General features: G+C 71.7%; 55 protein-coding genes (1 of these 55 cut by a window edge). 27 read left to right on the top strand and 28 right to left on the bottom strand.

The genetic code is table 11. The features are described from left to right. The 4 genes from ACFRU2_RS04605 to ACFRU2_RS04590 all read right to left on the bottom strand — a co-directional run. On the bottom strand, window positions 1-112 hold the 5' end (the start) of the coding sequence (locus tag ACFRU2_RS04605) for a hypothetical protein (protein WP_382967501.1). It extends 581 nt beyond the left edge of the window; the window shows 112 of its 693 coding nt (coding positions 1-112); the start codon lies at window positions 110-112; its stop codon lies beyond the left edge, outside the window. A gap of 33 nt (window positions 113-145) precedes the next feature. Continuing rightward, window positions 146-697, bottom strand: a complete 552-nt coding sequence (locus ACFRU2_RS04600) for a hypothetical protein (RefSeq protein WP_382967499.1) — start codon at window positions 695-697, stop codon at window positions 146-148. A 66-nt stretch (window positions 698-763) separates the two neighbouring features. Further along, window positions 764-1384 carry a transposase family protein gene (locus ACFRU2_RS04595; RefSeq protein ID WP_382967497.1) on the bottom strand — a complete coding sequence of 207 codons (621 nt, stop codon included), beginning with the start codon at window positions 1382-1384 and terminating at the stop codon, window positions 764-766. Between the two features lie 509 nt (window positions 1385-1893). Further along, window positions 1894-2049 carry a hypothetical protein gene (locus ACFRU2_RS04590; protein WP_382967495.1) on the bottom strand — a complete coding sequence of 52 codons (156 nt, stop codon included), beginning with the start codon at window positions 2047-2049 and terminating at the stop codon, window positions 1894-1896. Window positions 2050-2289: 240 nt separating this feature from the next. Between ACFRU2_RS04590 and ACFRU2_RS04585 the strand changes: the two genes are divergently transcribed. Then, a complete protein-coding gene (locus ACFRU2_RS04585) occupies window positions 2290-2943 on the top strand; it encodes a hypothetical protein (protein WP_382967491.1) in 654 nt (217 codons plus the stop codon). A gap of 380 nt (window positions 2944-3323) precedes the next feature. Here ACFRU2_RS04585 and ACFRU2_RS04580 read toward each other — a convergent pair whose 3' ends face one another. The 3 genes from ACFRU2_RS04580 to ACFRU2_RS04570 all read right to left on the bottom strand — a co-directional run bounded on the left by ACFRU2_RS04580 (window position 3324) and on the right by ACFRU2_RS04570 (window position 4982). Beyond that, entirely contained in the window at window positions 3324-4022 is a 699-nt protein-coding gene (locus tag ACFRU2_RS04580; protein ID WP_382967489.1) for a collagen binding domain-containing protein, read from the bottom strand. A 214-nt stretch (window positions 4023-4236) separates the two neighbouring features. Further along, window positions 4237-4797 carry a dihydrofolate reductase family protein gene (locus ACFRU2_RS04575; protein WP_382967487.1) on the bottom strand — a complete coding sequence of 187 codons (561 nt, stop codon included), beginning with the start codon at window positions 4795-4797 and terminating at the stop codon, window positions 4237-4239. Beyond that, window positions 4794-4982 (bottom strand): hypothetical protein, encoded by a 189-nt coding sequence (locus ACFRU2_RS04570; RefSeq protein WP_382967485.1) that lies wholly within the window; start codon window positions 4980-4982, stop codon window positions 4794-4796. The genes ACFRU2_RS04575 and ACFRU2_RS04570 overlap by 4 nt, the downstream gene beginning before the upstream one ends. A 206-nt stretch (window positions 4983-5188) precedes the next feature. Between ACFRU2_RS04570 and ACFRU2_RS04565 the strand changes: the two genes are divergently transcribed. Continuing rightward, the gene (locus ACFRU2_RS04565) at window positions 5189-6511 is read left to right on the top strand and encodes a hypothetical protein (protein WP_382967483.1); all 1323 of its coding nucleotides are present in this window, start codon (window positions 5189-5191) and stop codon (window positions 6509-6511) included. Window positions 6512-6955: 444 nt separating this feature from the next. Here the strand turns inward: ACFRU2_RS04565 and ACFRU2_RS04560 are convergent, their stop codons facing one another. Next, a complete protein-coding gene (locus ACFRU2_RS04560; protein ID WP_382967481.1) occupies window positions 6956-8182 on the bottom strand; it encodes a hypothetical protein in 1227 nt (408 codons plus the stop codon). A 376-nt stretch (window positions 8183-8558) separates the two neighbouring features. On the opposite strand from ACFRU2_RS04560, the gene ACFRU2_RS04555 reads away from it, so the two are divergent. After that, window positions 8559-9164, top strand: coding sequence for a transposase family protein (locus ACFRU2_RS04555; RefSeq protein ID WP_382967480.1), 606 nt, complete (start codon window positions 8559-8561; stop codon window positions 9162-9164). A gap of 190 nt (window positions 9165-9354) precedes the next feature. Here ACFRU2_RS04555 and ACFRU2_RS04550 read toward each other — a convergent pair whose 3' ends face one another. Continuing rightward, window positions 9355-9789, bottom strand: coding sequence for an HNH endonuclease family protein (locus tag ACFRU2_RS04550; protein ID WP_382967478.1), 435 nt, complete (start codon window positions 9787-9789; stop codon window positions 9355-9357). A gap of 291 nt (window positions 9790-10080) precedes the next feature. Here ACFRU2_RS04550 and ACFRU2_RS04545 point away from each other — a divergent pair, with 291 nt between their 5' ends. From ACFRU2_RS04545 to ACFRU2_RS04525, 5 genes are all read left to right on the top strand, one after another. After that, window positions 10081-10647, top strand: coding sequence for a hypothetical protein (locus tag ACFRU2_RS04545; protein WP_382967476.1), 567 nt, complete (start codon window positions 10081-10083; stop codon window positions 10645-10647). Between the two features lie 312 nt (window positions 10648-10959). Then, window positions 10960-11559, top strand: coding sequence for an isochorismatase family protein (locus ACFRU2_RS04540; RefSeq protein WP_382967474.1), 600 nt, complete (start codon window positions 10960-10962; stop codon window positions 11557-11559). Window positions 11560-11566: 7 nt separating this feature from the next. Continuing rightward, window positions 11567-12487 carry a GlxA family transcriptional regulator gene (locus ACFRU2_RS04535; protein ID WP_382967472.1) on the top strand — a complete coding sequence of 307 codons (921 nt, stop codon included), beginning with the start codon at window positions 11567-11569 and terminating at the stop codon, window positions 12485-12487. 315 nt (window positions 12488-12802) lie between these two features. Continuing rightward, a complete protein-coding gene (locus tag ACFRU2_RS04530; RefSeq protein ID WP_382967470.1) occupies window positions 12803-13312 on the top strand; it encodes a septum formation family protein in 510 nt (169 codons plus the stop codon). Between the two features lie 270 nt (window positions 13313-13582). Then, the gene (locus tag ACFRU2_RS04525) at window positions 13583-13780 is read left to right on the top strand and encodes a hypothetical protein (protein ID WP_382967468.1); all 198 of its coding nucleotides are present in this window, start codon (window positions 13583-13585) and stop codon (window positions 13778-13780) included. A gap of 337 nt (window positions 13781-14117) precedes the next feature. Here ACFRU2_RS04525 and ACFRU2_RS04520 read toward each other — a convergent pair whose 3' ends face one another. From ACFRU2_RS04520 to ACFRU2_RS04505, 4 genes are all read right to left on the bottom strand, one after another. After that, complete coding sequence (locus ACFRU2_RS04520) at window positions 14118-15464, bottom strand: alpha/beta hydrolase domain-containing protein (protein WP_382967466.1); 1347 nt, start codon at window positions 15462-15464, stop codon at window positions 14118-14120. A 584-nt stretch (window positions 15465-16048) separates the two neighbouring features. Next, window positions 16049-16420 (bottom strand): hypothetical protein, encoded by a 372-nt coding sequence (locus tag ACFRU2_RS04515; protein WP_382967464.1) that lies wholly within the window; start codon window positions 16418-16420, stop codon window positions 16049-16051. 81 nt (window positions 16421-16501) lie between these two features. Beyond that, window positions 16502-17041, bottom strand: a complete 540-nt coding sequence (locus ACFRU2_RS04510) for a hypothetical protein (protein WP_382967462.1) — start codon at window positions 17039-17041, stop codon at window positions 16502-16504. A gap of 235 nt (window positions 17042-17276) precedes the next feature. Further along, window positions 17277-17927, bottom strand: a complete 651-nt coding sequence (locus tag ACFRU2_RS04505) for a winged helix-turn-helix transcriptional regulator (RefSeq protein WP_382967460.1) — start codon at window positions 17925-17927, stop codon at window positions 17277-17279. A 104-nt stretch (window positions 17928-18031) separates the two neighbouring features. On the opposite strand from ACFRU2_RS04505, the gene ACFRU2_RS04500 reads away from it, so the two are divergent. Beyond that, complete coding sequence (locus tag ACFRU2_RS04500) at window positions 18032-19243, top strand: pyridoxal phosphate-dependent aminotransferase (protein ID WP_382967458.1); 1212 nt, start codon at window positions 18032-18034, stop codon at window positions 19241-19243. A 167-nt stretch (window positions 19244-19410) separates the two neighbouring features. Here the strand turns inward: ACFRU2_RS04500 and ACFRU2_RS04495 are convergent, their stop codons facing one another. Further along, window positions 19411-20067, bottom strand: a complete 657-nt coding sequence (locus tag ACFRU2_RS04495) for a hypothetical protein (RefSeq protein ID WP_382967456.1) — start codon at window positions 20065-20067, stop codon at window positions 19411-19413. A gap of 311 nt (window positions 20068-20378) precedes the next feature. Here ACFRU2_RS04495 and ACFRU2_RS04490 point away from each other — a divergent pair, with 311 nt between their 5' ends. Together ACFRU2_RS04490 and ACFRU2_RS04485 are read left to right on the top strand one after the other, a co-directional pair. Next, on the top strand, window positions 20379-21392 hold the full coding sequence (locus ACFRU2_RS04490; protein ID WP_382967454.1) for an SPFH domain-containing protein: 1014 nt from the start codon (window positions 20379-20381) through the stop codon (window positions 21390-21392). Continuing rightward, entirely contained in the window at window positions 21389-22288 is a 900-nt protein-coding gene (locus tag ACFRU2_RS04485) for a hypothetical protein (protein WP_382967452.1), read from the top strand. Before ACFRU2_RS04490 ends, ACFRU2_RS04485 begins: the two co-directional genes overlap by 4 nt. 276 nt (window positions 22289-22564) lie before the next feature. On the opposite strand, the gene ACFRU2_RS04480 is transcribed toward ACFRU2_RS04485, so the two are convergent. Beyond that, window positions 22565-23146 carry a YdeI family protein gene (locus ACFRU2_RS04480; protein WP_382967450.1) on the bottom strand — a complete coding sequence of 194 codons (582 nt, stop codon included), beginning with the start codon at window positions 23144-23146 and terminating at the stop codon, window positions 22565-22567. Window positions 23147-23323: 177 nt separating this feature from the next. Further along, window positions 23324-23989 carry a pyridoxamine 5'-phosphate oxidase family protein gene (locus ACFRU2_RS04475; protein WP_382967448.1) on the bottom strand — a complete coding sequence of 222 codons (666 nt, stop codon included), beginning with the start codon at window positions 23987-23989 and terminating at the stop codon, window positions 23324-23326. Between the two features lie 624 nt (window positions 23990-24613). Between ACFRU2_RS04475 and ACFRU2_RS04470 the strand changes: the two genes are divergently transcribed. Then, window positions 24614-25933 (top strand): amidohydrolase family protein, encoded by a 1320-nt coding sequence (locus tag ACFRU2_RS04470; RefSeq protein WP_382967446.1) that lies wholly within the window; start codon window positions 24614-24616, stop codon window positions 25931-25933. 239 nt (window positions 25934-26172) lie between these two features. Here ACFRU2_RS04470 and ACFRU2_RS04465 read toward each other — a convergent pair whose 3' ends face one another. Next, entirely contained in the window at window positions 26173-26379 is a 207-nt protein-coding gene (locus ACFRU2_RS04465) for a hypothetical protein (RefSeq protein ID WP_382967444.1), read from the bottom strand. A 465-nt stretch (window positions 26380-26844) separates the two neighbouring features. Here ACFRU2_RS04465 and ACFRU2_RS04460 point away from each other — a divergent pair, with 465 nt between their 5' ends. Beyond that, on the top strand, window positions 26845-27039 hold the full coding sequence (locus ACFRU2_RS04460) for a hypothetical protein (protein ID WP_382967442.1): 195 nt from the start codon (window positions 26845-26847) through the stop codon (window positions 27037-27039). A gap of 278 nt (window positions 27040-27317) precedes the next feature. Here ACFRU2_RS04460 and ACFRU2_RS04455 read toward each other — a convergent pair whose 3' ends face one another. Continuing rightward, the gene (locus tag ACFRU2_RS04455; RefSeq protein ID WP_382967440.1) at window positions 27318-27515 is read right to left on the bottom strand and encodes a hypothetical protein; all 198 of its coding nucleotides are present in this window, start codon (window positions 27513-27515) and stop codon (window positions 27318-27320) included. Window positions 27516-27782: 267 nt separating this feature from the next. Here ACFRU2_RS04455 and ACFRU2_RS04450 point away from each other — a divergent pair, with 267 nt between their 5' ends. Both ACFRU2_RS04450 and ACFRU2_RS04445 read left to right on the top strand, forming a co-directional pair. Then, on the top strand, window positions 27783-28598 hold the full coding sequence (locus ACFRU2_RS04450; RefSeq protein ID WP_382967438.1) for a class I SAM-dependent methyltransferase: 816 nt from the start codon (window positions 27783-27785) through the stop codon (window positions 28596-28598). A gap of 183 nt (window positions 28599-28781) precedes the next feature. Next, entirely contained in the window at window positions 28782-29405 is a 624-nt protein-coding gene (locus ACFRU2_RS04445; protein WP_382967436.1) for a GAP family protein, read from the top strand. Between the two features lie 26 nt (window positions 29406-29431). On the opposite strand, the gene ACFRU2_RS04440 is transcribed toward ACFRU2_RS04445, so the two are convergent. The 3 genes from ACFRU2_RS04440 to ACFRU2_RS04430 form a co-directional block, all read right to left on the bottom strand. Next, on the bottom strand, window positions 29432-30349 hold the full coding sequence (locus ACFRU2_RS04440; RefSeq protein WP_382967434.1) for an oxidoreductase: 918 nt from the start codon (window positions 30347-30349) through the stop codon (window positions 29432-29434). A gap of 301 nt (window positions 30350-30650) precedes the next feature. Then, window positions 30651-31970, bottom strand: coding sequence for an MFS transporter (locus tag ACFRU2_RS04435; RefSeq protein ID WP_382967432.1), 1320 nt, complete (start codon window positions 31968-31970; stop codon window positions 30651-30653). Beyond that, window positions 31967-33388 carry an alkyl sulfatase dimerization domain-containing protein gene (locus ACFRU2_RS04430; protein WP_382967430.1) on the bottom strand — a complete coding sequence of 474 codons (1422 nt, stop codon included), beginning with the start codon at window positions 33386-33388 and terminating at the stop codon, window positions 31967-31969. Before ACFRU2_RS04430 ends, ACFRU2_RS04435 begins: the two co-directional genes overlap by 4 nt. Window positions 33389-33548: 160 nt before the next feature. On the opposite strand from ACFRU2_RS04430, the gene ACFRU2_RS04425 reads away from it, so the two are divergent. Continuing rightward, window positions 33549-34778 (top strand): PucR family transcriptional regulator, encoded by a 1230-nt coding sequence (locus ACFRU2_RS04425; protein ID WP_382967428.1) that lies wholly within the window; start codon window positions 33549-33551, stop codon window positions 34776-34778. Between the two features lie 35 nt (window positions 34779-34813). Here ACFRU2_RS04425 and ACFRU2_RS04420 read toward each other — a convergent pair whose 3' ends face one another. Further along, a complete protein-coding gene (locus tag ACFRU2_RS04420) occupies window positions 34814-36235 on the bottom strand; it encodes an MFS transporter (protein WP_382967426.1) in 1422 nt (473 codons plus the stop codon). 387 nt (window positions 36236-36622) lie between these two features. Here ACFRU2_RS04420 and ACFRU2_RS04415 point away from each other — a divergent pair, with 387 nt between their 5' ends. The 3 genes from ACFRU2_RS04415 (at window position 36623) to ACFRU2_RS04405 (ending at window position 39754) form a co-directional block, all read left to right on the top strand. After that, window positions 36623-37801 carry a YcaO-like family protein gene (locus ACFRU2_RS04415; RefSeq protein ID WP_382967424.1) on the top strand — a complete coding sequence of 393 codons (1179 nt, stop codon included), beginning with the start codon at window positions 36623-36625 and terminating at the stop codon, window positions 37799-37801. Between the two features lies 1 nt (window position 37802). Further along, the gene (locus ACFRU2_RS04410) at window positions 37803-39272 is read left to right on the top strand and encodes a TfuA-like protein (protein WP_382967422.1); all 1470 of its coding nucleotides are present in this window, start codon (window positions 37803-37805) and stop codon (window positions 39270-39272) included. Window positions 39273-39589: 317 nt separating this feature from the next. Continuing rightward, the gene (locus ACFRU2_RS04405; RefSeq protein WP_382967856.1) at window positions 39590-39754 is read left to right on the top strand and encodes a hypothetical protein; all 165 of its coding nucleotides are present in this window, start codon (window positions 39590-39592) and stop codon (window positions 39752-39754) included. 282 nt (window positions 39755-40036) lie between these two features. Here the strand turns inward: ACFRU2_RS04405 and ACFRU2_RS04400 are convergent, their stop codons facing one another. Continuing rightward, entirely contained in the window at window positions 40037-41080 is a 1044-nt protein-coding gene (locus ACFRU2_RS04400) for an FUSC family protein (RefSeq protein ID WP_382967420.1), read from the bottom strand. Window positions 41081-41288: 208 nt separating this feature from the next. Beyond that, window positions 41289-42764, bottom strand: coding sequence for a multicopper oxidase family protein (locus ACFRU2_RS04395; RefSeq protein ID WP_382967418.1), 1476 nt, complete (start codon window positions 42762-42764; stop codon window positions 41289-41291). A 327-nt stretch (window positions 42765-43091) separates the two neighbouring features. On the opposite strand from ACFRU2_RS04395, the gene ACFRU2_RS04390 reads away from it, so the two are divergent. Next, entirely contained in the window at window positions 43092-44390 is a 1299-nt protein-coding gene (locus ACFRU2_RS04390) for a bifunctional 3,4-dihydroxy-2-butanone-4-phosphate synthase/GTP cyclohydrolase II (protein WP_382967416.1), read from the top strand. 18 nt (window positions 44391-44408) lie between these two features. On the opposite strand, the gene ACFRU2_RS04385 is transcribed toward ACFRU2_RS04390, so the two are convergent. The 4 genes from ACFRU2_RS04385 to ACFRU2_RS04370 all read right to left on the bottom strand — a co-directional run bounded on the left by ACFRU2_RS04385 (window position 44409) and on the right by ACFRU2_RS04370 (window position 49033). Then, window positions 44409-44672, bottom strand: coding sequence for a hypothetical protein (locus ACFRU2_RS04385; protein ID WP_382967414.1), 264 nt, complete (start codon window positions 44670-44672; stop codon window positions 44409-44411). Continuing rightward, entirely contained in the window at window positions 44669-46906 is a 2238-nt protein-coding gene (locus ACFRU2_RS04380) for an FUSC family protein (protein WP_382967412.1), read from the bottom strand. Before ACFRU2_RS04380 ends, ACFRU2_RS04385 begins: the two co-directional genes overlap by 4 nt. A 454-nt stretch (window positions 46907-47360) precedes the next feature. After that, window positions 47361-48152 (bottom strand): hypothetical protein, encoded by a 792-nt coding sequence (locus ACFRU2_RS04375; RefSeq protein ID WP_382967410.1) that lies wholly within the window; start codon window positions 48150-48152, stop codon window positions 47361-47363. Beyond that, window positions 48149-49033: a DUF692 family multinuclear iron-containing protein gene (locus ACFRU2_RS04370; RefSeq protein ID WP_382967408.1), complete on the bottom strand. Its 885-nt coding sequence runs from the start codon at window positions 49031-49033 to the stop codon at window positions 48149-48151. Before ACFRU2_RS04370 ends, ACFRU2_RS04375 begins: the two co-directional genes overlap by 4 nt. A 392-nt stretch (window positions 49034-49425) precedes the next feature. On the opposite strand from ACFRU2_RS04370, the gene ACFRU2_RS04365 reads away from it, so the two are divergent. The 7 genes from ACFRU2_RS04365 to ACFRU2_RS04335 all read left to right on the top strand — a co-directional run bounded on the left by ACFRU2_RS04365 (window position 49426) and on the right by ACFRU2_RS04335 (window position 54888). After that, window positions 49426-49608, top strand: a complete 183-nt coding sequence (locus ACFRU2_RS04365; protein WP_382967406.1) for a hypothetical protein — start codon at window positions 49426-49428, stop codon at window positions 49606-49608. Window positions 49609-49654: 46 nt separating this feature from the next. Further along, window positions 49655-49831, top strand: a complete 177-nt coding sequence (locus ACFRU2_RS04360; protein WP_382967404.1) for a hypothetical protein — start codon at window positions 49655-49657, stop codon at window positions 49829-49831. Window positions 49832-49935: 104 nt separating this feature from the next. Continuing rightward, window positions 49936-51012 carry an ATP-binding cassette domain-containing protein gene (locus tag ACFRU2_RS04355; RefSeq protein WP_382967402.1) on the top strand — a complete coding sequence of 359 codons (1077 nt, stop codon included), beginning with the start codon at window positions 49936-49938 and terminating at the stop codon, window positions 51010-51012. Continuing rightward, window positions 51009-51875 (top strand): ABC transporter permease, encoded by an 867-nt coding sequence (locus ACFRU2_RS04350; protein WP_382967400.1) that lies wholly within the window; start codon window positions 51009-51011, stop codon window positions 51873-51875. Before ACFRU2_RS04355 ends, ACFRU2_RS04350 begins: the two co-directional genes overlap by 4 nt. A 262-nt stretch (window positions 51876-52137) precedes the next feature. Next, entirely contained in the window at window positions 52138-53112 is a 975-nt protein-coding gene (locus ACFRU2_RS04345) for a hypothetical protein (RefSeq protein ID WP_382967398.1), read from the top strand. A gap of 76 nt (window positions 53113-53188) precedes the next feature. Beyond that, window positions 53189-54700, top strand: coding sequence for an aKG-HExxH-type peptide beta-hydroxylase (locus tag ACFRU2_RS04340; protein ID WP_382967396.1), 1512 nt, complete (start codon window positions 53189-53191; stop codon window positions 54698-54700). Beyond that, the gene (locus tag ACFRU2_RS04335; RefSeq protein ID WP_382967394.1) at window positions 54697-54888 is read left to right on the top strand and encodes a hypothetical protein; all 192 of its coding nucleotides are present in this window, start codon (window positions 54697-54699) and stop codon (window positions 54886-54888) included. The genes ACFRU2_RS04340 and ACFRU2_RS04335 overlap by 4 nt, the downstream gene beginning before the upstream one ends. The last annotated feature ends 99 nt before the right edge of the window (window positions 54889-54987 follow it).

The following is a 54987-nucleotide window of genomic DNA, read 5'->3' as shown; positions in this document are numbered from 1 at the left end:
GCCCGTACACGCCGTGGGAGCGGTGCAGCACGCCGGACTCGGTGACCAGGACGGTCACCTGCCGACCGGTTGCTGCCTTGCCCAGTCGGAACCCCACCACCGTCGTCGGCATCCCACCCCTCCCCATCCACTGCTCGGATCGGCGCTACGACGCTATCGGCGACGCCCACACCGGCGCGGGCGATCGCGGAACACCGCGGAGGGTGGCGATGTGGGAGCGGACCATCTGGTAGGTGACGGGCGCGTTGTCGGCAACCAGGTCACTGTGGAGGTGGGTGACGCTGGTGCATCCCTCGGCGAAGCGTCGATCCAGGTAGGGCTTGTAGGGCTCCAGTCTGCTGGGCCGGGGGCGGTTCTCGCGGAAGGTGTCCTGCCAACCTGCGGCGTTCGTGCACCGGGGGACGGTGTTGAGGCCCCAGCCCAGGTGTCGGGCGATCGCCCGGCGTGAGTGGCCTTGGGCCAGGGGCTCGTGGACCAGGGCGTGTGCCGCCTTCTTTCGCTCGGCGCGCCGGCCGACAGGCTCCGAGTCGTTCTGCGGTCGACCTGAGACAAGTCCGGTGGCCTCCGGCAGTGTGCCGCTGGGCGATGGGTCTCGCAGGCAGTCGCGATGGGCGGCGACGCAGGTCTCCACGGCTCGGCCGAGGCCCTGCCACAGGATGGAACCGGTCAGCGACCGACAGAGCGTCAGGGGCACCACGCCGGGCGCCTTCGGCGTAGGCGCCCGCCCGGTCCCGGCAGATGATCTCCACGCCGGGGTGGCGGGTCAGCCAGGCAGCCAGGCAGCCAGGCAGCCAGCGGCCCGGCCTTGCAGGTCGGGAGCACGCCGACCACGCGATGGTCTTCGACGCTGGTCAAGACGGTGGAGTAGGTGGCCACGGCGGATCGCGAAGTCGTCCACGCCCAGCACCCGCGGAGTACTGAACTGCGGATCGGGCAATGCCATGACCCTGCATAACAAGGTCATCCGGCCGGCTCCGAAGCCCAGCTGGGCGGCCAGCCGGGCGCCGGCCCGCCCGGCCAGCGCGAGACCCACTCGCTCCAGGGCGTGGTTGAGCCGCATGGTGAACCGTGCGTGCGGGGCGGCCAGCTGGGAGAACGGCTCGGCAAACGTCCGGCGAGGGCAGTCCGCCGACCCGCAGATGAAGCGCCGGACCATCAGCCGGATCACAAAGCCCTGCTCAGCCAGCGGAAGGTCTTTCAGCCTGCGCTGGTATCGGTCGTGGACTCGGTCCGAAAAGCGGCTGCAATCCGGACAGGCAGAACCGGCAGCTCGGCCTCTCGCCACCACCTCGACCGTGCCGAACGCAGTCGTAACCGCCTCGACATCCACATCGTCGATCCCCTCGAAGACCAACGAGTCCCAAAACGGTGCTTCGGTCTGCATGACCAGCACCATCACCGGCCACAATCGACCGCAGCAGTGGGCGACAGTGACCTGATGGAGCGTCAATTCAGATCGCTGGACGACAAGGCGTACGCGGTCTCACGCGAACCCGTCTCCTCGCAATCGAACGGCTGGGTAACGCTCCACCACGACTCCCCAAGATCTGTGCCAGAACCCCGAAAAGGAGGACATAGCCAGCAGGGTGGCGGGGTGGGGTTGTCTTCCGGCGGGCCCGCCGGAAGAGTGTTCCAGGCATGATCACCCGCCCGTTTGGAGAGATTCCGGCTGATCGTTGCTGGTCAGACGGAGGTGTCGGTGCTCGTTGTCGACTCGGACGGGCTGTTGGTGGAGCGTCAGCTTCGGCAGGGCCCGACTGACTTGTCCGAAGCGTGAGGCAGTACGGGCGCCGTGGGGACATGGCCGATCGCGGTCGATCCGGGGACCAGTACCCCCGAGGCCCACAACCCCCGGCGCCGCCGAAATCACGGCGCCGGGAAGGGCCTAGTCAGTCAGCCGGCCCAGTCGAAGGCCAGCACCGCGTTCGGACAGCCGGCCGCGTACCGCAGCAACGCCTCACGCTCGGCCGGGTCCACCGACAGCGCCCACCGGTGCTTGGTCGCCACCCACTCCCCGACGTACCGGCAGTGCACCTGCGGGGCCGGCACCGGCGGCGGCCGCCTCCTGTTCAGGGACGTTGAAGGTGCGGATGAGGGCGACGTGCTGGTTACCGATGTGGAGACGTGAAAAAGGGGACCCGGTGCCGTCACCACCAGGCTCTTACGTCACCACCATGTCCCGGTGCTGTAAGGGAACTGGGCTCAGGGCACCCGCCCGCCCAGTCGGCCACTAGCCTGCGGCATTGGGCCCAGCAGCCCAGCCGGCCACCACACCCGGGAGACCCCGCCATGCCCATCCTTGGTCCCCGCCCCCTCCTCGCCACGATCGCCCTTGCAACCACGCTGACGCTGACCGCCTGCAACCCTGCAGCCGAAGCCGAAAGCCCTCCCGCCGCTCCCGCCGCTCCCGCCTCCGTCTCCGCGCCCGTCTCCGCGCCCGCAAGGCCCGCTTCCACCCCGCCCGCCGGTTCGGGCAAGCGCACGCTGACCGAGGCCGCCACCGCCGGCGGGCTCACCAAGGCCATCGGCGCCAACGCGGTCTCCGACGTCCCCATAGACCCGGGCGAGATGCGTGACGGCATGCACCTGGTGGTCGCCGACTACAACCGTGCCGGCCAGACCTCCGGCCGCCGCATCCTTTTCGTAGGCGTCGACAGCGTTCCCGAGGACCCGAACAAGCGTCGCGAGCACCTTTGGCGCGGCCTGATCGACTACGCGCTGCAGAACGGCTCCACCGGCACCCCCACCACCGCCAAGCCGTACGAGCCCGGCCCGTTCGGCGGATCCCTCGAATGCCTCAGCCTGCCCGAGTCCGCCAACGCCACCGACGTCATCTGCGGCTGGTCCGACACCACCACCGCCGCCGTCGCACTCTTCCCCCGCACCACCCCAGCCGACGCCGCCCGCCTCTTCGCCTCCATGCGCGCCGACCTCGAACACTGACCGCCCCATCTACCGCACCCCCACGGCCGGGACCGGGCCGCCGCTGGCCGACCGGATGCAGCAACTGGGCGAGAACGAGGGCCTGGCTGCCGTCAGCGCGCACCTGGGCCGCCTGAACGGAGACGAGTCCTGCCGCTTGGGCGCTGATGCGTCGGCACCGGGGCAATGGCGGCACCGTCATCGACGGGCACGCGGCGGACGTGGCGCTGCTGAAGGAGCTGCGCGAGCTCGGAGGGCCTCGGTCACCGACAGGTGGCCGAGGCCCTCCCTGCATTCGGTCCCGGCCCCTCCTCCGTCCTGCTCCCGCGAGCAGGACGTGGCCGGCATGGGGTCAACTGCTGGGGAGCCGGTGTGGTCGTGACACCGGTAGCCGTGGCCGGCTATGCCGCCGCGGTGCGCTTCTCGTCCGGCGAGGCACCGAGGGTCGGTGGGCCGGTCCGGACGACGTGACGGCCTTTGAGCGCATCGGATTCCGGCGTGTTCTCGGCAATGACCGTCACGCCCTCCTCGATGTTCCCTTCCGACAGCGTCAGCGGGCCGAACACCGGATTGATCGGCAGTTCGTACCCGGGCGGAGCCTGAGTCTCCACCCAGTAGTACGTGCCGAGTTCCGCGGTACGGGAGCACACACCGTTGGCCCCGGTGGTGCAGGGGCCGCCGATGTCGGTGTCCGGGTCGGCGCCGGTGGTCTGGAGACCCGGGATGCCGTTGGTCTCCTCCCACATCTGGAAGACGGCGCCGGCCAGCGGGTCGCCCGTGTTCTGGTCCTCCTTGATCACGGCGACCGCACCGGTGACGGGCAGGCCGGGACCGTCGCAGCCCGGCGAACCGTCGGGGCAATGGTGCGGGGGGTGGCAAGGGCCGCTGCGGAAGGCCAGATCACTGTGGGGGGTCAACCAGCCGCCGTGACCCGGTGGGCACACGGCGCCCGGGCTGCCGCCGCTGACCGGAGCCTTGTTCGGGAACGGCTCTGCCGCCGCAGCGTACGTAGGGGTCGCCGCCAGCAGCGCCGCCGTCACCGTCCCGAAGATCCAGGGGCGCCACGAAGCCCATGTCCGGCGCAGTTCACGAGATGCCATGGCACGACATGATCGAGCCGGGTACGTGGGGCGGGACGACGACACTCCCGCCCCACGGCATTCCGTCCGTACGACCACTCGTACGGGTCCAGGGTGAACGCGATGGAATGCAACGGCCGGTACCGGGGAGACAGGTCCCGGCCATCGCCGTACACGCACCCGCCAAGCGCGGGGCGACTTCAGTCGTCGCTTCCGACACCGCGATCGGGTGCACTCATGTCCCCGTCGCGGGCGTGCCGTCGACGAGCCCGTAGCGCAGGTACACCGTGCGCTTCGGGCTGGCTGCCGGGGGTGCGAGGAGGGTGACGTTCGTAGGCACCGCGCCGTCGTCGAACACCTTCTTTCCGACACCGCGCACGATCGGGTGCAGCCAGAGGTCGAGACGGTCGAAGAGCTTCTCGCGCAGGAGGGTCTGCACGAGGTTCAGGCTCCCGACGACCTTCATGTGCTCGTGGCGGTCACGGATCTCGCGCACCGGCCAGGTCCGGGCCAAGCGTCGCTCAGCGTGAACCACACAGCAGGTGGGGACGGTTGCACGAGCACTGCTCGCACTCGGGCAGCCGGCGCACTCCAGGCAGAAGGCGAGCGGCCACTGCCCGGGGCAGTCGCAGATCGGATTGCGGTCAGGGTCGTCTTCGCCGCGGTAGCGGGTCTCGCCGAAGGGCAGCTCGGTCCAGGCGTCGAGCGTCCCATCAGCGTGCAGTTCCTCGTGGTGGTGGCCGATGGCGCTGTGCTCTTCCCGGAGGGCGGCGACTACCCCCTGGTCGTGCTTCATGCCCGGCTTCCAGGGGTAACAGCGCGGGTGAGGAACGCCGCGAGCTCGCCGACGGCCTCAGAGTCGGCGGCGGCGAGCCGGGCCGCGAACGGCAGCTGGTTGACGTCGGCGGCGAGCTCGGCCTGGACGACGACATCGGCGTCCGGGGCGTAGACGGTCACGGCTCTCTGCGAGTCGCTGGCCATCGAACCTCGCGAGGCCGGGCATTCCGGCGCGCCCGGCCGAACGCAACCCCACGTCGCGCGGGTTCAGCCTTGCGCGCCCTGGCTCTGCAGCAAGCGAGTGTCCCTGTCTGCAGAGGACAAAGTCGTGGCCCAGCACTTGCTGTGCGTGGCATGATCTGCCGCATGATCGAATTCTCCGCGCGGAAGGGCGGCCACCGCCCCGTCCGATGAAGTGGCTGGACGAGGCCGTGTCCACCGGACACGCCACGACCGCTGCCCACCCTGCCCGCATCGCGATCATCGCCGCGATACGGGCCGATCGCGCCGGCCCTGTAGCCGTCCGGCTGCTTCTGCTCTCACGGTCCGACGATGCGTTCGTACGTCGTCAGGCCATGGAACTCCTGTCATCCGCCGGGGACAGTCGCCCTTGGCCTGAAGCCGCCGAGGCCGCGCTCGCTCGACTCACCGACCCTGACGAAGAGGTACGGCGCCGGGCCGCGTATCTCGTCGTGCACGCCGGAAGCCGCGATGTCGCGCTCCGGGCTCTCGGTGAACTCACCGAGCCCGTGGTGCGCACTGCTCTCGCCGATTGGCTCCGAGGCTCTGTTGCGCACCTGCAGGACGACCCCTTGGCATCCGTCCGCTTCCTTGCCCGACTGGAGACCCTGAGCGGCGCCCCTCCGCGGCAATGGCCGCTGCTCGATAGGGCGCTGCTCGCCGATGCCCGGGAGGCGGCGCGTCACCTGGACGGAGTCGGGTGGCGCTGGGGTTGGGTCCTGTACAGGTTGGGGCGCGAGCGTCACGTCTACGCCCTGGTGGCGCGACTCGTCGGTGATCCCGCGACCCGGGACATCGGCGCCGGCCTGGCCCGGGAGGCGTGTCATGACTGGCGGGCGGCCCCGGTCGAACTCCTGCCCCTGCTGGTCCGTCATTGCGGAGAGGGGATCAGCCCGGCCTTGGCCGAAGCCCTTACCACCGCCTCCATCTCGGAGGCTGCCATGCGGACACACCGCGCACTGATCGCCGAGGTCCCCTTCGCTCCGTATCCCAAGGCCCATCGACCTTCCGGCAGCCCGCCGCCGTCGTACGACAGCGCCGCGGCCGCGGCGGTCCTTGAAGCCAAGCCCGTGGACACCGGGCGACTTCAACGTGCCCACGAGATCTTCTCGGCCCTACTGGACGCGGGCCCGCTGACGTTCCGGCAGGCCGCCCAGCTGTACAACCTCACCTTCAAACGGCCTGGCCGCATTCAGGCGGCATGCGCTCCGCTATGGCTGCGGCACGCCGGACCCACCGCTCTCCCCCGCCTTCTCGCTCTCATGACACCGCACCTAGGTGACTACGGGATTGGCGAGTACTACTCGGAAGGCCTCGCACGAATGGGCCGGCGAGCGATGCCCGCGCTGCCGTCACTGACGGCGCTGATCGACCGGCGTACCCGCATACCGGTCAACGACTCCACAAGGGACGGCGAGACGATGCTGGACGAACGCCTGCTTGCCGCCGCGATCGACGCCCGTCGTGCGATCCTCGCCGACACCACTTCCTGATAGTCGTCGCCGCTCCAGCCCCCGGGTGGAGTCCCGCACGAACATGCGAGTGCAGTCGACCGGCAGTGCTCGCCCCGATCCTCTCAGACCACGAGGACGGCCCATCGGACAGGACCTAGCGGGCGGCATTTCATCCAGCCCGCACAGCCGTCACCCTGGGTATGTGCCCGCACGGCCTCGACGATCTCGTCGCGCCCAGCCGGCACGTAGATCTGGGTGGTGGTCAGGTGGGCATGCGGGGGCGGCGTTGGCTGTGAGTTGTTCGGTCTGCTCGCGGGCGCGGACCGGGTCTGGCGGCGGGGCCGTAACTCAGGGGCACTAGGACGGTCTCCGCCGCGCCGCCCTCCTGTTCGATGAGGTCGCCGTCTGCGTGATGCTCGAATCGAACAAGACCAGCCGGTCCCCCATCACCGAACGGCTGGACCAACTTCACGCGGCAGTAGATCATTTTGGGGGAGGTGTGAGAAGGGTCTGGAAGGGGAGCGCAATGGCTCCTGACTCGTACGCTTCTACGCCATATCTACGGTTGTCTTCAAACTTCGAAGACAAATTCCCGTCCGCATTCCTGGATCGAATATTAGCGTGGACGTCGGAGTCGTTTCCATCCCCCTTCATCCACCAGAACGCTGTGAGAAGTCGAGGAGTTCTCGTTACGTTGATGATGTTATTAACATTGCGGACGTAGGTCTGAAATCGGACGCGCCCATCACACGGCGGCTTTTCACATTCCTCGCTCACTCCATGAGTCGAGTTCCAAGAGTAGTCATTCTTTACCTCAAAAGTGCGAAAATCTCCGCGGTCCCTCCGCATGGTGACGACCCTAGTTTTGGCGTAAATTGTTTGATAGGGGGCGATTCTGGGGATATGGACAACTTTAACCAGGGAGATTTTGTCACCTGGGCCGAGCCACGCGCCGGGATTTACAAAGTACCCAGTGCTGATCAAAATGGACACTGGAGACTTGCTGTACAAGTCGACGTCTTGGTCATTCTCCAAGTCTTCTTGCCACATTGGGCGCTTCACGGTTCCGTATTCGGGCCCTGTGAATTTGTACTGCTCACCCGATACAGAGAACAGGCTATGCAGTACGTAGACTGGGATTGTCCCGGAGTTACGAACCTGAAATGTGACTGGTAGGTGGATCATGTCCTGAACTACCACGGGTTTCCCGAAATCTGCGGTTCCGTCGATCCGTGTGAGGGCTGCGGACGGCTGATACATGGAGGAGTATGCCAGGTTAGCACCAGTGAAAACCGCCGTAAGCGTGACACCCACAGCGAATCCCTTTGGAGACGGGAAACCCTTCCACGCCTTCTCGTTAAAAAGAAGCCAAATACCCCAGAGGGACCATACTGTGAGCGTAACGAAGACTGGGAGGAGAGGTGTTCCATACTCCCTTACCTCAAACCACATCCACAGAAAAATGGCGTTGGAGGCAAGCGTGATTAGTGTGCCAACTAGTACGGTTGCGCCAGAATATCGCCATTCTCGTTTCCCTCCATAGTCGAGGGCGGCGATCGCCGAGATACCCTCGGTGAAGCCCGCTAGAACGAATAGGACGCCAGTAATCCGACCAGCAAAGGTCGGTGCGGCAAAAGCGTCGACATTCCCTACAGAAATCAGGAGCACCATGGATCCGAGTAGCCCGGCGACCAGAACGGCAGTAGTCATTCGCCGTTTCGCTCCCCGATCGGGCCACAGCTCACCACCAAGCCATTCCACGGTCTCCCGCTCGTCGACCTTCACTTCGGTGTGACCGGCACGATCAAGCAGGCGGCGCAGTCCCCGCGCTGACCATGCACTACCGATTGGATTGCCTCTAACCCAGACCTCGCGCAAACCTCGAGGATCTGGTGGCTGCACTACAACCCTTGGCTCTCTCTCCACCCTTCCAGCCTCCCCAACCTGTCGGCTTGACGCCAGGGAGAACCGCAGGTGTCGCCCTTATGGAGCAGAGTCAGATCGGGCCGCGGAGCGGCTCGATGATGGAGCTTCCTGAAATCGGCTGTGGCGGATATTTCGTGATGGTCAGTTCTAAACATCCGCCATGACCCGCGATGTCCGTTATCCAGCATGGTGTCTGGGGGGGGGCGAACACTTCTGGAATCTTGTGTGGCCTGATGTCGAGGGACTGGCGGTCGACTCGGTGGGCGTCGTCGGGGACGTGGTCTGGATCGGCCTGCATGCTCGGCAGCAGACTGTGACGTGCCCGTCGTGCGGCGTGCCGGCGTCGCGCGTGCACAGCATGTACACGCGGCGGTTGGCGGATCGTCCACTGGGTGGCCGACGGGTATTGCTGCGGCTTCGGATCCGCCGGTTCTTCTGCGACAACGGCCTGTGCTCTCGCCCGACCGTCGCGGAACAGGTGAACCACCTGACTGCGCCGTACCAGCGCCGCACGCTGGCGGTCGCGAGGATGGTGCAGGCGATCGGGCTGGCCGTCGGTGGCCGGGCCGACGCCCGGCTTGTCAGCTACCTGCCGGTGCGGGCGAGCCGGGACGTGATCGTGCGGGAGGTCCAGCGGCTCCCGGACCCGCCGTCCGGCCAAGTCACGGTCCTTGGGATCGACGAGTTCGCGTTCCGTAGGGGCGCCACCAGACGGCGTTCCTCGCCGGGCTCCATTCCGTCCTCGGTGACACGCCGTGAGCCATAAGTCTGCGCCGGAGCGCGGCTCGGGGTCGATGTTCACCCTCGGGTAGATCGGGGGCTGTGGTGGGAGAAGTGCGCCGTGGGGTTTGTCTGGGGGCGAGGACGTACTCGCGCCGACCGCCACACACGAGCGCGGGGCTCTCCACCGGACCCGGTGTAGAGCCCCGCGCCGAGGCCGGCCGACTGCCGCCGGGTCAGGAGGCCCGGTCGAAGGCCAACGTCGCGTTCGGGCAGCCGGCCGTGTACCTAAGCAACGCCTCACGCTCGGCCTGGTCCACCGACAGCGCCCACCGGTGCTTGGTCGCCACCCACTCCCCGACGTACCGGCAGTGCACCGCCGGAGCCGGCATCCACGTGGCCGGGTCCTGATCGGACTTCTGCCGGTTCGAGCGCTCGGTGACACCGACCATGGTCACGTCGGAGCCGAGGTCGTTGGCGTACCGCCGGCGCCACTCCGTCGTCCAGCCGTAGCTACCGGAGTCGTGGAGTTCCGCGAGCGGGATGTGGTCAATATCGATCCCAGCCGGTCCGGAGACGACAACGTCGTCGTAGTAGGAGTGCCAGGCGCCCCCGGTGATGGTGCAGCCGGCTCCCACGGTCGGGGCCTCGATCGCCTCGGCGATCAACACATCGTTCCTCGCGGAGCAGCCCTTCTACTTGGTGCTCTGCGCATCGCAGTTGGTTCTGACCGCGCCTCCGTGATGGCTACGCCATCTGCGGGTACTGGAATCGACGGCCCGCCGCCCGATCATGCACCTGGCGGTGGAGGAGAAGATGACGGACATGAACATCGAACAGGCTTTCACGGAACTCGGGAACGCCGAGGAGGTGCCTGGCTTGCCCTTGGCCTGGCGATGGTCACCCGTGTCGCGCTTCATGTTCTCCCTCGCCATGGACACTGACGGGCGGTGGGCCTACCCATGAACTCGCTGGACGTCCACAACGAGGGGCTGACCAGCGCTGTTCTTGAGTTCGCGAGGCAGCACCGGCTCGGGCGCGGACCGGGCTCCCGACCGTTCACGATGGCCGCCGACCAGTTCGACGCGGTGGTAGCGGCCGCACCGTCCGTGCACGGCTACCACCATGGGCGGAACGAGGCCCTGAACGAGGTCGTTTCAGCGGTCTTCCCGGCGTACCAGTGCGAGTTCCGCGGGGACGAAAGCCCGGATGAGGCCCTTCTGCGGTTCAAGCGCATGCTGCGGCCGACGATCCTCTCCCGGCCCCCGGCTCCATACATGCGGATGCGCTACGAGAACACCCGGACCGGCGGCGGCAGCGTGGGCCCGGCGCGTGGGTTCACCACACACGACGGGCTGATGCGGGAGTTCAGGCTCGTCGAAGGCGCACCGGGGAGCTTCGTCGAGTTCGAGAACGCCTCTGGCCAGGTGTGGAACGTCGAGTGGAACGGTTCGTGGTTGGTGAACGGCACAGTCCACGACGCACCGCCCTCCGAGACCTGGGTGAAATCGGTTTTGGGGTGGCCGTAGGAGTCTCGACGGCCTACGTCCCCCTTCAGCCGTAGTCGTCACGGAAGCCCGGTCAGAACCTCGCAGTTGGCCAGGTCGGCCACCGACAGCGGACAAGCCGTCGCCTCCTGCATGAATCCGAGGCGCGAGACTTTGATTGATCAACTGAGCGGGAAGTGGGACGGCACCGTCGGCTGCCCGCAGATCTCGCGCAGTGTCTCGCAGCCCTGCCCGCGTTGCATGACTACCTGACCCCCTGGTGACCGGATCAGTCCGCTGCCGGACCCGATGCGGCCTGTCCCGCGGCCACCCGTGCGGGCCAGGCTTGGGGACATGAACCGAGCACTGATCGTCATCGATGTCCAGGAGTCATTCCGCGCCGAGCCGCTGTGGGAAACGATCTCCGACCCGAATATCGCCGAGAAGGTGAACCGCCTGGTCCGGATCTCCCGGCAGGCCGGGGACCTGGTGGTGTGGGTTCTGCACTCCGAGCCCGGCGCCGGCGATGTCTTCGACCCGGCACTCGGCCATGTCCGGCTGATGGCGGAGATGGAGCGGGTGGACGGGGATCCGGTGATCCACAAGTCATCGCACAACGCCTTCACCACCACCAACCTGCAACAGCTCCTCACCGTAAGCGGCATCCGCGAGCTCACCGTCTGCGGTATCCGTACCGAGCAGTGCGCGGAGACGACTACCCGCGTCGCATGCGATCTTGGCTACGAGGTCACCTTCGTGATCGACGCGACCGCTACGCACCCCGTTCCCCACCGCGACGCTCCCGCCGACCAGAGCGTCGCCGAGCTGCTTGCCGACCCCCGTACGCTGCCGTCCGCAGAGGTCATCAGGCGCACCGAGTACGCGCTCGCCGGACGCTTCGCCACCATCGCGACGCTCGACGAGCTGGAGGCCACGGCGGAACCCGTACGATGACCGAATCGTGAGCCTCATCGTCTTCTTCCTGGTTCCCGGAGTCCAATTGCTGGACCTGGCCGGCCCCGCGCAGGTGTTCTCCACCGCGGCCGACTTCGGGCACCCCTACACGCTCGCCTACGTCGCCGAGCAGCCGCAGGTCTCCACCGCCCAGGGCCTGCCGCTGCTGGCGGAGCTCACATGGCCCGAGCTCGGGCCCGAGGATCTGATCGCGGTGCCCGGCTGGTGGCCGGGCGTCCTGGCCGATGGGCCCGCCATCGGCGCCGCCTCCCTCCAGGTCTTCCGGGACCACCACGCTCGGGGTGGGACGGTGGCCAGCGTCTGTGCCGGAGCCGATGCGCTCGGCCAGGCCGGCCTGCTCGACGGCCGCCGCTGCACCACTCACCACGAGCTGCAGGACGAGTTGGCCCTGCGCCACCCCCGGTCGGTGGTCGTCCGCGATGTCCTGTTCACCGCCGACGACCGGGTGATCACCTCGGCCGGTATCGCCAGCGGCATCGATCTGGCCTTGCACCTGGTCTCGACCCGGCACGGCCCGGCCGCCGCCGCCCAAGTGGCCCGGGACATGGTCGTCTACGCCCGCCGCAACGGCCACGACCCGCAGTCCAGCGCGATGCTCCGACACCGGTCCCACCTCGACGACACCGTGCACCGAGCCCAAGACCTCATCGACACCCGCTTCGACCAACCGCTCCCCCTGCCGACACTCGCCGCCGCCGTCGGCGTGAGCGAACGCACCCTCACCCGCCTCTTCAGCCGTGCCACCGGACTCACCCCCCTGCGCTACCAGCAGACCCTCCGCCTTGAACGCGCCCAACACCTCATGAGCCGAGGCGCAACGATTGATGCCGCTGCCCGCGCGGTCGGATTCGAGGACCCCCGCATGCTGCGCCGCCTCCGCGCCCGCACAGCCCGAACGCGACAGTGAAACGAACGCACCAGTGCAAGACGGCTCCCTCCCCGCACACTTAGTAGACGGGCATTCCTCGTGGTGATGCCGTCCGGGGCAGAAGTACTGCCTGTCGTGCAGGTTCGCGCCCGAGATGCCGACGGACAGGGGCTGGGCAGACCGGTCCGCTCCGTGATCAACAACTTCACCCAGCACCTCTGTGCCCCTCGAACGAGTCCCCCCGCCGTGGGAACCTCCCGCAGGTGCACCCCCGGCGGCGCGGAGTAGCGTGGTTAGTGGTGCACCGCCCGGCCGCCGGCTGCATCTCATCCTCTGCACAAGGAGGACACCCGTATGTCCAGACGACCCCGCCGACCGTCGCAGAGGAACGGCGTGCTCGGCGTCGCGACGGTCGTGCTCGTGCTGCTCCTCGGACTCACCGGAGTGCTGGTCCACGCCCCCCGTGCGGTCTCCGAGGACATTCAGGACCTCCGCAAGGGGGACTGCTTCAACACGGCAGATGATCTGAAGGACTACAACGAGGACGCCAGCGGCATCGCCGCCCCCACGGTGGACACCGTGCCCTGCGACAAGCCCCACAAGGCTGAGGTGTACGCCGTGTTCTCCCTGCCCGAAGGGCCGTTCCCGGGGGCGAAGAAGATCGTCACGCTCGCCACGGAGAAGTGCACCGCCACGACGGCGCTCACCGACTACGTGGGCGACACGGAACTCCCCGACACGCTGCACCTCTACTTCTACGGCCCGCACCCCTCGTCCTGGGCCTTCGGCGACCGCGACATCACCTGCTTCGTGGGTACCGCCAGCGGCTCCAGCACCGGCTCGGTCCGCGCCTCCGCCTCCTAGGTCCGACGGATCCCGCCCGTCCGAGTCCTCCTGTCCGACGTCGAGGTAACCGACCGGCTCGTACGACCCCCCGCTTCGTCTTTCTTGCCGACACCCCGCCGGGGATCGCACCCATCCGCGGCACTCAGACCCCGCCCCGCACTCCGATGCGCCACGCCGGACCAAGACCACATTCGGACACTCACAGCAACCGAAAAGGTGCACCCCGTGACGCCCTGTGTCAGCGTGGGGTAGGAGGAACCCCACCCTACGCATCAAGGAGTCACCGTTATGGGCGGCATGAAGGACAAGCACCAGGAGCCGGGCAAGGGCCGCGAAGAGCAGGAGCGCATGCGGCGCCCCGGCCAGGACCCGGTCCACCCCGACACCGCCCCGCCCTCCCGCGGGAAGGACCCCGATGGGACCGAACGCCGCCGCGAGGAAGACCTCCTCCGCGACGAGCTCAGCCCCCGCGAGGACGGCATCTGAGCAGCCCCACCCCACACACGCAGAGCCCGGCCGGGCCCCACCATCAGACGGCCGGGCTCTGTCACGCGCCGCCCCTAGCACCATCAGCATTCGCCTCCGCCAGCCGCGGACCCCTAGGCGAACCAGACCCGGCCGGCCGGACTGAACGGAGCCCCTTTACCCAGGCGCGCTTCTTGCGGCCTGGCAGCGGGACCCACGACCAGCTCGCCGACGCCGTCGCCCACGCCGAGGGCCGCTGAGGCTGCCGCGGTCACTTCGGACGGAGCTCGACGAAGAGGTGCCGAGTGCCGCAGCAGCAGGTCAGGGGCCCAGAGAGCCCGCAGTCAGGCCGGGCTGGCTAGCGGATGGGGCAGTGGCGGATGGCGACGTACTCGGGGTAGTGGTCGCGGTAGGTCTGAGTGAAGGTGAGGGTCGGGCACAGGCCGGCTCGTCGACGCATGTCGGCGGCGTCCTCGGGGATGATGTAGCGGGCCTTTTGGTAGTCGCCGAGTTTGGCCGTGAACGCCTTGAGGTAGGCCGCGTGGTCGCTGAAGCCGAGTTCCTGCACCGTGCGGACGTTGTCGTAGGAGCCGATGAATCCGGTGATGTAGCGGGCCTCGCCCAGCTCGACGTACGGCAGTCGCGGCACCCGGCGGCCGGTACGGTCCTCGGTGATCGCGTTGCCGACGGCATCGCGGACGATGCTCCCGTCCGTCGCGGTGCGCAGCTGGGTGCTGGTCGGTGGCGCGGTTTGCTTGCGGACCCAGTTGTCTCCTTGGAGGAAGTGGGCGTGGAGGGCGGGGACGAAGGTGGCGGGAGTGGATCCGTTGACGGGGAGGCCTTCGAGCGGTGCGTCCAGCGGGTCTGGCACGTGCGGGGTGCCGGCCACGGCGTAGAAGCGGTAACTGTGCGGTGCGACGGCGCGGTCGGTGAGGCCGGCCTGGTCGTCGGATTCCGAGTTGACGATGACGATCTTGCCGTCGAAGCGGCCTGCTGCGAGGTCGGACTGGGGGTCGAGGCCCCCCGTGGTGATGGGCAGCGCCAGGTCGAAGACGTTCTTGGCCGCCCCGGAGTGGACCAGGCGCAGGATCGGGTAGGAGCTGTCGGAGAAGCCGGTGGCGTAGCGCCGTGACACCTTGCCGGTCAGCGAGCGCGCCTGCGTGGGCAGGACCTTGGCGAACTCGGTGATGATCTCGTCGTCCGTCCTGAACTCGTCCTCTGCGATCCCGCCCTCGATGAAGGTGCCCGGGACGGTGGGGTCGAGGATGCGGTTGTCGACGGTGCTCCAGCCGACCGCGGCGTGTACGAAGCCGCGGCGGAAGAGGAAGTCGCGGCGCAGGTAGATGTCCAGCACTCCGGTTCCGATCCCGAAGTGCGGTGGTTCGACCAGCACCGTGTGGTTGGCTGCGTCCGGGTCCGCCGGGGCGCTGATCCGGTAGGGCACCCGGAACCGGCCCGTCGAGGTGCTTCCTTCGAAGATGCCGTCGTACTGCACGTAGCGGATGCCATCGAACGTTCCGAGAGACTTTGTTGAGGGTCGGCTCAGCCGGTCGTCGCCCTTCTTCACCGGCGGGTCGGCGGATGGCGAGCTGTCGGAGACGGTCAGGGCAACGGAACGCGGGAGCGCCTGGGCCTCCGAGGCCGGCACCGCGACCGCCAGGGCAGCCAGCAGGGCCACCTCCAGCCGGAGCGACGGCCTGCGCAAGACCGCGGTCCGCGCAGACGCCGACTGGACGACAACGATGGGACGCCGCCCTGGGGCCTGCCGGCTGGGAAGTGATCGTTGCAAGGGGGTATCGGCATCATCTCGCCGAGAACGCCGCCAGAACATCGGTGCTCCTCTCTCACGCCGAGCGGCACCGGTCTGTGCCTTTGGCGTCACAGGAGTCAGCCGAGCATCCTTGTCCCCTACCGGCCTGCGGGCCTGACCCAACAGGACGAGCCGAGTCCTCCCTGCGTGCGGGACACGCCGATGAGGCGGCGCTCAAGCACAGCCAGGCCCTCCCCGCCGCCGTCCAGACCGTCGGCATCCAAGTGGTCTGCGGGCCGATGCGCGCGGCGGCCGGCTGCAGGGGCGGGGAGCAGGAGCGGCCAGGGACCAGGGGCCTCGGCAGGGCCGCCTGCCTTGGCGGCGTCGACGGCGCGTTCGTGGAAGGCCGCGAGACCGCTGGGTGAGAGCGTGGCCGGACTGCCGGTGAGGGTGTAGGACTCCTCCGCGCCGGTGTTTCGGACGCTGTCGGCCACCGCACTCGGAGGGGCAACCTTGTCGGTGGCGACGACCGCGGTGCGTCACGTTCGGGGTCCCCGAGAGGTTATGGCGCCCATCTGCTTGATCTTCTCGAAGGGATGGCTTGCGATGAGAACGACCACGAAGCCATATCCCGCCAGCGCCGCGAGCTGGGCAATAGAGAGAGGTGCGCGGTCGCCGGTCAGCATGGGGAACAGGGGGATCAGGGGTGGGATGCTGAGGACGGCGGCACCCGTGCACCAGTGCGCGACGAGCTCGTTCGCCTTCTTCACCAGCGCCGGATCCGCCGCGACGGCGGCGGGCACCGTGTACCCGTGGTGCCTGTCGCAGGCCAGACCGCGATGACCGGTGACGGCGGCCAGCAGTGAGACCAGAGCCATCACGACGAAGCCGACGAACAACACGTAAACCATGGGGTGCCACCTCATACGCGTGCCCGGGCCGGCCGGGAGCACCCGTGGGGGTGACCCCGGCCGGCGGACGAATGCCTGTGCCTAGCGGATGTACTTGATGATGAAGGCCGCGACCATCGAGACGGCCTTGTTCTTCACCCAGCCCGGAAGGACCTTCCAGGCCAAGCCGCCGATCTCACCACCGAGACAGCCGATGATCGCGTTCTTCACGTAGGTGCCCTGGCCGGAGAACTTGCCGTCGGCCACGTCACTCAGCACCGAGGTGGGGATGCTGGCGACGGCCCCTCTCGCGCACCAGGCCGCAGCCGCAATCGCCACCGCGGCGATCGGGAACGCCCGCTGCTCCGGTCCTACCTCCGCGCCCGGCTGCCCCGACGCCATCGCACCCTCGGCCTCGGCCACCGCCTGCGTCCCGAGCCCGCTGGTGGCGAACACGATCTGCTCCACCGTCAGCGATCCGCCATCGCGGTCCACTTGCTCCGCCCCGGAACCAGCCCTCATTTCCACAGCGTCGGCGGCGTGCGCGGCTCCCGCGGTGAACAACACGCTCACCGCGGTGAATCCCGCCACCGTGACGGCGGCGCGGCGCAGAGTGGTGCGTGACAATATGGCTGAAGACACGTGGGTGCCCCTTCTGGTGGTGCTGTGCGTTGTCCGTCGTCGGTTGGGGCTGCACGGGTCGAAACGAACGGCCCCGCCGACGACCTAGATCATTTCTATGCACAACTCTTGTCCAGATAAATACCCTTACGGCCCTTCATGATCACGGTTGGCTCTGGTACGGGCCGCGCGTGATACCAGGCGTGGCACACCCCCGGGGCCCCGGGACGGGCGTCCCGGGGCCTCGTGCTGCGGGTCAGTCCCCGCGCAGCGCGTCGGCCACCGGGCCCTCGCCGTGCACCTGAAGGCGGCCCGCCCTGACGGCCTGTACCACGCCGAGCGCGCCCTCTCCGAGCTCCCGGCAGGTGTCGGCGTCGAGTACGAGGCGGGCGTCCGCCGTGTCGGCGGGCCCGTCCCCGTAGACGGGCACGCCCTCCTGGGCCGGGCCGAGGCGGACGTGGAACACGCCCTCGTCGAGGACCACGTCGACCACAGCCGGGCCCCCGGTCGCCGGGAGGCGGCGCAGCAGGGGGAGGGCGTACCAGTGCGCGCGCAGCGCGTCGGTGGGGCGGCGTTCGGCGAGGTCGGGTGCACCCCATTCGGCGAGTGCCGTGAGCACGGGCAGCAGCCCGGCGCCTCGCGCGGTCAGCTCGTACACGGTCGAGGCCGCCGGCGGCGGCAGTTTGCGGCGGGTCGCCAGGCCCTGCGCCTCCATGTCCTTGAGCCGGCCGGCCAGTACGTCCGTGGAGACGCCGGGCAGGTCGGCGTGGAGGTCGGTGTACCGGCGAGGGCCGGCCAGCAGCTCCCGGACGATCAGCAGGGTCCAGCGGTCCCCTACCGCGTCCAGGGCGCGAGCCGAGGCGCAGTACTGGTCGTAGCTTCGACGGCGTGGCTGACGAGGTGACATGCAGCGCAGTCTAGACAAGATGTTGGACTTTCCAAGGTCACACTTGGTAAAACCAAGCAAGAAGTCCGGAGTTACGGGAACAGCGGGAACAGGGAGGGCACGGCATGGAGTTCCGGCAGTCGAGCAAGCTCAGCGAGGTCTGCTACGAGATCCGGGGCCCGGTGATCGAGCACGCCAACGCGCTGGAGGAGGCGGGCCACAGCGTGCTGCGCCTCAACACCGGCAACCCGGCGGCCTTCGGCTTCGAGGCGCCGGAGGAGATCGTCCAGGACATGATCCGGATGCTCCCCAAGGCCCACGGGTACACCGATGCGCGCGGGGTGCTCTCCGCCCGCCGGGCGGTCGTCCAGCGCTACCAGGCCATCGGCCTGACCGATGTGACGGTGGACGACGTCTTCCTCGGCAACGGCGTCTCCGAGCTGGTCTCCATGGCCGTCCAGGCACTGCTGGAGGACGGGGACGAGATCCTCATCCCCGCCCCCGACTTCCCGCTCTGGACCGCCGTGACCACCCTCGCGGGCGGCAAAGCCGTGCACTACGTATGCGACGAGTCCGCCGACTGGTACCCGGACCTCGACGACATGGCGTCCAAGATCACGGACCGTACCAAGGCCGTGGTCATCATCAACCCGAACAACCCCACGGGCGCCGTCTACCCCCGGGAGATCCTGGAAGGCATCCTCGAACTAGCCCGCCGCCACGGTCTGATGGTCTTCGCCGACGAGATCTACGACCAGATCCTGTACGACGACGAGGTCCACCACAGCGCCGCCGTCCTCGCCCCCGACCTGGTCGTCCTCACCTTCTGCGGGCTCTCGAAGACGTACCGGGTGGCGGGGTTCCGATCCGGCTGGCTGGTCGTGAGCGGCCCCCGACAGCACGCGCGCAGCTACCTGGAGGGGCTGACCATGCTCGCCTCCATGCGACTGTGCCCCAACGCCCCGGCCCAGTACGCCATCCAGGCCGCGCTCGGCGGACGCCAGTCCATCAAGGAGCTCACCGCCCCGGGCGGCCGCCTCCTCGAGCAGCGCGACCGCGCCTGGGAGAAGCTGAACGAGATCCCCGGTGTGTCCTGCGTGAAGCCGAAAGGCGCGCTGTACGCGTTCCCGCGCATCGACCCCAAGGTGCACCCGATCCACGACGACGAGCGATTCGTGCTCGACCTGCTGCTGCGGGAGAAGATCCAGGTCGTCCAGGGCACGGGCTTCAACTGGCCCCGCCCCGACCACTTCCGGATCCTGACCCTGCCGTACGCCGACGACCTGGACGCGGCGATCAGCCGGATCGGCCGCTTCCTGAGCGGGTACCGCCAATAGAAGGCGGTGACCACACAGCACACGACGGACGGGTGCCCCGGCTTCTCGGCGTCCGTGCGCAGCGGGACGAGGCGACGGCCGCGGCCAGGGCGGGTTCGGGAAGGCCGGCGCGGGCGGCTGCCGTGGCCAGCCGTCCCGCCTCCCCTTCGCCGGGGAAGCCCCCGACGTCACGCGGCCGGCTGCGGGCTCCCGTGGGACAGGCCCGAGCGCCGCAGGGCGCGCAGCATGGCCGGCAGGTCGGCGGGCTCGCCGCCCGAATCACGGACGAGGGTCTCCAGCAGCTCCGGCGTCAGCTCGTACCGCTCTGCGTGGCGCACCAGTTCCACGCGGCCCTCCCCGAGGACCGGCCCGCCGTCGAGCTCCCGCAACAGCTCGTCCTCGTTGACGAAACGGCTCAACCCGCAGTCGAGACCGTCGTCATCGAGGTCCGCCGGGTACGGCGCCCGCGCCCAGGACCCGTTCTCGGACCAGTACACGCACCCCAGCTCGTTCCCCGCGATCAGCTCCCGGAGCTCGTCGTGAGGGAGCCAGTCCGGAGCCCCGGCCAGCATGTCGACCGGCGGCTCGTGCCACTTGACCCCGCTGGACTCGTCCTCACCGAAGAGCACGAACCGGCCCCCGCCCAGCGGCTTCAACGTCCACCAGGTGCAGCCGCAGTCGTCGAGGTGCAGCCCACGGTCGTCGATCCAGCAGCCCGTGCGGTGGACCGGCGGCCGCTGCTCCGCCTCGGCCGTCGCCTCCAGCACGGCGACCACGCTCCACCGGGCCCACAAGACCTCCGGCGCGGGCAGATCCTGCGGCAGTCCGGGCCTGTGCACTGTCATTCCATCCCCCACGGGTGCGCGATCACCTTCCCGACGCACCCTAACCGTTCCCGTTGGCACCCCCACCCCGGTGCCGTGGCGTCCGCGGGGAACGCGGCGAGCGCCTGCTCCCACCACCCCTGGCACGGGCCACTCCCCTGCCGCGGTGGCGACGGCCGGGTCCGAGAGCGTGAGCGCCTCCGGCAGTCGCCCCGTCTCGGGGCCCCCTTCCGCCGAACCGCCCTTCTAGCATCTCAACGCCCCTTTTCGTCCCCTTGACGATATGGACACATCTCGTTATCGTCGCGTTGACGAAATTAAGGGGGTTCGCCATGGCCGACATCACCCGGCGCTTCGGCTGGCGTCATCTGCGCTCCGCGCCCACCACACACATCCGCCACCACAAGCGCGGCCGGCTCGTCCACGACGGGCTGGGGCTCAGTTTCTGGTACCGGTCGCTGTCGGCGGCGCTGTCCGAAGTCCCGGTCGACGACCGGGAGCTGGCCATGGCGTTCCACGCCCGTACGTCCGACTTTCAGGACGTCGCCGTGCAGGCCACCGTCACCTACCGGATCAGCGACCCGGCCGAAGCCGCGGCCCGACTCGACTTCTCCGTCGACCCGGACACCGGGAGCTGGCGCGGGGCCCCCTTGGAGCAGATCGCCACTCTCCTCACCGAAACCGCGCAGCAGCACACGCTGGACGTACTGGCCCGGACTGCGCTGGCCGTCGCTCTGGTGGACGGCGTCGCCTCCGTGCGGGCGAGCGTCACCGCCGGTCTCTCCGCCGAGCCCAGACTCCCGGCCACCGGCATCGATGTGGTGGCCGTGCGGGTCGTGGCGATCCGCCCCGAGGCCGATGTGGAGCGCGCCCTGCGCACCCCGGCCCGCGAGCAGATCCAGCAGGAGGCGGACCGGGCCACCTATGAACGGCGGGCAGTCGCCGTCGAGCGTGAGCGTGCCATCGCCGAGAACGAGCTGGCCAGTCAGATCGAACTGGCCAGGCGCGAGGAGCAGCTGATCGACCAACGCGGCACCAACGCCCGCCGCGAGGCCGAAGAGAAGGCGGCGGCGGACGGCATCCGGACCGAGACCGAGGCGGCCCGAAAGGTCCGCCTGGCCCAAGCGGACGCCGAGGCGGAGCGCGAGACGGGCACGGCGCGCGCCGAGGTCCAGGCCGCCTGGCTGCGCGTGCACGACGAAGCCGGCCCGGGCACGCTGCAGGCGCTGGCCGCGACCCGGCTGGCGGAGAACCTGCCGCGGATCGAGAGCATCACGGTGTCTCCGGACGTCCTCACCGGGCTCCTCGCCAAGCTCGGACGCCCCGAAGGCGGCGCAGGCGCGTGAGCCTGGCCCCACGGGCGGTGATCGTGCACCGCAGGACCGAGTACGAGGAACTGCTCGCCCGGTACGGGACGCACGGGCAGGCCGCGTTCTTCCTCTCCAGCCGGGGCCGGTCCATCGACGAGGTGGTCCGCCGCCACGAACGCACACGGCAGGCGCTGCGGGAGGTGGCGGCGGCCGTGCCGCTCACCTGGCGCAGCTCCCGGGTGGAGCGGGCGGACCTGGACCGCTTCCTGTTCGCCCCGGAGGACGTGGTGGTCGTGGTCGGCCAGGACGGCCTGGTCGCCAATACCGCGAAGTACCTGCGCGGACAGCCGGTGGTGGGCATCGACACCGACCCGGGGCGAAACCCGGGAGTCCTGGTCCGTCACCGCTGCGCCGACACGGCTGCGCTGCTGCGTGCGGCAATCGCTGCCGGAGGCCGGGCAGAGGAGCTGACCATGGTCGAGGCCGTCGCCGACGACACCCAGCGCCTTCTCGCGCTGAACGAGATCTACCTGGGCTCGCACGGTCACCAGACGGCCCGCTACCGCCTGGGTTCCGACGGTGACAACGGCCAGGGTGAGGCCCAGGCATCCTCCGGCGTGCTGGTGGGCACGGGCACGGGTGCCACCGGCTGGCTGCGTTCCCTGTGGCTGGAGCGCGGCAGCTCCGCCGAACTGCCCGCACCCTGCGAGCAGCGGCTCCTGTGGTTCGTACGGGAGGCCTGGCCCTCTCCCGCGACCGGTACGACGAGGGTCGCCGGGGAGCTCGGGCGGGGTCAGGGGTTGCAACTGACCGTGGAGTCGGACCGGATCGTCGTATTCGGCGACGGGATGGAGAGCGATGCGCTGGAGCTGACCTGGGGCCAGAGCGTACGGCTGGGCATCGCTGGAACATCGCTGCACCTGGTGACCTGAGCGCCCTGCCCTACGACCGGCTGTGGCCACCACAGACCCCACCGCCCGTGCCGTGCGCGACGAGGCTTGTGGTGCCGGAAGAAGTCGGCCCGCCGATGCGGCTGGTGTCGGCGACAACCGACCGGGACACCGCCCCGGTCTCGTACGAGGCTCTGCCGCCCGCACCTGCACCGTCACCTTCCAAGTGTCCTGCCACGGACCGGAGTAGGAGCCGTGGTCGATCGACTTGGTCCTGCTGGGCCTCACCGGCCACGTCGGAACGCCCAGTACCGTTGATCACGATGGCCGCTCGGACCTCGCCATCGTCGCCACCATCCGCTCCAGGCGGGCCAGCCGGGTCTTCTCCGTGCGGGCGGTGACCAGGCTGAGATACAGGGTGAACTGGTCGGACTTGCCGAGCGTCTCGTAGAACGCCCGCGCCGCCGGGTTCGCGTCGAGCGCCTCGACGAGATCCGGCGGTGCGGTGGCGTTCTTCTGCGAGGCGTATGCCGTCGCCCAGCGACCGTCCGCCCGCGCCGCCTCGACCTCGGCGAGGCCTCGGGGGCGCATCCGCCCCTCGGCGATCAGGGCCTCGGCCTTGCCGACGTTCACCTGCGACCAGGGCGAGCGCGGGCGGCGGGGTGTCGTGCGCTGCAGGAAGTACGTGTCGTCGAAGCCGCGCCGCAGACCGTCGATCCAGCCGAAGCAGAGCACCGTGTCGACCATCTCCTCCCAGGTGAGCGACGGGATGCCGGAATGCTTCTTGGCGATCTTCACCCAGAGCACGGTCCGCTCCCCGTGATGCTCTTCGAGCCATGCCTCCAACTCGGCCTGGCTCGCGGGGACAAGAATCTCGACGCCGTCCTCGTGTTTCTGCATAACTGCAGGCTAAAGGTCATATAGGTCAGATACTGACCTACTTCGGTCCTCAGTGTCGCCGCACTTGACGTCCTCCGCCGGGAGATCCGGCCTCCCAGCGGACACGCGCGGCTCTGAGGCGGGCGTCACGGGCGGGGTCGCTAGCCTGCTGGGGTGCTCGCGGTTGCCCTCTGCGGGTCAGCGGTCCTGGCGGAAGCGGTGGACGGCGGGGTCGTAGGCGGGGGCGGGGAAGCGGGTGCCGGTGATGGTGTCCGGGACGGGGGTACCGGGGGCGGTGGTCAACGGGATCCATCCCGCCCATGCCTCGACGGCGTCGTCCTTGGGTTCGTCGCGGGCGAAGCCGGCGCGGACCTTCATCGAGAACTCCTCGATGGGCAGCGTGAGGCACGCGGTGTAGTGGGCTTCCTCGACGCTGGGGCGCCGGGCGGCGTAGGGCCCGTCCAGGCGGCCGGGGACGACGCTTTCGACGACCCGGGCGAGTGCGTCGGCGCGTTCTGCCGGGTCCTCGATCGGGGTGGCCTTGCCGAAGATCATGACGGAGCGGTAGGCGGCCGAGTGGTGGGAGGAGGCCCGGCCCAGGATGACACCGTCGATCAGAGTCGCCGTGACACACAGCGGCGCCCCGGCGGCGGCGGTGCTGATGAAACGGCCGAACGCGGAGCCGTGCAGGAGGAGCCGGTCCCCCTCACGCATGTGCAGGGTCGGGATGACGACCGGCCCGTCCTCGGTGGCGAAGCCGACATGGACGGCGAGAGCTTCGTCCAGGATGGCGTAGACGGCGTCGCGGTCGTAGGTGACCCGCTCGGGGTAACGCTGGGCGGTGGTACGCGCGGTAGCAGACATATCGGGCACTCTAGGCATCGGCTGGAGGTCCGCCCGGCAGGTGGAGCCGCCGATTGCCGCGCGTGTCTGCGAACGGGGGCAGTTCCTGTCCGCAGCGCGGCCATCGCAGCTCGCGTATCGCCCCTGCCGACCCCGCGGAGGCTGTCGGTGCTGATCGTGGACCCGGACGCGCTGCTGGTGGAGCGACAGCTGCGAGCCGGCCAGCTGGAGTGCCCGCTGCGTTCCTCGGTCCTGGCACCGTGGGGGCATGGGTGGTCCCGGGGAGATCCGGGGTGACCTGGGGACTCGTCCGTTTCTGCGCCCGAGGCGGGCGGCGGCCGCCCTACTCGGGGGCCAGACTGGGGATGGCCGCTCTCTGTGTATGGGGCACCGCCAGTTCGCCGCCCGTCTGGGTCTGGCGAAGGACACGGTCCGTGGCCGGCTGCAGGCGTTCGCCAGGCGGGCCGAGGACATTCGGCGTACTTCGCCGTCGCGTCGCTAGCGCTCCTGGATGACCCGGTGATGCCGGCGAAAAGCGGTCGGCACGCGAGCCCTTTGCGATGGCGGGCGGTTGCGATCTGAGGTCGACTGGTCCAGCGCCTCGCAACCAGGCAGGCGGTCAACCTCGCCGCAAGGAGCGTGATCATGGCAGGACGGTTCGCTCTGACCGACGCCACGATCGTCACCGGTGACACGGAGGGAACCGTGCTGCCCGGCAGAACCGTCGTCGTGGGCACCAATGGAGAGATCGAGCAGGTCGGGGCCACCGCGACGACGCCCGTACCCGGTGGATACCGGGCCATCGACACGGCCGGACGCTACGTCGTTCCCGGTCTGATCAACGCGCACGCCCATCTGTTCTCCGACGGCAGACCGCTTCCTGCGATCCTGACGAACGAGTCCACGCAGGGGCTGGTCTCGCTGTTCTCGCACAGTCCGGTCGGCAGGCGGTTCTTCAAACGGCGCACGAAGACCAACGTCCTGACACAGCTTCGTTCGGGTGTGACCACGATCCGCACCGTGGGTGACGTCGCCTACGAGGTCGTCGCGGTCGCGGATGAGATCGACCGGGGCAGGTACGTCGGTCCCCGGGTGCTCGCGTCGGGGCCGTTGCTCGCGGTGACCGGAGGGCACGGTGCTCCGCAGATCGCCTTGATCGCGGACTCGCCCTGGGAGGCCCGCCGCAACACGCGTCTCAATCTGCGGCACGGCGTCAAGGCGATCAAGATCTCGGCCACGGGCGGCGTGACCGATGCCCGCACCATCGGTCACGCCGGGCGGCCGGAGATGACCGAGGAGGAGATGACCGCGATCTGCGACGAGGCCCACAACGCCGGCGTCCTCGTCGCCGCACACGCCCAGAGCAAGGAGGGCATCCTCGCTTCACTGCGCGCCGGCGCCGACACGATCGAGCACGGCGCGGGAATGACTTCGGAGATCATCGGCCTGTTCCTCGACAATCCGCGCTCGCTGAACGGGACGTCGGCGCTCATTCCGACGTTCGCGGCGTGCCTGCCGCTGGTGAAGCTCGATCAGCAGGTCACCGGCATCAACGACATCAGCAAGGCCAACGCCGTACTCGTCCTGGACGAGATGATCCAGGGCATCCGGACTGCTCAGGAGCACGGGATCAGCATCGGCATGGGCACCGACTCGGCACTCACCTTTGTCACCCACTACGACGCCTGGCGCGAGATGGATCTTGTGGTGCGCTACGGAGGACTCACTCCGGCCCAGGCGCTGAACGCCGCTACGCGAACCAATGCGAGGATCCTCGGCATCGACGGGGTCACGGGCTCGATCGAGCCCGGTAAGGCCGCGGACCTGGTCGTCCTCGGCTCGAACCCGCTCGACGGATTCCGGGCATTCGTCGACCCGCTGATGGTCGTCGCCCGAGGCACGATCATCGACCGGCCATCCGTCACCCGCTACCCCGACGTGGACGCCCACCTCGACTCCTTCTGAAATCGCCGAGCCCTGAAAGCGGGCTGCCGAGACAGCTCGGCTGCTTGGTCGTCCTGGTCCTGGCCCTCGGCGGCAGCCGGATGCCGATGCATGAGCGGGCGGCTTCCTGAGCCGGTGGGGAACGGACCCCGCACGGCAGGACGAAGCCCCCTGCCGCGCGTATCCACGGCAAGGGGTTTCATCGGGATCCGAAGCGGGCCAGTTCGGCCTGTTGTCGTGGACGATGTCCGGCGCGGACGTCATTCCCATGCCGACGGCTGTGCCGCACGGGTGCGGGTGGGCACGGACGAGGCCCGTGTGAAGCAGGCGTGGATGCACAGGGCGCCGCAGGCGTCCTTGCGCAGGACGGCTTCTGCGATCGACTGCCAGTGAGGCAGTGGGGTCAGCGTGAGGTCGTCGCTGCTCTTGTTCGGGCCGGGCTGCTGTGCGCTGAGGACGGTGGTCATGGTTCCTCCCGTTGAGGTGGGGCTCCGTCCCGTCCAGCACACCATCACGCCGAGGCGCCGGATGTCCTCCCGTCGGATGGTCGGCCGGAGGATGTACGGGGGCGGGCGGGCGCGGTATCCGGTCCTCCGGCGGGCGTTCGCACCGAGTGAGTCGAATCCCCTCGTCCAGGTGGACACCCTTCGCCCTGCGTTGGGTCCGTTTCCCCTTTCCCGAAAGACCACCTGTGGAGATCACTCTGCTCGGCGCCGAATTGACCGGTCGCGCCGCTCAGCCCGTCGTCGGGGTCCGCCGGGTCCAGGCCATCGGCGGGATGACAGGGCAAGTCCGGAGCATCAGGCGCGGTGGTGTTCGCAGGGTGACGGTCGGTGCGCCGTCCGGAGCGGGGGCCGATCGGACGACACGCGATCAGGGCCGCAGCGGGTCTGCTGGTGCGTAAGTCCACCACGCTTCCCAGGAGGAAAGCCATGACCGTCACCACATCCATGCGCGCGCCGTCCGCCGAGGCCGAGTCCGTCGACGTCCGCCTGATTCCGATGGCGCTGCCCGTACGCACTGAAGAGGAACGTGCCTGCTCGTGCATCTACTGCTTCAAGTCCAAGGCGACCGTCACAGCGCCGCCCATGCGGTACGCCGCGGACGGGGCGGGGTCCGGCCGCTGACCACGCCCCCCTGAAAGGCCACCCGGCCTGCCGCTGCGAGTCGGCCCCGTACGGGGCCGGCTCGTGGCGCTTCCGGACGGACAGCCCGTTGCAGGATCACGTCGGCTCCGGGGCGGCAACAGCACGCGCGAAGCGGGCGGCCCCGCGGGCAGTGCCGCGCCGCGATCGTGGCCGCGGCGTCCGGCAGGCAGCTTTCCAGCAGTCGGTGGCAGCGCCTCACCTCGCGGGCGGAGGGTCTCTCGCCGGGCGGCGGGTCGCGGTTCGCGCGGTGGCCGGCTTCAGCCGAAGGAGGGCCCGGCTTCGGACGCGTACGGTCGCACCGCGGCGGGGACGGGGGTGAGGTGGTGGCGGACCGCCCACTCGGCTGAGTCCAGGGAGAGGTACTCCGCAAGGACGCGCCCCTCGGCTGTGGACACCTGGTAACGGTCGGCGATCGGGCTGATGCGGTAGGCCACTGAACTCTCGGCGCGGATCACGGTCCGCTCCCTTCCTCGATGACGTCGTGTTCTTCGTCTCAGAACCGAGAATGGCGCAGTGGCTCCCGGCCGTCCTCGACCGTACGGACGAGCGAGGGGATGACGCCGCACCCCTCGACCGTCCGCCGAGCCCGCCGCGCTTCATCCGTGCATTCCTCCGGTCGGTCGTCGTGGCCGGGTGGCGGTGCCTTGTGTGCTGGTGTGGCGGCCGGGCCGGCCCCGTATCTCGCGGGAGTCGACGACTCGACGGCCGGACGGAGGGTGGCCATGGGATCTACGCGTGAGCACGAGTCCCGTGCCGCGGACCTCTGGGAGGACCACGCGGCGCTGTACGTGCGGACCCTGGGCGCCGCCTGCGCCGGGCCCGTGCACCTGCTGCTCGATGCCGTCCACGTGGGCCCGGGCACCAAGGTCCTGGACGTCGGCACCGGTCCCGGGACCGTGGCCGCCGCGGCCGCGGACCGGGGCGCCGCGGTGACGGCCGTCGACTCTTCGGCGGCCATGGTGGGACTCGCCCGCGAGGCCGCACCCACCGCCCGGACGCTCGTCGGCGCGCTGCCGCGGCTCCCGTTCCGGGACGGGAGTTTCGACGCGGCAGTCGGGAACTTCGTGCTCGGGCACGCCGGTCCGACCGAAGCCGTGGTGGCCGAACTGCGCCGGGTCGTGCGCCGCGGCGGACGGGTGGGCCTGACCGGCTGGACGGACGCACCCGGCGCCGGGCAGACCGTGCTCGGCCGGGCGCTGCGCGCCGCCGGTGCCCAGCACCCGGCGCCGGACCGGCTGCGGCCTCCTGGATCCGGATACCCCGGCGACCCCGCCGGGCTCGCGCGGCTGCTGCGCTCGGCCGGGCTGCGCGAGGCCGTCTGCCGGACGGTCGCCTGGGACCACCGGGTCGACGCGCACGCCTGGTCCGACGGGATCGAGCAGATGCTGCGGACCGGGCTGCTGACGCCGGACGCCGCGGATCCGGCCGCGGTCGCCCGCATCGTGCGGCACGCCGCCGAGCTGAGCGCGCCGTTCCTGTCCCCGGGCGGGGAACTGCGGCTGCCGCACGTGGCGCTGCTGGCTCACGGGTGGCGCTGATCCGGGTCGCGGCGGGCGGCCGCGCCCGGATGCGCGTACACAGGAGGGAGGGGGATGGAGAGGTAGGGAGGGGGAGGTGCGGGGCGGGACGGCTGGAAGGGGAGCGGTGTGCGTGTGCGCGGCGGAACCCGGGCCGGCTTCGGCTCGGAACGGGGGCAGTAGGTGATCGGCGAGGTGGTGCCGATGGCCGTCGTGATCGCGGTGTCGCCGTTCACGGTGATCCCGGCCGTGTTCATGCAGTTCACCCCCCGGGCACGCCCCACCAGCAGCGCATTCCTCGTCGGATGGGTCATCGGGGTGGCCGTCCCCGCCGTCGGGTGTGCGGTGCTGACCTCCGCGGTGGGGTTCGCCTCCCACGAGCGGCCCTGGACGGCCTGGGCGCGGATCGGACTGGGCCTGTGCCTGGTCGCGCTGGGGATCCGCCAGTGGCTGGTGCGCCACGGCAAGGCGGCCCCGCGGTGGATGCGGCTGCTGAGCGAGGCCGGGCCCGGCAAGGCGTTCCGGCTCGGTGTCCTGCTCGCCCTGGCCAATCCGAAGATCTTCCTGCTGTCGGCGGCGGCCGGGCTCGCCGTCGGCTCCGCCGGTCCGTCGCTCGCGGGAGCGGTGATGGCGCTCGCCGTCTTCACGGCGGTCGCCGCCAGCACCGTCGCCCTGCCGGTGCTGCTGCACACCGTGGCCGGCCCGAAGGCGCTGGGGCCGCTCGCCGTGGTCAAGGAATGGCTGGAGACCCATGCGGCGGCGGTCATGGCCTGGGTGATCGTCGCCATCGGCGTGCTGCTGCTGGTGGAAGGCGTGGCGGGCGTCTGACCCGGCGGCGGGGTCGTCCCTCCCGGTCACCCCGCCCAGTGGACGCCGGTGAGTTCCTCCGACGCCGTCCACAGCCGGGCCGCCGCCTCCGGGTCGCGGGCGGACTCGGCCATCGCGGCCAGGGACGGGGTCCCTTTCAGAGCGCCGAGTCCGATCGGGCCGAAGTACTGGCCGCCGATTGCCACCGGATCGGTGGCGGCGCGGACCACCGGCCAGGCGCCGCGGTCCTTGCCCTGGGCGAGCAGAGCCAGTGGAGCACTGCGCACGGCGGTGAGCGGGCCGGGCTCCCACAGGGGCGGCCTCGCCGGGGTCAGGCCCTGGACGGCCCAGCCCGGGTGTGCGGCCACGCTGCGGACGGTGCTGCCGCTCGCGCGCAGCCGCCGGTCCAGTTCGGCGGCGAACAGCAGGACCGCAAGTTTGGACCTGCCGTAGACGGCCATCGACCGGTAGTGGGTACGGCTCTGCAGGTCGCCGAAGTCCAGGCGGGCCCGAGTGTGGGTGAGGCTGCCGAGTGAGACCACATGGGCGTCCGGGCCGAGGGCGGGGGCGAGCAGGAGGGTCAGCGCGAAGTGCCCCAAGTGATTGGTGCCGAACATGAGCTCGAAGCCCTGCGCGGTTTCGGCGCGCGTCCCGGAGGCGGTGACTCCGGCGTTGTTGACCAGGATGTCCACCGGTCCGGCCGCCGTGAGGTCCGCGGCCGCGCGGCGGACGGAGTCCAGATCCGCGAGGTCGAGCCGCACGTCCGTCGCCGAGGCGCCGGGCACGGCCCTGCGCAGGGCGTCGAGGGCGGTGCGGGTGCGTGCCGTGCTGCGCCCGGCGAGGACGACGTGCGCCCCGGCCCGGGCCAGCTGTTCGGCCACGTGGTAGCCGATTCCTGCGTTGCCCCCGGTGATCACGGCGGTCCGGCCGTACTGTCCGGGCACGTCCTGCGGGTCCCACGTCATCGGTCTGCTCCTTCCGCTGCCCGGTCCGGTAGGGCCGGGTCGGTGTTCGGCCGGCGGTCCCGGGGTCCGTGCCGCACGGAAGCGCCGGCCGGGACGCACACCGTAGGCGGGACACCGGGTCCGCCGTGTCCTCCCATCGGCCGGTCCGACGGTCCGGTCCGACGGTCCGGTCCGACGGTCCGGTCGGGCGGGCGTCGCAGTGACCGGCCTTACGACGTGGCCGCGTCCCCCTGCCGGTAGGAGCCGGGGCCGACGGCCGCCCCGGCCCGCGCCCGCGCTCCCTGTTCGGCGTCCCGCACGCTCAGGGGGCCTCCTCGGCGGGAACCCCGAGGCGGTAGGCGTCCCGTTCGGGGCGCAGGAACAGGGCGGCGAGCAGGCCGGCGAGCGCGAGGAGGGCTGCCGTGAGGAGCCAGGCGCGCTCGTAGCCGACGGCGGCCGCAGGGGCGCCGTCGACGATCCGCCCCAGGACCACCGGGGAAACCACGCCGCCCACGGACGACAGGCCGACGACGACACCGAGCGCCGCACCCCGGCGGTGGGCCGGTGCGATCCGGGCGCAGGCCGTCTGGCCGACCGTCATCATGACCGCGGACAGTGCCATCGGGCCGCACATCATCGGCAGCTTCAGCCACGCCGGACCGGCGACGAACACGCCGACCGCGCAGGCCGCCGCCAGCATCAGCAGGCCCGCCCCCGATCCGGCGGGCAGCCTGCCCGGGCGCCGGCCACCGCGTGCGGTGGCGGCCCGGGCCAGCAGGCCGTGGGTCAGCAGCACGGCCGCGTTGGCGAGCGAACCCGCCGCCACCGCGAGGCTGGTCGCGCCGGCCGACCAGCCCAGGACAGTGTGCAAGTAGTCGGGGACCCAGGTGAGCTGCGCGCTGATCTGCCAGTAGACGGCGAAGCAGGCGAAACCCGCCGCGAGCACGCTCGGAGTGAGCAGGATCCGGCGCAGCGGGGGCCCGGGATCCGCCGTGTCCGGACCGGTCCCGTCGGCAGGCCCGCCGACCGGCGGGGCGAGCGGCCCTTCGCGGCCGCGCACCGCCCACACCACTGCCCATGCGAGCCCGGCCAGCCCCACGGTCCCGAAGGCCCACCGCCACCCCCACACGGCTATGACCCAGGTCAACACGGGTGCGGCCAGGGCAACTCCGGCCGCCGCGCCGACGAGCAGCACGGCCGTGGGCAGGGTGCGGTCCCGCTGCGCGAACCATCCGTACAGGTGGTGCGCGGCCACCGGGGCCGCCGGCCCCTCGGCGGCCCCGAGGAGCACCCGGGTGGCGATCAGCATCCCGAGTCCGGCGGTGGGCCACAGCATCGGGAGTTGGGCCGCCGACCAGGCGAGGGCCATGGCCAGCAGCAGGACGGTGGTGCGGATGCGGCGGGTCAGCAGCGAGACGCCGATCGCAGAGAGGGAGAAGAGCGCGAAGAACGCCGCTTGGGCGGAGCCGAACCGGCTCCTGTCCAGGCCGAGATCGTCCATGATCCGGGGCCCGGCCAGGCCCAGTACGGCCTTGTCCGCGAAGTTGACCACCATGAACAGCAGGAGCAGCCGTGCCGTGGGCCAGGCACCGGGAGCGTGCGTGGCGGGGGCCGTCCGCCCCTTCTGGGCGGCGGGCCTCACCGTACGGTGTCGCCTGCCGCGGTGTCGGCCGCGTCGTCCGCGAGTCCGACGCCGACCCGGCCCGCCACGTGCCCGGCACCCTGTGGGGTGCGGGCCAGTTCGGTCGCCACGTCCGTCCCCTCCACCACCGCGGAGGACTCCGCCGCCGCCCAGGCGAAGATGCCGCGGGCCATGGTCGAGGTCTCGTGCCCGGCCCGGCAGGCATAGACCTCTGCCCGGATCCGGGCGACCTCCTTGTCCCGCGGCGCGGCGAGCGCCGCCGTTTCCGCCAGGTGTGCCGCCAGGCGCAGCCGGCCGGATGCCAGAAGTTCGGCGGCCCTGGCCGCGAGAGCCCTTGCTCCGCCTGCGGCGGCGGCGAACTCGGCCGCCACGTCCGCCTCGGGTGCCGGCTTGAGGTGGGCGGGGTTCTGGTCGTACCAGCCTCCCCACAGGCGCCACAGGTTGCGTACGACGAATTCGGGTTCGTCGTACGCGGGCCGCAGGTAGGGCTTGGCGAGCAGGTCGGCCGGCACCCGTACCCGGCGGACGACCTCGTCGAGGCGCAGGCCCCGGTTCATGAGGTCGCGGGTCTGGTCGCACAAGGTCTGGAGGAGGAGGGCCGTGTCCGTGAGCGCCTCCCGGACCCGTCCCGCCCCGACGATGGGGATGCCGTGGCCGGGCAGCAGGAGTTCGGCCCCGAGGTCGGCCATGTCCCGCAGGGCGGCGGCCCATTCCTCCGGATAGCGCTGCACCTTCTGCGGGTTGCCCGCGTTGGGGGTGTTCCAGATGAACAGGTCGCCGGTGCACAGCACCTTGGACTCGGGCACCCAGACGTAGGTGTGGTCGTCGGTCTCGCCCCGGGCGTGCACGAGTTCGAAGGTGAGGCGCCCCTGCCGCAGGGTGCGACGGCTCCGGTAGGTGGTGTCGGGGTAGCGGTACTCGGTGGGCCAGTCGAGCCACGGGACGCCGAACTGCCTCCGGTTGATCCAGGAGTTGTATCCGTCGGTGCGGCGGTAGCGGTCGAAGCGGGCAGCCACGGCCTCGTGGGCGTGCACTTCCGGGCGGTGTTCCTCGGCGTCGAAGGGGCCGAGTCCGCCGACGTGGTCGACGTGGCCGTGGGTGAGGATCGCCGCGGCCACGCGGTCGGTCGAGAAGTTCCGTACGGCCGCGTGCCGCTGGGCCGCGGACATGACGTCCCCGGCGTCGACGAGGACCAGGCCGTCGCCGGTGTCGAAGACCACCGAGTTGGCGAACCCCGGGCAGAAGCCGACCTCTTCGCGCAGCCGGATCAGCCGGTCCCCGGAGTAGACGCCCGTGAGGTGGTCCTGCAGGTCCGCCGTCCCGTACCAGACGCGGTCGGCGTAGGCGAGGTACTCCGCGGAACGGTCGGGCGGGACCGGGCCGTCGGAGAGCGGCTCGGGGGCGAGGGGTGCGCTCATGGGGCTGTCTCCTTGTTCTTTCCTTGTTCTTTCCCTGCTCTTCGCTCGTGCGCTCGCACGCCGAGTCTCGGCGGCGCGGGACGTGCACGACACCGTCCCGCATCCCACCTGGTGACGCCGGTTAGGGTGACGCGTCACATCACCGGCATCTGGAGGGCACGTGGTCTCCGACGACGCCCGCGCACTCGCCCTGCGGTGCGAAGCACGCGCCAACTCCCTGGCCCGGAAGCTGAGCAGGGAGGTCTTCGACGGAATACCCGGCTACGCGGAGCTGCCGGCGGAGGTCAAGGACGTGGAGATCGCGGCCACCGTCCGGCACGGGGTCCGGCTGTTCCTTCGCGGTGCGGTCTCCCCGCCCGCGGGCCCGGACGGGTACCGGCTCTTCCAGGAGCGCGCCGCCCGACGGGCAGAGGAGGGGGTTCCGCTGCACCTGCTGCTCCGCACGTACGCGCTCGGCGTGCACGGGTTGTGGCAAGTCATCCGGGAGGAGGCCGGGCCGCACGAGAGCGGGGCCGTGGCCGAACTCGTCGATCTGCTGCTGCGCGCCCAGACCGAGGTCGTGGGGCTGGTGACGGAACGCTATCTGGAGGAGCGGGAGGCGCTCGCTTCGGAGCGGGCCGCGGACGGGACCCGGCTGGCGCACCGGCTGCTGGACGGCGGGCTCGGCCCGGAGGACGGGCGGCAGGCGGGCATCGACCTCGACGGCCCGTTCCTCGTACTGGCCCTGGGGACCGGCCCTGCGGCACCGGGCGGCGGTCCCGTCGGGCACCGGCGGCGCTTGCGGGGGCTGCGCACCGCCCTCGGCAGGACGGCGGGCGTCGGGGCGTCCGTACTCCTGGCCGGTGAGCCGGAGGGCGGGGACCTGGCCGGGCGAGCCGTGCTGCCCGGGTGCGGGGAGGTCCCGCCAGGCCTGGCGGGGCTCTTGTCCGAGGGGTACGGGGGGCCTCTGTACGTCGCCGCGGTGCCCGCGCGGGACGCGGCCGGGGTGCCGGAGGCCGCCCGGACCACGGAGGAGATCGTACGGATCGCCCGTGCGGGGGGTCTCCCGGTCGGCCGGGTGCACCGACTGGAGGACGTCCTGCTGGAGTTCCACCTGTCCCGGACCGGCCCCGGCAGCGACAGCATCGCCGGGCTGCTGGATCCGGTCGGGCACCGTCCTGAACTGCTGGCCACCCTGCGCAGCCATCTGGAGCTGAGCCTGGACCGCCGGGCCACGGCGACGGCCCTCGGCGTGCATCCGAACACCGTGGACAAGCGGCTGGCCCGGCTGACCGCCCTGACGGGCCTGGACCTGTCCTCGCCGCGGGGCACCGCGCTGGCGCTCGCCGCCCAGCTGCTCCGCGAGACGAGCCGTCCGGTCGGCGGTGGTGACAGCAGCGGCGGCGGCTGAGCCTCCCGTGTCGGGGAACTGCACGGTCCCGCTCCTCAGGCTTCGACGGCGACGGGCCGCCGGGTGGTGGTGACGGGGTGGCGGGGCCGCACCCGCCCGGGGGTAGTGGCGGGGCTCGTGACGGGTCCGGTGGGGGCGGTGGTCCGGGTGCGGATCACGGCGACGACGGCCAGAACGGCGATCCCGGCGCAGGCGGCGCCGGTGAGGGCGAAGGCGGAGCGCGGCCCGAGGGCTTCGGCGAGCGTGCCGACGAGCGGGGCGCCCGCCGCGGCCGAGCCCAGGGTCACCAGCATCGCCAGTCCGGCCACCCGGCCCTGCAGGGCGGGGCCGACCCCCATCTGGATGGCTGTCGCAGCGGTGGTGGTGAAGCACAGCGCGGCGATTCCGACCGGGACGAGCAGTGCCCCGAAGGCGGCCATCGAGGGGACGAGGGCGGCGCAGGCCTGGAGTGCTCCCACGGCCAGGGCGCAGCCGGCGAGGGTGCGCAGCGGGCAGGTCCGCAGCCTGGAGGCCAGCAGGGCGCCGAGGACGGAACCCACGGCCAGCAGGGCGCTGAGCACTCCGAAGGACTCGGGAGCCGCGCCGAAGCCGTCGGTGGCCAGGGCCGGCAGGAGGACCGGAAGGTTCAGTCCGAACAGGGCCATGAGCCCGCTCAGCACCAGCGTCCACCGCAGGCGCGGGTGGGCGGCGAGGATCCCGAGCGTGCCGCGGGGCCTTACCCGGTCCGCGGCGTGCGGGAGGGGGGTCCGGTCCAGGGCCGCCGTGTGCCGCAGGGCGAGCAGCCCGGTGGCGCAGGCGATGGGGGTGAGGGCGCAGAGCAGGAAGGCCCAGCCGGTGCCCAGGCAGCCGATGACGAGACCGGCGAGGGCGGGCCCGGCGATCCGGGCGAGCTGGAAGTTGGCCGTGGCCAGACCGGTCGCGCGGCGGCGGTGCTCCGGAGCCACCAGTCGCGGGATCAGGGCCTGGCGGGCCGGTCCCTCGACCGCCGTCATCACGCCCAGGGCACCGGCGAGCAGGCACACCGTCCACATGCGGGCGGTGCCGGTCACGACGAGCGCCGTCGTGGCGAGCGCCAGCGCGGCGGCGACCCCGTTGCACAGCATCATCAGCCGCCGGGGCCGGTACCGGTCGGCGATCGCGCCGCCCCACAGCCCCAACAGCAGCGCGGGCAGGCACTGCACGGTCACCACCAGGCCGACGGCCGCCACGCTTCCGGTGAGTTCCAGCACCAGCCAGTCCTGCGCGGTGCGCTGCACCCAGGTGCCGGTGCCCGCGACGGACTGGGAGAGCAGGAAGAGCCGGAAGGCCCTGGAGGCGAGCGGACCGTCCTTTCGGCCGGCCGCGCGCAGCGGGCGTACGGCGCGCCGGAGGACGATGCGGGACAGGGCCGTGCGGGACAGGGCGGTGCGGGACAGGGCCGTGCTGGGCAGGGCGGTGCTGCGCGGGGAGGGGGACATGGCACGTACGCTCCTGGGCGTGGCGTGGGGATGCCGCGGCGTCAGCCGCGAACGCGGCGCGGTCCACCCGGTGCGCCTCCCGCCGTACGTGCCGCGCGGTGTGCGCGGGCACGGTCAGGGCGGGCGGGCTCCGTCCGGTGGGCCTCCTCGACGCTAGGCGCGGCGACCGCTCCCCCGGTTCCTCCCAACGGTCGGTGGGGAGGAGGAGCAGGTCGGTCCGCATCGCGTCCGGGACCCGTACCCGGGAGTCCCACAGCCGACCGGTGGCCTCCGGGACGGACCGAACGGACGACACGGCCGCCACCGCACCGTTCCTATCGTCGTGACGAGCCGGTGTTTCACGGTTTCGCAGCATCCCCCGACGACGATTCGAAGGACGGCCGTCCCATGACCGCCACCACCACGCGTCCGGCGCCGCACCACGCACTGACCGTCGAGCGTCTCGGCACCCATCGGGCGGTCGCGGCCGAAGAGACCTGGCGCCGCCTGGAGCCGCTCTTCCCGCGGGCCGGGATCACGCGGGTGGCCGACGTGACGAAGCTCGACGACATCGGCCTGCCGGTCTGGCAGGCGGTACGGCCGAACGCCGCCAACCTGTCCGTCGCACAGGGCAAGGGATTCACCCACCGCCTGGCCCGCGTATCGGCGGCCATGGAGGCCTACGAGTCCTACGTCTCCGAACAGCCCCGGCCCGACGCGGTCACCGCGTCCGTCGCCGACCTCGCCGACGCCCTCACCTACGACCCGTACCTCCTCGCCCCCTCCGCCGACCGCACGCCGCTGCCCGGTACCCCGCTCGTCTGGTGCCCGGCCGAGGACCTCACCGGCGGCCGGGCGACCTGGCTCCCGGTGGACGCCGTCCGCACCGACCTGCGTGTACGGCCGCACTGGTCCCCCGGCACCTTCGCCGCCGTCACGAGCAACGGCATCGCCGGCGGCAACACCCTCACCGAAGCCACCCTGCACGCCCTCCAGGAGGTCGTCGAGCGCCACGACCTGGCACTCGCCCTCACCGCGGGCGGCTCCTGGGCCGACGCCACCCCGCTGCGCCCCGGCCGCCACGGCGCCGCCGCCACCGTGCTGCGCCACTGCGCCGCGGCGGGCGCAGTGGTGCAGGCCGTGGACCGTACCGGCCCCTGGGGACTGCCGACCTTCGAGGCGCGGCTGTGGTCCCCGAGCGTGCCCTCGTGGTTCTCCGGCTCCGGCACCCACCACGACGCCGACGTCGCCCTGTCCCGGGCCGTCACCGAGGCGGTGCAGTCCCGGCTCACCGCCGTCGCCGGAGCCCGCGACGACCTGCCGTTCATCACGTACGCCCCCGAGGCCGCCGAGCCGCCCGCCCCCGACGCTCCGGACAGCGACTCCTTGATCGCGCGCCACCACGCCCCGCCGCCCCCCGAGCCCTCCGGCCGCGACCTCGACGCGGACCTGGAGGAACTGCTGGGCCGTCTCGCCGCCACCGGGCACCGCGTCCTGCGCGTGGACCTGACCCCGGCGGGCTCCCCGGTGCCGGTCGTCCGGATCGTCGTACCCGGCACCCTCCGCGCGCACAAGGCGGGCAGCTGACGTGACGGCCCCGACCGGCACCCACGCCCGCGCCGCCAGCCGCTGCCGCACCGTCGTCACCGCCGGGCCCACCCTCACGCCCGACGAGGTCCGCTCCCACCTCCCCGCCGCGGAGGTCCGCCCGCCCGTGGCCGCGGACCAGGTCCTGCGCTGGGGGCTGCGGTCCGGCGACCGCCTCCTGATCATCGACGGGCTCTTCCTGCACTCCCGAGCCGTCCGCCACAAGGAACTCCTCGCGCTCCTCGACGGCGGCGTCGAGGTGTACGGAGCCGCCAGCATGGGGGCCCTGCGCGCCGCCGAACTGGCGTCCTTCGGCATGACCGGCATCGGCAGCGTCTTCCGCGCCTACCGCGACCAGGAGGTCACCGGCGACGACGAAGTCGCTCTGCTCCACGCCGGCCCCGAGGACGGCCACCGGGCCCTGAGCTGGGCCCTGGTCGACCTCCGCCACGCCGTCGGCCACGCCCTGCGCACCGGTGTCATCGGGCCCGAGTGCGCCGCGCTCATCGTCGACACCGCCGCGGAGCTGCCCTTCACCGCCCGCGACAGCGCCACCGTCCTCACCGCCGCCCGCGCCCGCGGAGCCGACGCGGACGAGCTGCGGGCCTTCCGCGCCCGGTACTCCCGCAGCGGCCCCCGCATCAAACGCCGCGACGCCGTCACCGCCCTGCGCCGGCTGGCGCTCACCGAGGCGCCGCGAGCCGGGACCGCAGGAGCCGGGGAGACCGCGGCGCGCGGCCGGCTCACCTACCTCGGGGCACCGACCCCCCTGGCCGAGACGGTGTTCCTGCGCTCCTGGCGCAGCACCCCGCTGCCGCAGGGGTTCCCTGCCCGGGCCGACACTCCGGTGGGCAGCGAGCAGGTCCTGGAGGCGTTGGCCCTGACCTGGGACGGCTTCCCGGACGCGCTGCGCGACATCGCCGCCGCCGAGATCCTGGCCGCGCTCCCCCGTACCGACGCCGCCCCGGCGCCGACGGCCGGGGCGGGCTGGCCCGCCCTCTCGGCCGCGCTGACCATGCACCTGGCGGATCTGCGGCTGCCGGCCGACCCGGCGGCGGCGCGGTCGTACGCGGAGCTGCTGCGCCCCGGCGAACGCAAACTGCCCTGGCGGCAGGCAGGCCCCCTGCTGGCGACGCGGCTATGGCGGACCACCTCCCGACTGGACTGGGCCACGTCCGCCGTCGCCGTACTGCGCGACCACCCCGCCTTCGCCGAGACCGCCGCGACCCTGATCCGGTGCGGCACGAACGGCGGCCCGGCGGATTCGGCGGCCGAACGGCAGTGGACGCAGGCCCATTGCGCCCGCCTGCTCGGCGCTTGGAAGGTCACCGGCTCGGCGGAGCTGCTGCCGGCGCTCCGCGCACACGGTTTCCTGGGCCTCGCCGACTTCGTCCGCACCGTACGCGCCCACTTGCCCCTCCTCGCCGATGACGGCCGCGACGCTGCGCGGAGGGAAGGAGCCCCCGCATGAGCGCCGGGAAGGCCGCGCGGCGTCGAGCAGCCTCCGCGGCCCCTGCGCCCGGGGCCTTCTTCGGGCACCCCCGGGGACCGGCCACGCTGTTCCTCACCGAGATGTGGGAGCGGTTCAGCTTCTCTCCACGCTGGTCGGCCACCTCTACGAGAGGTCCGACGATCCGCGGCGCGACGGTGGCTTCACCGTCTTCTCCATGGACATCAACCTCGGCGCCGGGCCGGCACCGTTCGTGATCGGCACCCGGCGAACTCGCCTCCGTCGTCCGCAGGTTCTCGCTGTGGCTGGGCGTCACGGCACTGGGCCACGGGGCGCTGGTGCTGTCCGGGCACATCACCGTGCGCTGGGCACTGATCCCGGCGGGCGTCGATCCGGGTACGAGCCCCGTGGTGGCCGTGGAGGGCGCGCTGGCCTGGGCGGCGGGCCTGGCGATGTACCTCGCGCCCGGCCGGATCCGGCACCTGCTGGGGATGGCGCGCTGAGCCTTCGGGGTGCCTGGCGGGGTGGGCGCGTGTCGTCCCCCTCGTGGTCCGTAAGGACGACAGCGCGACCCGGCTCCGGCTGGTGGACTTGCGGCATCGAGCACGGACACCCCGTCCGTGAACCTGACGAAAGGCCGGACATGACCGTCATCCAGGAGCTCGCCCTCGCCCTCGCCGCCGAGTTCGGTGCCGTCAGCGCCCAAACGTTGTCGGAGTAGCGGACCAAGGGGGCTCACCGCCTCCGGCTCCCGGTACCGGCCCCCGCCGGCACCGGGAGCTTTTTCATGCCCGCTCGAAGCGCCCCGCACGGGGCCACAGGGCGTGCCCGGCCACGAGGACCACAGCGCAGCCGATCAGGCTGTCCCACATCAGCTGGCCGACGAGTTCCGCACCCTCCAGGTTGGCCATGTCGGACAGCAGGAGGACGATCGGGGTGACGGCCGCGGTCTGGGCTCCGTATCCGCGCCCGGACAAGGCCGGCATCAGGGCGCCGAGCAGGACGAGGACGGGCACGTCCCACCAGCCGCGCGGTACGCCGGCGAACACGGCGACGGCCGCCAGGAGGCCCGCGGCGGTGCCGGCGGCCCGCAGCAGGGCGCGGGACACCACCGGGCCGAGGTCCGGTTTGAGGACGAACACCACGGTGACCGGCACCCAGTAGGCCCGCTCGAAGGGCATCAGGACGATCAGGGCCTGCGCCAGCCCCACGCAGAGAGCGAGACGGAGGCCGTAGTTCCAGGGGGCGGCCGAAGAGCAGAACGCGCGCGGACCCCTACGGGGCCCCGGGCGGGCCGCGGACACGGGAGGCCGCTCGGGCGGCCGGCCTGTGCGGACGCCGGCCGGGGCGCAGAGGACCAGGACCAGCAGGCCGCCGCCCGCGATGAGCAGCGGTGGGACCCACCGGGGGCCCGATGCGGGCGGCCCGGCCGCCAGGACCGCGTTCAGCAGGAGCATCAGCCCGCCGAGCGAGGCGGTGCGGCTCAGGGACGAGAGCATCCCGGACACGAGGGCCAGGCCGGTCAGGGCCGCGCAAGCGACCCATCCGTGGCCCTGGACGAGCCCGCCGAGGGCGGCTCCGGTCCCGCCGAGCAGCAGGCAGGCGGTGACGGTGCGCAGCCGGGTCCGGCGGTCGGGTGCGGTGGCGGCCAGGACGCCGAACAGGGCTCCCAGGGAGGCGACGGCACCGTAGTCGGGCCGGTGCGCGGCCAGACCCGCGGCGAGCGGAACCGCCAGGGCGAGGGCGGCGCGGGCGGCGGGCGGGATCGCGGCGCTCCCGCTCCCGCTGCTGCGAGAGCTGGGGCCGGGCCGGGTGCCGGGGCTGTCCATGGTGGCGTCCTCCGACGTCGTACGGGACGGTCGTCGGCCAGCACACCAGTGGTCCGCGCGGTCGCGGGTCATGCCTTCGGTCGATCCGCCGGAGGAAGGCCGGCGACCGGTGCGCCGTGACGGCGCTCCGGCGCCGTTCGCCGGATGCCGCGCGGGCCGGGACCGGCCCGCGCGGCGGGGTCACCGTGCGGGAGTCACTCCGCCGTCGTCACGGGTCGATCTGCACCGTCGCCATCATGCCGGCGTCCTCGTGGTTGAGGATGTGGCAGTGCAGCACGGTCTTGCCCGGGAAGTCGACGAAGCGCGACCGGATCACGATCTTGCCGCGTGCGGGGACGTCCACGGTGTCCTGGAAGCCGTAGTTCACGTCGGGCTTCCCGTTGACGCTCATGACCTGGAAGTCGTTCGTGTGCACGTGGTACGAGTGGACCTCGTCGCTGTCGTTGCGGATCGTCCATTCCTCGACCGTGTTCAGCTTGACCCTGAAATCGATCCGGTTGTGGTCGAACTGCTTGCCGTTGACGTAGAACAGCGTGCCGGCCTTGTTCTCCGTGAACACGACCGTCTTGCGCCCGGCGATCGGCTCCTTCCCCAGGTCGTCCACGGGGGCGAAGGCCGTCGGCAGGGCCGCCTGCTCCACCGGCGGGCCGGAGGTCTCGACGGTCGCGAGGGTCGCCTGCGGGAACTGGTTGCCGGCCTTGCCCGAGTTGTAGGGCTGGGTGATCAGCTCCTTGGTGCCGGCCTGGCCGCCCTGGACGAGGACGTCGTAGCGGGCGCCGGCCGGAATGACGATCGAGTCGAGCGGGAAGACCTTGTTCACCGGGTAGCCGTCCTGCGCCACGACGTGGAACGTGGTGCCGGGCAGCGCGACCTTGTAGAAGATGTTGGCGCCGATGTTGGCGATCCGCCACAGCTGTGTCTCGCCCGGCTTGATGCGGATGCGCGGGTTCAGCTGTCCGTTGACGGTACGGGTCGTCGGTGCGCCCATCTTCAGGTCGGTGGTCTTGATCTGATCGCCGACGAGCTGGAAGTCCTTCAGGGCGATGGAGTGCTCGGTGATCCCGCGCAGCGGCTCCGGCATGTACCGGTCGAGGCCGTCGACGACGATGAGGCCCGCCATACCGCCCGCCGTCTGCGCGGCGGACTGGGTGTGCGGGTGCGGGTGGTACCAATAGGTGCCCGGCTCGAGCGACTTCAGGAACTGGTACTTGAAATCGAAGGTCTTTCCCGGATCGATGGCGAGGAAGATGTTGTCCGAATTCCCGCCCGGCGAGACGTGCATGCCGTGGACGTGGAGATTCGTGACATTGGTGACCTTTTCCGGAAGCCTGTTCTCGAAGGCGATCTCCATGCGGTCGCCGGGCTTCAGGCGCAGGGTCGGCGGCATGTAGAGACCGTTGTACGTCAGCGCCCAGACGTCCTTGCCCGCCAGCCGGACCTTCTTGCGCTCGACCACGATCCGCGTCTTGAGCAGGCCGTTCGTGCTGACCACCTCGGCGGGGTCCCGCAGGTCCTCGGTGGCCGCGCCGGTGATGGCGGGCGACGGGCTGACCGGCGCCGACGTGGCGGCGGACGGGGCCGCCTGGCCGCGGTCCGGCAGGGCCGTACCGCAGCCGGAGGCGAAGGCCAGGGCCGCCAGGAGGGACCCGACCGCGGTCCACCTGCCGAAGGGATATCTGATCATCCGGACACTCCGAGAGAATAAAGAGGAAGAACACAGCCACCGGGGCCGATTCCGCGCCATCATGCCGCGCACGGTCGGAAAAGCCTTCCAACGACCCGCGCTGCGGAAAGAGTTGTCGGAACGGACTGTCGCACCCTCGGGAGAATGCGAGACGGTCGTACGACTTTCATTCCGGCAGCGAGGCCATTGCGGTGCCGGGGTCATTCCGGCGCCGGAGCCATTCCGCCTTTCTCCCCTCCGATCGGATGACAGGTCCGGCGCTCCGCCCGTGGGCTACTCGTGGAACCGGCGGCACCCCGCCACCCGCCACCCGGAAGGCCACCTCCCATGAACAGCCACCCCGACCGCGGCACGGACACTCCCTCCTACGGCGACGGGCCCGTGCTCGACACCGTCGAACGGGCCGTCGCGGAGATCGCCGCCGGCCGCCCCGTGGTCGTGGTCGACGACGAAGACCGCGAGAACGAGGGCGACCTGGTGTTCGCCGCGGTCCACGCCACCCCCGAGCTGATGGCCTTCACCGTCCGGCACACCTCCGGGGTGATCTGCACCCCCATGACCGCGGCGGCCCTCGACGCCCTGCGGCTGCCGCCGATGGCCGCCGTCAACGAGGACCCCAAGGGCACCGCGTACGCCGTTTCCGCCGACGCCCGCGCGGGTATCACGACCGGCATCTCGGCGGCCGACCGGGCCCGGACCGCGCGCCTGCTCGCGGACCCCCGCACCGGCCCCTCCGACCTGACCCGGCCCGGCCACGTCTTCCCGCTGCGCGCGGCCGCAGGCGGGGTCCTGGCCCGCCCCGGGCACACCGAGGCCGCCGTGGACCTGACCCGGCTCGCCGGGCTGCCGCCCGTCGGCGTGATCGCGGAGATCGTCGACGACGACGGCTCCATGGCCCGGTTGCCGCGGCTGCTCGGCTTCGCCCGGAAACACGGGCTGGCGATCATCTCCATCGCCGACCTGATCCGGCACCTGCGGAACGTCGCCTCCCGCGTCGAGCGCGCCGCCACCGTGTGCCTGCCCACTCCGTACGGGACCTTCACCGCGGTCGGCTACCGGGACGCGGCGACTGACTCCGAGTACGTGGCCCTCATCGCGGGCGGGCTCGATGCCGACGGCCGCGTGCCCGACGGCACCGACGTCCCCGTACGCCTCCACTCCGGCTGTCTGACCGGGGACGTCTTCGCCTCCCTGCGCTGCGACTGCGGACCCCAGCTGCACGAGGCCCTGCGGCGCGTCGCGGCGGGCGGCCGCGGCGTGGTGGTCTACCTGGCCGACCACGAGGGGCGGGGCATCGGCCTGGTGCAGAAGCTGCGCGCCTACGCCCTCCAGGAGACCGGGCGGGACACCGTCGACGCCAATCTGGAACTCGGCCTGCCCGCCGACGCGCGGGACTGGACGGCGGCCGCCCGCATCCTCGGTGACCTGGGCGTGCGTTCCTGCCGACTGCTGTCCAACAACCCGGACAAGGCGCGGGCGCTGGCCTCGCTGGGGTTGCTGGTCACGGGCGTGGAGCCGCTGCCGGCGCCGGCCGGCGCCGACAACATCCGCTACCTCGTGACCAAGCGCGACCGCATGGGACACCGCCTGCCCTGGCTGGCCGACGGCAGCGGCCACCCCGCCTGAGGCCCGTCCCGACGGGCGTCAGGTCTCGCGGTCGCAGGCCGCGCAGATCCGGACCCCGCTGATGCGCGGCCACCAGGCCTCGCCGGCCGCACCGGGCCGGTCGCCGGGGGCGGCCGGCATGTCGACGGTGCTGCGCCCGCACAGGGTGAGCGGGCCCGCGCGGAGCCCGCTGTCGTCGGTCTCCGCGGCGTGGACGGTGCCGATGCGGTCCCCTGCGGTCGGGCCGGCCGGGCGGCGCGGCGGCTGCGCCACCACCTCGTAGACGGCCGCGTATCCGTTCACGCCGACCCCCTTCGGAGCTCGGCTCCCGGCCGTGGCAGGGCCCCGGCCATGGCTCGTACGTCGTCCTCCATCCGGCGCAAGTGCATCAGCATGCGAGTCTCGTCCGGGCCTGGGGCCACCGGGCCCTGCGCAGGCGCACCGGCCGTGGGGGCGGGCTCCGGGCCGTCCGCGTGCCCGGCGGCCAGCGCCTCCAGCCGGACCACCACCGTCCGTGCCCGTTCCTCCAGCAGCGGCCGGGCGGGCGAGGCCGACCAGCCGCCGGGTGCGCCGCGGCCGGCCTCCACCGCGAGGACCCGTACGTGGTAGGCGCAGGTCTCCAGCAGCCCCAGCACATAGAGGGAGGTCCGGCGGCGGGCCCGGTGGGGTGCGGCGGGGTGTACCAGCGGAGTGAGCGACCGGGTCAGTTCCTCCACGCGCAGGTCGGCGGTGTGCGCGGCGCGCACCAGCGCGTCCGGGGGGTCCACAGGCGCCGGGGAGGTCAGCCGGCGGACCGTCGCGGTGACCGCGTCGGCGAGCGCGCGCAGGGCGTCGGCGAGCAGGGCGTCGGTACGCCGCCCGGTCGCCCGCGGCAGGACCAGGACGGCGGCCGCCACCCCGCACAGCACCCCGAACACCGTCTCTCCGATTCGGATCAGCAGCAGGTCGTCCGTGTAGGTGCCCAGCAGGTCCGAGAGCAGGGCGATCATCAGGGTGATGAAGAAGGTGGCCGCGGTGTAGGACAGGGCGGCCGTGTAGGCCATGCCGAAGACGCAGAGGAGGGTGAGGGCGAAGGCCGCCCAGGGGTGTCCGGCGAGGGCGGAGGCGACGAACAGCCCGACGAGCGCCCCTGCCAGGGTCCCGGCCACCCTGCGGGAACCCTTGAGCGCGATCTCTCCGGTGGAGGCGGTGTTGAAGAAGACCATCCAGCAGGCGAGCACCGCCCAGTACGCATGGTCGGAGGAGATGAGCTGCCCGCCGACGGTCGCGACGGCGGCGCCGCAGGCCACCTGGACGGCCGCCCGCGTCGTCGGACGCTCCACCCCGTGGCTCTGCGCCTCCGGCTCCGAGCGTGGGGGCTCGGAGGTCTGCGCCGCCGGGGCGGGCCGGGTTCCGGGCGACCACCGGAACGCCTCACGGAGCCCGGCCGCAGCCTGCTCGAAGTCCGTCAGGGCCTGATCGGCAACGGCTACGGCGTCCGCCTCCGCGGTGACCGGGCCGGGCACGTCTGGCTGCGGGAGCGGGCCGGGGGCGGCGGACATCTGCTGTGCGGGATCGGCCTCCGGGCGGGGAGGCCCGCCCCGGGCCAAGACCCCCGGGAGGGCTCTCAACCGGGCCTCCAGGTCCGTCCCTGCCGCCGGAGCGCCTCCGGTGTGCCCGTCGGCGCCGCGCAGGTGCAGCCGGTGGGCGAAGTCCTGCGCGGCCGAGTCCCCGGAGGCCCCGCCGGTCCGCAGCAGCATCACCGCGAGCCGTTCGGCCCGTACGTCCGTCTCGGTCATCCTGGTCCGCACCCGCGCGGCGACCGCCGGGGCGGCGCACGCTTCGACGCTGTCCTGGAGCATCAGCGCGCACGTGTGCAGCCTGCGCAGCCGACGCCGCAGCGTCGTGATCCGGCCCGGCCGGTCGCCGGGGTCCGCGAGCGCCGCCAGCGCCTCGGCCACGTCCGCGAGACAGGCCCGCACGGACCTGCGCAACCGTGCGAAGGACCGGGCGGGCGAAGTCCGCAGCAGGACGAACCGCACCACGGCCCCGCACGCGAAGGCCACCAGCAGCGCCGCCCACAGGCGGGGCAGCTGTTCGTCCGGCAGCCGCACGAACTGCATCACGAAGTACATCTGGAAGGCGTTCATGCCCAGGGCGGTGCCCCGGGGCCCGTAGCGGCGGACGTACACCGTCACGAACAGCAGCACCACGAAGACGGCACCGGACCAGACCGGGTACGGCGCGAGCAGCACGGCCGCCGTGGCCGCCAGCAGCGCTGCGGGCAGCCCGAGCGCGTGGGTGACGGCCTGCTCCCCCTCCTTCGGCCCGGTCAGCACCATGGACCACACCAGCGCGGACGAGCCGGCCGCCACCAGGAAGGGCGTGTCGAAGCCGAGGGCCCACAGGGCGGCGAGGGTCAGGCAGATCGCGCCGACGGTGTGGGCGGCCCCGACCAACCGCACCAGCCCCGGGTCGGTGGCGTCCAGTACGTCCCGGACGGCGCGCAGCGCCCCGCGCAGCGGCGGGAGCGTGCCTCCGTCCGTGTCGGGATCCACCTCCCCAGTGAACCCCGTCCGTGCGGCGGGAGCGCGCGGAACGCCCGGGCAAAGGGACCCCCGGACACAGGGAAAAGGCCGGCGGGTGGCCGGCCTCTGAGCGCAGGTGCGTTCCGAAATGTGCTGTGGGGGTCTACTCACGGTTTGATCACCGCCGGTCCGCATGCCCGGTGAGCGGTTGCCGTCACAGCCGCGCATGCTCCCCATGTCGCGGACGTTCCGGACGCTGTCCTGCTGTCCCTGCTCTTTTGTTGGTCCTGCTCTTCTGTTGGTCCTGCCGTGTGCACGCCTTCGACACTACGGACGCCTCCGGGCCCTGTGACCCTCCGAACGGACGGACGAGGGGACGACCCCGTTCATCCGTTCGACCCCCCGGAGGGCGGCCTCCCGGTCCCCTCCCCCGGGAGCCTTCAGCCCTGCGGTCACCGGTTGCTCCGGCGCGCCGGGTCACCGGTCAGCCGCGCGGGACGATGAGCCCCGCCCTGGCCAGGGAGAGCAGCAGTGCGCTCGCCTGGGTCTGCGGGGCGCCCGCTTCGGCGGCCGCCCGCCGCGCCGTGCGGGTGCCGTCGCACAGCGCGAGCAGGTCCCGCGTGCCGGGGTCGAGCCGGAACGCGCGCACGGGTTCCCGCCACACCCGTTGCAGGGCCACGCTGACCGGGCCGTCCGGGATGTCCGCGGGAGCGTCGGGAGCGGTCACGTCGTGGGCGTACGAGAGGACGAGGACGGTCGCCGGTACGACGACGACGTCCCGGTCCATCCAGCCGCCGCCGCGCTCGCGCCGCTGCCGGACCCCGGTCTTGTGCCAGTAGCGGGCGGCCTCGGACGCGATCTCGTCGCGGCGCAGCCGAAAGCGGTCCAGCTCGAACCGGCCGAACTCGGCGAGTGCTGAGGGGAGTCGGGGGGCGGCGTGTTCCAGGAAGGCCTCCGCCGCCCGCTCCGCTCCGACCGGGTCGTCCGGGTGTGGCAGCCGCACCGTTCCGGTCAAGTAGTCCTCCAGGACGGCTCCGTGTCGTGCCGTCACCTCATTCACGGTGTCCGGCATCGCTTGGGCGACGACCAGACGGTGTTTGGCGGCGACGTCGCGGGACACCCTGCCGTACACCTCGTCGGGGACGCCGGTGAGGAGGGCCAGCTCCTGCTCGCTCAAGCCGAAGCGGGCGCGTACCGCCTCGGGATCGTCACGGAGTTCGGCGGCGGTCAGCAGGGGGCCGGCGAGCAGCGCGGCGAGCGCGTCCATCACGGTCATCGCTCCGCCCTCCCCCGTCCGGGAAGGGCGACCGGTGCTCCCGGCACGCCCGACCCGGCGCCCCATCCGGCGGTTTCCCGGGCGCGGGCGACCTCGGCGGTGATCTCGGAGAAGTCCTCGGGGAAGTCCTGGTCCCGTTCCAGCAGCGTGGCCTTGATCTCGGTGCGCGCGGTCAGTTCGGCCAGCAGCTCCCACACGCGTTCGGGTACGGGGGCGCTGTGGGTGTCCCGGGCCGTGCCGTCGGCCTCCTCGGTGCCGCCGGCGAGGTGCACCTGGACGACGCGTTCGACCGGGATCGTGTCGAGGAAATCGCCGACGTCGTAGTGGTGGTTGCGGGAGTTGATGTCGAGGTTGGTGAGGTCCAGCAGCAGTCCGCACTCGCAGTGCTCCATCACCTCGGCGATGAACTGGGCCTCCGTCAGGGGGTTCGGCAGGTCGATGTGGTAGGTGATGTTCTCCAGGATCAGCGGGACGCCCACCTCGTCCTGGACCCGCTGGGCGCGCCGGGCGACGAGCTGGGCGACGGCACTGCTGCGCGGCAGGGGTGCCAGCGTCCCCACGGAGATGGCGTCGGCCCGGGTGAAGCACAGGTGGTCGCTGAACCAGGGGGCACCGATCTCCTCGACGAGTCCGGCGAGCTCCTCCACGTAGCGCGGGTCGGGGGGTTCGGGTGAGCCCAGGGAGAGTTCCAGGCCGTGCGGGACCAGCGGGTGGCCGCGGCGGAGCTCGCGCAGGGCCTCGCGGGTGTCCGGGGGTGCGAACAGGTAGTGCTCGGTGATGACTTCCAGCCAGTCGATGCCGAAGCCCGACGCGGTGATCCCGTCGGCCAGTTGCCTGCGGTATCCGAGCCCGGAACCGAGGTGCGGCAGGTAAGCGGACATGCTGTCTCCTCCGACGGCGGTCGCGGGTCGGACGGCGTTCGTCGCGGCGTTCCCGCTGTGGTCGTCACCGAGGCTAGGGATCAGTCCGGCCCGCAACCGTCCTGCGATCGGTCGATGCGGGGGAGGCAGCCGCATCGACCGCGGCCGTGCGGGGACGGGGCGAGGGCACGGCGTGGGGGGCGGGGGGGTTCGTCCTGCCGGAGGTCCGATCGCAGGACAGCTCCTGCCCCGCCGGGTTCCTAACGTGGTGGCTGTCGCTGGACGGCGCACCACCCCCGCGCCGCGCTCCGACCCCGCACGGACACCGCCGACGGCGCCCGCCGTGCACCACCGAGCAGGACGAGCCGCAGCGTCCCGGAATCCGGGCCTGCCTCACACGATCGGGAGTTTTCATGAACACCACCGTCACGACCCCCACCCGCACGGCGCGCTCGTTCGGATTCGAGCAGCTGCCGGCTGCGGTCGAGGGCCCCGCAGCCGCGTGCCAGCAGTCGTGTGTCGACTGCCTGCAGGTCACCGCGGACAGCGGCGCGCGGACCCGTCGTACCGAGCGCCCGGTCCGGTCCCACAGCTGACCTCCATCCCCCGGAACACGACACCACCCACGACAGGAGCAACACGATGTCCCTCATCTCCCCCGCACCCGTCCCGGCGCCCGCCTCCGGACCCGCCGCCGAACTGGGCTTCGCCGCGGTGCCCTGGGCCACCCGCCGGCACGCCGACCCGATGATGCGCTGCATCTCCTGCGCCGGTCCGCCGCCGCCCCCGCCGTCCTGCAGCAGCCTGGTCCGGCGCTGAAGGGCTGATGGAACGCGGGAGGCCGGGCCCCACCAGGCCCCGGCCTCCCGTTCTCCGTGCCCGTCTCCGGCCGACACGCGACCGACCGTCCCGAGGAGCCCACCGTGACCACAGCCCCCTCGCCCCCGCGCCCGGCGCCGAGCAGCGTCTCGCCGGCACCGCCGGGTCCACAGGATCCGCCCCCTCCCTACGCCGTCGAGGCTCGCGGCCTGCGCAAGACCTACGGCGACGTCGAGGCCGTGCGCGGCGTGGACCTGAGCGTTCGGCCCGGGGAGATATACGGCTTCCTCGGCCCGAACGGGGCCGGGAAGTCGACGACCATCGGGATGCTGTGCACCCTCGTGGAACCGACCGGCGGGACCGCGACCGTGGCCGGGCGGGACGTCGTACGCGAACGGGACGCGACCCGGTGCCAGATCGGCCTGGTCTTCCAGGAATCCACCCTGGACACGCAGCTGAGCGTGGAGCGCAACCTCCGGTTCCACGCCCGGATGTACGGGATGCCGCGCTCCGCCGTCACCCCTCGCGTCGACCACGTCCTGGACCTGGTGGGACTGACGGAGCGGCGCCGCAGCAAGGTGAAGGAGCTGTCGGGCGGCATGCGGCGGCGCGTGGAGATCGCGCGCGGTCTGCTGCACGCGCCCCGGGTGCTGTTCCTCGACGAACCCACCGTCGGGCTCGACCCGCAGACGCGCCGTCACCTGTGGGACTGCATCCGCGAACTGCGGCGGACCGAGGGAGTCACCGTCTTCATGACCACGCACTACCTCGACGAGGCGGAGGTCTGCGACCGGATCGCCATCATGGACCGGGGGGTCGTCGTGGCCCTGGGCACCCCGGCCGAACTGAAGGCCCGTACCGGAGCCGACGTGGTCCGGTTCACCACCCCGGACCCGGTCACCGCGGTGACGGCCCTGCGCACCCGCTTCGGGCTGTCCGGGCACGCCGAGGGCCCCGGCGGTCGCGGCACGGTCCTCGTCCGGGTACCGGACGGGGCGGCGTTCCTCCCGCGGCTGGCCTGCGGGCTGGGCGTGCCGGTCCGGTCCATGGAGGTGTCCCGGCCGACGCTGGACGACGTGTTCCTCTCCTGGACCTCCCGTCCCGGTGGAGCCGCGGCCGACGAGGACGGGCCCGGCCTCACCGAGCGGGCCGAATGGGCGCGCAGGAGGGGAGCGCGGTGAGCGCCGCCGGGCTGCGGGCGCTGCCGGCGGCCTCTCCCCCGGCCGCGTTCACCCGCCCTCCCGTCACGGGAGCGCCGGCCCAGCTGCGGGCCGTGTGCGTGGTGTGGCACCGGGACCTGCTGCGGCTGATGGCCGAACCGGTCCGGGTGGCCACCGCGCTGCTCCAGCCGCTGCTGTTCCTGTTCGCGCTGGGCGGCGGCCTGGGCTCGCTGACCCGCTCCGCGTACGGGGTTCCGTACCAGACCTTCGTGTACGCGGGCGCGCTCGCGATGCCGGTGGTCTTCGCCTCCATCGGGTCCGCCTCGTCGATCGTGTGGGACCGGGAGTTCGGCTTCCTGAGGGAGATGCTGGTCGCTCCGGTGAGCCGGACGGCGGTGGTGGCGGGCAAATGCCTGGGCGGGATGACCACGGGCCTGTTCCAGGGCACGCTCGTGCTCGCTCTCGCGGGCGCGGTGGGCGTCCCGTACGACCTGCCCCTGATGCTCACCCTGTTCGCGTACATGAGCCTGCTGGCGTTCACCTTCTCGTGCTTCGGGGTGCTGGTGGCGGCCAGGATGCGTTCGGTGCAGTCCTTCATGGCACTGACCCAGATGGTCGTGCAGCCGCTGTTCTTCCTCTCCGGGGCCCTGTTCCCGCTGTCCCGGCTGCCGGGCTGGCTGGCCGTCGCCACCCGCTTCGACCCGCTCACCTACGCGGTGGACCCGATCCGCCGCGCGGTCCTCGGCGCGGTCGGTGCGACGGCCTCCGCCCCCGGGGTGACGTGGGGCGGCTACCTGGTGCCGGTCTGGCTGGAACTCCTGCTGGTCCTCGCGGCCGGCACCTGCATGCTGTGGGCCGCCTCCCGGGCGTTCCGCCGCGGCTGACGGGAGGCTCTGCGTCGTCCCGAGACAGCGCCCCGGCCGGGCAGGCCGGGGCGCTGTCGCGCGGGCGGGTCGGTGCGGGGCTTCCGGATGCGCCGCGGGCGGGGTCGACGGGAACGCGGACCGGGTCCACGGCACCGGGGCGAACGGTCCGAAGGCGCGGCCCTGTCGTCCGATCCGACCGGCAGCGGATGAATCCGGGCCTCCCGAGCAAGGACCGTACGCGTCTCGCGGTCGGAGCGGGCGCGGCCGGAGCGTGGTGTCCATGACGACCTTGCCGCCGGTGACGACCCGGCATCACACGGCCGCCCGCATCGGTGGTCTCGTATGGCTTGCCTCGGCCGTCCAGACCGCGGTGGTCAGTGCGGTGGCCGCCGTGCGGCTGCACTCCCTGGACCTGGCCCGGGACATGGTCTCGACGCTCGGCGCCGCGGACTGCGGGGCCCTGAAGGGGCGGTGGGTGTGCTCGCCGCTGTCCACGGCGGTGAACCTGTCCTGGGCCCTGGCCGGGGTCGGCCTGGGCGCCGGAGTGCTGCTCGTCCGCCCCCTGCTGCGCCCGGGACGCCGCCGCTCGCTGGCCGTCGCCCTGGTGATGTCGGCCGCCGTCGGCACGGTGCTGGTTGCGGCCAACCCCTACGACGTCAGACCGGTGCCCCACTTCGCGGGGGCTTTCGCCGCGCTTCTGTGCGGGAACCTCACCGTGGCCGTACTGGCCCCGCTGCTGTCGGGCACCGGGGCCCTGCCGCGCTGGTGGGGGCGGTGCGGCCGGACGATCGGCTGCCTCGGCCTGGGGGCAGGCGTCTGTTTCGGCACCGGTGTGCACGCGCACGCCTTCCAGGGGGGCTTCGAGCGGATCGCGATCTGGCCGCTGGTCCTGTGGGTCCTCGCCAGCGGCCTCCGCCTGGCCCTCCACGTCGAGCCGAACGCCCGCTCGGGCCCCGCCGCTCGTCGGCGCGTCGTACGCACGGACGACCCGCGGGACGACAGTGGGGGTGAAGGCGGCCGTATCGTCCTGCCCGCCCGCCGATCGGATGACCGGACGGGCGGCGGCCCGTCCCTAGCGTGGTGGTACGGCGGCGAACCGCGCCGCCCTACGGAAGGACGTCCCATGCCCACCTCGCACGTGGAACCGCCCCGTCTGCTCATGCCCGCTCACTCGGCCCCCGAAGTGAGCGCCGACCTCGCCGAGGAGCGCGACTGGATCCCGCCGCTCGTGGCCCCGGCCGCCGTAGCCCGGTGAAACGCCCGGGGCGGGCCGCCCGGCCCGCCCCGCGGCCCTTCCCACCCTCTCTCCCCCACCCTGCGAGGTGAATCGCATGCAGCGCACCTACACCGACATCGACCGGCTCCTCGGCACCGACCCCCGGTTCGGCTCCGCCGATGCCATCGCGGACCGCAACACCGCCCGGTTCCGCGTCGGTCTTCGGCTCCTCGGCCGCCACCACCCTTCCCACGCGGCCGAGTTCCGCCGCGTCGAGCGGCTCCCTGACGAGGCCCTGCGCCGTGTGCTCTTCGACCCGGTGCTCCGCAACGCCTTCGAACGCGACCTCAACCTGCTCTCCGTACGACCGGAGGATCCCAGCACGTTGGCCCTGATGTTGCGTCAGTCTGCCGTGGGGGAAGGTGGGTTGGGGCCGTGCGAGGCGCTCATGGATCCGCACCACCAGCCCTGGGCCGACCTCGGGCCGGCCTGGACGTGGACCTCCACCCTCCCCGAAGAGGCCCATCCCCTGCTGACGGCCCTCGGGCGACGCCGCGACGACGTGTTCGCCGAGATGGGCGCGGACCGCAGGGTGGTGCCCGGCGCCGAGACCCTGACGGCGCTGGCGCGGGGCGCCCGGCTGCTGGCCGAGCTGCTCCCGCACAGCGGAGCCGGGGCGTTGCGCCACGTCTCGCTCGTCGGCTTCGCCGAAGGCGAGGACGAGGACGGCAGTGTGCACTCGTTCGCCTGCGGCGACCGGCTGCCGTCCGCGCTGTTCCTCTCCCCGCAGGCGCTGAGCGACCCGTGGAAGGTGGCCGAGCTGCTCTTCCACGAATCGCTGCACCTGAAGATGTTCGACATCATGCGCACCGGTGCGCTGGTCGGCGACATCGGCCGGATGACCGGCGTCCCGCCCTGGCGGGTGGTCGACTGGAACCTCCGCCGTGTGTACAGCTCGCTGCACGTCTACGGTCACATGGTGCTGTTCTTCGCGGCCGCCGCCGACGCCCCGGCCGACCTGCGCCGCCGCTACGGCGAGCCGCCCGCGCCGGATTCCGTCGGCATGGTGACGCCCGGCAGCGCGGCCGCCGCCGACGGCACGTACACCTCCAGCGAGGAACGCACCCGCTACCTGGCGCACCAGGCGCTGGAGGCCCACGCCGACGCGCTGACCCCCGACGGACGCGCCCTGGTCACCTGGATGCTGGACGCCCTGGAACCACTTCTCCCGGGTGCGGCACGGCACCCGGCCGCCGGCCCGTCGGCTGCGACGCCGCCGGCCGCGCCGACCGCGCGGGAGTCCGCCCCCGACGCCCCCGACGCCGCCGGATACCGGCAGTGCCTGCCTGTGACGGTGCTCCCGCTCGCGGAACAGGGCATGCTGCTGGCGGCCGCGCCGGGCACGAACCGGATGCACTGGCTCAACTCCCGCGCCTGGCTGGTCTACTCCCTCTGCGACGGCCGGGACCTGGCCGGGCTGGAACGGGAGTACCACCGGGCCCTCCCCGGCGACCCGGACGGGCCTGCCGCAGCTCTCGCCGTCCTCCAGCAGGTCGGTCTGGTCGACGCCGTCCACGGCCGGGCGGCCGAGCACGGGGAAGCGATCCCGGAAGGGGCACTGCGATGAACTGTCTGACCTGTCGTACCGAAGCCGGCCACACCCACCCCGCCGAGGGCGTGTGCCGTTCGTGCGGGGCCGCCGTGTGCGGGGACCACCTGCGGATCGTCCGGCAGGAGCGGACCGTGCCCATGGGGCTCGGCACGAGCCGCGTCCGTACGGTGGCGGCCGTCCACTGCACCGGCTGCCGCCACTGAACGATTCCTCATTTCTGGGGCAAAGGGGAGGGGGGCCGGGGGTTCCAAAGAACACGGGGAACTCCGGTTTTTCCCAGAAACCCCTTTCCCCAAGACCCA

The sequence above is a fragment of the Streptomyces sp. NPDC056883 genome (genome assembly GCF_042788835.1).
GTDB lineage: Bacteria > Actinomycetota > Actinomycetes > Streptomycetales > Streptomycetaceae > Streptomyces > Streptomyces stoeckheimensis.
This window is presented reverse-complemented; position numbering and strand designations above follow the sequence as displayed.

What these genes read in the sequence shown, in the direction of transcription:
- ACFRU2_RS04595 (WP_382967497.1), bottom strand. Translation starts at nt 1,384, where the DNA reads ATGCAGACCGAAGCACCGTTTTGGGACTCGTTGGTCTTCGAGGGGATC.
- ACFRU2_RS04585 (WP_382967491.1), top strand. Translation starts at nt 2,290, where the DNA reads ATGCCCATCCTTGGTCCCCGCCCCCTCCTCGCCACGATCGCCCTTGCA.
- ACFRU2_RS04580 (WP_382967489.1), bottom strand. Translation starts at nt 4,022, where the DNA reads ATGGCATCTCGTGAACTGCGCCGGACATGGGCTTCGTGGCGCCCCTGG.
- ACFRU2_RS04575 (WP_382967487.1), bottom strand. Translation starts at nt 4,797, where the DNA reads ATGAAGCACGACCAGGGGGTAGTCGCCGCCCTCCGGGAAGAGCACAGC.
- ACFRU2_RS04570 (WP_382967485.1), bottom strand. Translation starts at nt 4,982, where the DNA reads ATGGCCAGCGACTCGCAGAGAGCCGTGACCGTCTACGCCCCGGACGCC.
- ACFRU2_RS04565 (WP_382967483.1), top strand. Translation starts at nt 5,189, where the DNA reads ATGAAGTGGCTGGACGAGGCCGTGTCCACCGGACACGCCACGACCGCT.
- ACFRU2_RS04560 (WP_382967481.1), bottom strand. Translation starts at nt 8,182, where the DNA reads ATGACTACTGCCGTTCTGGTCGCCGGGCTACTCGGATCCATGGTGCTC.
- ACFRU2_RS04555 (WP_382967480.1), top strand. Translation starts at nt 8,559, where the DNA reads ATGACCCGCGATGTCCGTTATCCAGCATGGTGTCTGGGGGGGGGCGAA.
- ACFRU2_RS04545 (WP_382967476.1), top strand. Translation starts at nt 10,081, where the DNA reads ATGAACTCGCTGGACGTCCACAACGAGGGGCTGACCAGCGCTGTTCTT.
- ACFRU2_RS04540 (WP_382967474.1), top strand. Translation starts at nt 10,960, where the DNA reads ATGAACCGAGCACTGATCGTCATCGATGTCCAGGAGTCATTCCGCGCC.
- ACFRU2_RS04530 (WP_382967470.1), top strand. Translation starts at nt 12,803, where the DNA reads ATGTCCAGACGACCCCGCCGACCGTCGCAGAGGAACGGCGTGCTCGGC.
- ACFRU2_RS04525 (WP_382967468.1), top strand. Translation starts at nt 13,583, where the DNA reads ATGGGCGGCATGAAGGACAAGCACCAGGAGCCGGGCAAGGGCCGCGAA.
- ACFRU2_RS04515 (WP_382967464.1), bottom strand. Translation starts at nt 16,420, where the DNA reads ATGGTTTACGTGTTGTTCGTCGGCTTCGTCGTGATGGCTCTGGTCTCA.
- ACFRU2_RS04505 (WP_382967460.1), bottom strand. Translation starts at nt 17,927, where the DNA reads ATGTCACCTCGTCAGCCACGCCGTCGAAGCTACGACCAGTACTGCGCC.
- ACFRU2_RS04500 (WP_382967458.1), top strand. Translation starts at nt 18,032, where the DNA reads ATGGAGTTCCGGCAGTCGAGCAAGCTCAGCGAGGTCTGCTACGAGATC.
- ACFRU2_RS04495 (WP_382967456.1), bottom strand. Translation starts at nt 20,067, where the DNA reads ATGACAGTGCACAGGCCCGGACTGCCGCAGGATCTGCCCGCGCCGGAG.
- ACFRU2_RS04490 (WP_382967454.1), top strand. Translation starts at nt 20,379, where the DNA reads ATGGCCGACATCACCCGGCGCTTCGGCTGGCGTCATCTGCGCTCCGCG.
- ACFRU2_RS04480 (WP_382967450.1), bottom strand. Translation starts at nt 23,146, where the DNA reads ATGCAGAAACACGAGGACGGCGTCGAGATTCTTGTCCCCGCGAGCCAG.
- ACFRU2_RS04475 (WP_382967448.1), bottom strand. Translation starts at nt 23,989, where the DNA reads ATGTCTGCTACCGCGCGTACCACCGCCCAGCGTTACCCCGAGCGGGTC.
- ACFRU2_RS04470 (WP_382967446.1), top strand. Translation starts at nt 24,614, where the DNA reads ATGGCAGGACGGTTCGCTCTGACCGACGCCACGATCGTCACCGGTGAC.
- ACFRU2_RS04465 (WP_382967444.1), bottom strand. Translation starts at nt 26,379, where the DNA reads ATGACCACCGTCCTCAGCGCACAGCAGCCCGGCCCGAACAAGAGCAGC.
- ACFRU2_RS04460 (WP_382967442.1), top strand. Translation starts at nt 26,845, where the DNA reads ATGACCGTCACCACATCCATGCGCGCGCCGTCCGCCGAGGCCGAGTCC.
- ACFRU2_RS04450 (WP_382967438.1), top strand. Translation starts at nt 27,783, where the DNA reads ATGGGATCTACGCGTGAGCACGAGTCCCGTGCCGCGGACCTCTGGGAG.
- ACFRU2_RS04445 (WP_382967436.1), top strand. Translation starts at nt 28,782, where the DNA reads ATGGCCGTCGTGATCGCGGTGTCGCCGTTCACGGTGATCCCGGCCGTG.
- ACFRU2_RS04440 (WP_382967434.1), bottom strand. Translation starts at nt 30,349, where the DNA reads ATGACGTGGGACCCGCAGGACGTGCCCGGACAGTACGGCCGGACCGCC.
- ACFRU2_RS04430 (WP_382967430.1), bottom strand. Translation starts at nt 33,388, where the DNA reads ATGAGCGCACCCCTCGCCCCCGAGCCGCTCTCCGACGGCCCGGTCCCG.
- ACFRU2_RS04420 (WP_382967426.1), bottom strand. Translation starts at nt 36,235, where the DNA reads ATGTCCCCCTCCCCGCGCAGCACCGCCCTGCCCAGCACGGCCCTGTCC.
- ACFRU2_RS04415 (WP_382967424.1), top strand. Translation starts at nt 36,623, where the DNA reads ATGACCGCCACCACCACGCGTCCGGCGCCGCACCACGCACTGACCGTC.
- ACFRU2_RS04400 (WP_382967420.1), bottom strand. Translation starts at nt 41,080, where the DNA reads ATGGACAGCCCCGGCACCCGGCCCGGCCCCAGCTCTCGCAGCAGCGGG.
- ACFRU2_RS04395 (WP_382967418.1), bottom strand. Translation starts at nt 42,764, where the DNA reads ATGATCAGATATCCCTTCGGCAGGTGGACCGCGGTCGGGTCCCTCCTG.
- ACFRU2_RS04390 (WP_382967416.1), top strand. Translation starts at nt 43,092, where the DNA reads ATGAACAGCCACCCCGACCGCGGCACGGACACTCCCTCCTACGGCGAC.
- ACFRU2_RS04375 (WP_382967410.1), bottom strand. Translation starts at nt 48,152, where the DNA reads ATGACCGTGATGGACGCGCTCGCCGCGCTGCTCGCCGGCCCCCTGCTG.
- ACFRU2_RS04370 (WP_382967408.1), bottom strand. Translation starts at nt 49,033, where the DNA reads ATGTCCGCTTACCTGCCGCACCTCGGTTCCGGGCTCGGATACCGCAGG.
- ACFRU2_RS04365 (WP_382967406.1), top strand. Translation starts at nt 49,426, where the DNA reads ATGAACACCACCGTCACGACCCCCACCCGCACGGCGCGCTCGTTCGGA.
- ACFRU2_RS04360 (WP_382967404.1), top strand. Translation starts at nt 49,655, where the DNA reads ATGTCCCTCATCTCCCCCGCACCCGTCCCGGCGCCCGCCTCCGGACCC.
- ACFRU2_RS04345 (WP_382967398.1), top strand. Translation starts at nt 52,138, where the DNA reads ATGACGACCTTGCCGCCGGTGACGACCCGGCATCACACGGCCGCCCGC.
- ACFRU2_RS04340 (WP_382967396.1), top strand. Translation starts at nt 53,189, where the DNA reads ATGCAGCGCACCTACACCGACATCGACCGGCTCCTCGGCACCGACCCC.
- ACFRU2_RS04335 (WP_382967394.1), top strand. Translation starts at nt 54,697, where the DNA reads ATGAACTGTCTGACCTGTCGTACCGAAGCCGGCCACACCCACCCCGCC.